This is a genomic window from Chryseomicrobium aureum, from assembly GCF_016909155.1.
GTDB lineage: Bacteria > Bacillota > Bacilli > Bacillales_A > Planococcaceae > Chryseomicrobium > Chryseomicrobium aureum.
The window spans coordinates 1-57,356 of the sequence record NZ_JAFBFG010000013.1; the positions used below are offsets into that span (position 1 = coordinate 1).

Here is a 57,356-nt window from a genome sequence, read left to right on the forward strand (position 1 = left end):
CCGCATATTTGAAATTACCCATAAAAAATGGTCATCACTCAATCGCGATGACCATTTTTTATATTATCGGCCGAGTTTTGTCCCAGCCTCTTTTTGCTGTGCTATATCGCACGCTTTTGTAGACTATTCTTTCGTAATCCCTAACTTACTTTCACGGAACTGACTATTATGAAGCGTCGCAAATACGCCACCTTGGGCGACTAACTCATCATACGTGCCTTGCTCCTCGATGCCATTCTCAGTTACGACGACAACGCGATCAGCGTCACGAATTGTTGCGAGACGGTGTGCAATAATGAGCGTCGTCCGGTTTTCTGCAAGCTCTGTTAAAGCAGCTTGGATAATCTGCTCTGTGGCTGTATCAAGTGCAGAAGTCGCTTCATCCAAGATCAAAATTGGTGGGTTTTTCAAGAACATCCGCGCAATCGCAAGACGTTGTTTTTGTCCACCTGATAACTTCAATCCTCGCTCACCAATCTGTGTTTCATAACCATCTGGTAAACCTGCAACAAACTCTTCCAAATGGGCTTTTTTCGCCGCTTCCATAACCTCTTCATCACTTGCAGCTAAATTTCCATAGGCAATGTTTTCACGGATTGTTCCAGTAAACAAGAATACATCTTGTTGCACAATGCCAATCTGATGGCGAAGCGATTCGGTCGTCATATCTTGAATTGGAATTCCGTCAATTGAGATTTCTCCTTCATTCACATCATAAAAACGTGGAATCAGGGAACAAATCGTCGTTTTTCCAGCTCCTGATGGGCCTACAAAAGCAACGGTTTGTCCAGCAGGAATCGATAAGTTGATGGACTCTAAAACTTTTTTATGAGAATCATAGCCGAACGATACATCGTTGAACTGGATATCCCCTTTTAACAGAGGAGCGGGTTTTGCGTGCGGCAGGTTTTGAACTTCTGGATCTTGATCAATCAATTCAGTGAAACGTTTAAATCCAGCCATCCCTTTTGGATACAGTTCAAGAAGCGCTGTGATTTTATCTACAGGCTTAATTAAAACGTTGACAAACAATACAAAACTGACGAATTCCCCGTACGTTATCTGGTCCGATAGCGTGAACCAAGCACCTACAACTAATACAACCAAAGTAACCAAGCGTGTCATCATGAAGATACTTGAGTGCGTTTGGGCCATAACTTTGTAAGCACGAAGTTTTGCTAGTCGGAACTGGTTGTTGTCTTGCTGAAAACGGTCCATCTCGAATTGTTCATTTGTAAACGATTGGACAACACGAACACCAGAGACGCTGTCTTCAACGCGCGCATTCACGTCTGCGATTTTTCCGTACATGCGCTTCCATGCTTTGTTCATCTGAATATTTCCGTATGTAGCAACAATCGATAAGAAGGGAACCATGACGATTGCAATGACAGCAAGTTCTGGATTGATATTGAACATCAAGAAGAACGCTCCTATCAATGTCATGACTGCAATAAAAATGTCTTCTGGGCCGTGGTGAGCAAGCTCCCCGATATCAAACAGGTCATTTGTGATGCGACTCATGATATGGCCCGTCTTTGTGTTATCAAAGAAACGAAACGATTGTTTTTGCACATGATTGAACAACTCACGGCGCATATCAGTTTCGATGTTGATCCCTAATTTATGGCCTAAATAGTTTACGATATATTGCAAAAATGTACTCAGCATATAGACGAGTAGTAACAGAATTCCAGTCTGGACAATTACGTCCCAATTGCCACTTGGAAGCAGGTCATCGATAAAATACTGCACCGCTACAGGAAAAGCGAGTTCAAGGATTGCCACGATAATTGCACTGGAAAAATCGATGATAAATAGACGGCGATGGGGCCGGTAATAACTGAAAAATTTACGTAGCATGGGAGTCTCCTTTCAAGGTCTACTATTTAGTATAGCGAAACAACTTGAAATGTCGATAAAAAATTAAATGAGAATGATTTTCATTTTTATCTTGACTTCTTGATTTACTTTAATGCTATACTAGTGACGTATCATTGATAATGATTATCAAAAGGTGCAAATGAGAATGAAGATGGAGAAGTCGCATGTTGAAATTACGTTACATGGTACTCCTGACCTTTGGATTAGCGATTCTTTCGCTGTTCATTGGCGTGAGTAGAATCACCCCAGTCGATTTACTGGATATTCAATCCGAAGAGACACAAATCTTCTTGATCAGTCGAGTTCCGCGACTCGTTGCCATCTTACTAGCAGGTGCTGGGATGAGTATTGCGGGATTGATTATGCAGCAGTTGAGTCGCAATAAATTTGTATCACCCACCACAGCAGGGACGCTCGATGCTACGCGCCTAGGAATTCTTGTATCGATGCTGTTGTTTGCGAACGCTTCAATGGTTGAGAAAATGCTGGTCGCATTTCTATTTGCGCTAGCAGGTACATTTTTATTTATGCAAATCCTCGACCGAATCAAGTTCAAAGACGCGATTTTCATTCCACTCATCGGGATGATGTTCGGCAATATCCTATCGTCTGTCACGACTTTTTTTGCCTATCGGGCAGATGTCATTCAAAATATGTCGGCATGGCTTCAGGGAGATTTCTCTCTCATGATGAAAGGGAGATATGAACTTTTATACATAAGCATTCCTGTCCTCATCCTCGCGTATTTGTATGCCAATAAGTTCACGGTTGCCGGGATGGGGGAGGACTTCTCCAAAAACTTAGGCTTGTCTTATAAACGAGTAGTGAACCTAGGACTTGTCCTTGTTGCACTGATTACAGCAACTGTGGTTTTAACGGTCGGGATGATTCCGTTCTTAGGACTTATTATTCCGAATATCGTCTCCCTGTTTAACGGAGATCATTTGCGGAAGACTTTACCTCTTACAGCTTTACTAGGTGCGAGTTTTCTGTTGTTCGCAGATATTTTAGGACGCGTCATCATTTATCCCTATGAGATTTCGATCAGTTTAATGGTCGGTGTACTAGGAAGCGGTATCTTCCTCTATCTGCTATGGAGGGGGAGAAAATATGCGTAATCAAACGAAACTACTGGTTATGGCTACTTTGAGTGTTCTGTTTATAGGACTCTATCTACTCTACGATTTAAACGGAAGCTTTGAGTATGCGCTTCCAAGGCGTGCAATCAAAGTGCTAGCAATGCTTATTACAGGTGCATCAATTGCTTACGCAACAGTCGTTTTCCAGACCATCACCCACAACAAGATTTTGACACCAAGCATTATGGGTTTGGACTCGCTTTATCAGTTGCTACAGACCGTATTAATTTTCATGCTTGGTAGCACCCATATTGCACTCGTCAACAAACAAGTAAACTTTTTCTTGTCGACAGCTGTAATGATTGTTTTCGCGTTACTGCTCTATCAAGTTTTATTCAAAAAAGGCAATCAACCGATTTACTTTTTACTTTTAGTCGGAATCGTGATCGGTACATTTTTCTCGAGCATTTCTACATTTATGCAAGTGCTCATCGACCCCAATGAATTTTTACGCATCCAAGACCGTATGTTTGCGAGTTTTAACAATGTGGGAACTGATCTCGTCTGGGTCGCACTGATTCTAACAGGCATTCTAATTCTTTGGAGTGCACGTTCCCACAATTACCTCGATGTCGTGAGTTTAGGGCGAGATACGGCAGTCAACCTTGGTGTACCGTACGATAAAATCGTTCGCAAGATGTTAATCGTGTCCGCCGTGTTGATCGCTATTTCAACAGCCCTTGTTGGTCCAATCACATTTTTTGGCCTGATTGTAGCAAATCTCTCGTATCAGTTTATGAAGTCGTATAAACATAACGTAATCATAACGTCTGCTATTTTGATGAGTTTTGTCGCACTTATAGGCGGTCAGTTTATAGTGGAAAGGGTATTTGGCTTCTCTACAACGCTAAGTGTCATCATCAACTTTCTTGGTGGTATTTACTTTATTTATTTACTTCTAAAGGAGAGTCGATCGAAATGATCCAAGTAAAAGGCCTGACGAAATTTTACGGCAAAAAACATGTGGTCAAAGAAGTATCGACCACCATTCAAAAAGGAAAAATCACGTCCTTCATTGGGCCAAATGGGGCGGGAAAATCCACTCTACTTTCGATGGTGAGTAAATTGATTGATGCCGATTCTGGGGAAGTGGTTGTTGATGCAACGTCAGCGCGAAAAATGAAATCCAATGATTTTGCGAAGAAAGTTTCAATCTTGAAGCAATCCAATTATATGAATGTGAGATTGACGGTCCGTGAACTAGTTGGATTCGGCCGATTTCCTTACTCGAAAGGTCGATTGACGCAAGAGGATGAACAATTTGTTGATCAGGCAATTTCCTACATGGGATTAGAAGACTTGCAGCAAGACTATTTAGACGAACTTTCAGGTGGGCAACGGCAACGTGCATTCATCGCCATGGTCATCGCACAAGATACAGAATATGTCTTACTTGATGAGCCATTGAACAACTTAGATATGAAACATTCGGTTCAAATAATGAAAATACTACGTCAATTGGTAGATGATTTAGGCAAGACGGTCGTAATCGTATTGCATGATATTAACTTCGCCTCTGTCTACTCAGATTACATCGTTGCAATGAAAGAAGGAGCAGTGGTTCGAGAAGGCAAAACCGAGGACATTATCGAATCTGCCGCGTTAAAAGAGATTTATGATATGGACATTCCGATTCAGCAAATGAACAACTGCCGGATCTGTGTGTATTTCAATTCAAACTAAAGGAGAGAACAATCATGAAAAAATGGATACTAGCATTACTTGCAGTACTTTTACTTAGTGTTTTAGCAGCTTGTGGAGAAACGGAAGATGGAGCAAACGAAGCAGAGGCAACAGAAACGTCTGCCACAACTGAAGAAACAGGAAACTTCCCCATGACAATTACACATGAATTAGGTGAAACGATTTTAGAGAAACAACCTGAGAATGTTGTTGTATTTGACTTTGGTGTTTTAGATGCACTAGATACACTTGGAGTGAAAGTTGCAGGAGTTCCGCAAGCAGGCATTCCTCCTTATTTAGAACAGTACGCTGGCGATGAGTATACGAATGTGGGGTCATTAAAAGAGCCAGACTTTGAAACGATTCATGCTATGCAACCGGATCTAATCATTATTTCAGGGCGTCAAGCAGAGTTGTATCCGGAATTCACGGAAATTGCTCCAACTGTATATATGGGATTAGATACGACGGAATACATGACTTCATTTGAAACGAACATGACTCTATTAGGTGAGATGTTCGGAAAAGAGCAAGAGATGGCAGCAGAACTAGAAGCGGTAAAAGCGGAAATTGATACAATTGTGTCTGAAGTAGAAGCGGTGGAAGGAAAAGCTTTGTTTGTCTTAATTAATGAAGGAAAAGTGAGCGCATATGGACCTGGGTCGCGTTTTGGAATCGTCCATGACGTCTTTGGGTACGAGGCGGCAGATGAAAATTTAGAAGTTTCCACACATGGCCAAGGGGTGTCGTATGAGTATATCGCAGAAACAAACCCAGACATCTTATTTGTTTTAGATCGTAGCCAAGCAATCGCTTCAGGAGATGCAGGCAATGCTGACTTTGAAAATGAGCTTGTACAGAAAACGAATGCGTATCAAAATGGCAACATCATCTATGTAGACCCATCGGCTTGGTATTTGGCAGGCGGCGGCTTAGAGTCTATGCGTACGATGATTGCTGACATGAAGAAGGGGATGTAAAAATGTTCTATCAAGTGCGTCAATTGACTGTTAAAGAAGGCACAAGTTCAGAAGTAGTTGAGCGTTTCACGAAACGTGGGAAAATTGAGGACATGCCAGGTTTTCTAGCTAAAGATGTATTAGTCAAAAAGGTTCGGCGTGGCGATGAAGAAGTCATGATTTTAATCAAATGGGAAAGTGAAGAGGCTTGGAAAAATTGGGAGAAGAGCCCTGAACATATTGCTGGCCATAAAGCCAAACTAAAAGAAGGGAATCCGAAACCAGACTATTTACTTGAAAGTCAACACGGACTCTATTATAAACAAAACTAATCAAGTCCCCTATGCTCAGCCTGAGCATAGGGGCTTTTGCGTTTAATGAGACTACATGAGAGGGTATGATAATAGAAAAGAATAAGGGGGATTTACAATGAAGCAATGGAAATACATACTCGCTCTACCTGCCTTGATTCTATTCTTTGTTTTGCTTTACTTTTATATAGAAAAAGACCAATTATGGACAGATCAATTCTTTCAGACGAACTTTGAAGGAAATAGGCTTATCGGAATCTTTAGTGTCGTTGCAGACCCACCCGTCGTATTGATCGTTTCAATTGTACTGGTGGTCTATTTATGGTTTTTCAAGCAAAATTTTCGAGGCATGATGTTTGTCCTTCTAGCTGTTGGTGGTGGAAGCGTGATGAATCGACTGCTCAAAACCTTGATAGAGCGAGAACGACCGGAGCTTGAAGGGCAACTTTTGTCTTTTAGTTTTCCATCCGGTCATTCAATGATTGGGTTGATTTATTTATTTACGATTGCGTACTTCCTGACTGAATATATGTATGACCGCAAAAAACAAACAATCATTTGGTCAGCAGCTACCCTTCTTACGATTCTTATAGGTTTATCTCGTGTAGCGAACATCCATCATTTTGGATCAGATGTTGTTGCGGGGTGGGCATTCGGTTATTTTTGGTTTGCAGTTGTCATGTGGTGGTACGAACGGAGAGAACGTCAATTCAAAAAACGGAGGCACTAAGATGCATTTTCAAATTCCAGAGTCATTAGTGGAACTCGCGAAGAAGCGTATAGAAGGTTTCCCTGTAGAAGGATTTGTTAGAGGGGGTGGACCCGAATCGCCAACACTTCTCTTAATAGGAGAAGCTCCTGGTGAATACGAAGCAATCGAAGGGAAACCGTTTGTGGGACGTGCGGGGAAAGAGCTTGATAAGTCTCTTGAACAAATTGGATTGTCTAGAGAAGATGTCTATATGACGAGCCCCGTAAGGAGCCGACCTTATAAATGGAGAGAAAAGAAACTGCCGACTGGTGAACATATTCAAAAAAAGTACAATCGTCCTCCTACTAAGCTTGAGATTCTCGCACATGCCCCTGTTCTAGATTATGAAATCCTACAGCTGGACCCTCGTCTTATCGTTACACTAGGCAATGTAGGTTTACAACGATTACTCGGACCTTCCTATAAAGTGAATGACTGGAAAGGGCAACTGATTCATCATCCAGTGCGGCGTTTACACTCATTAGAATCAAATGAGTTTGAATGGACACAAGAGAGTTACACAATCATGCCGACCTACCATCCTGCCGCTGTTTTCTACAACCCAAAAATTCGTCCGGAATTGGAACGTGTATGGAATCATATTGATCAGTATTTGAGAAATAGTGGCGATTAAATTTCGTGCGTTAAAAAAAGTTGCACAAAGGAAACATTTCGCATATACTAGAAAAAACTAGATAGAGTAGGATGATTTTTATGGATGGGAATGTTCTCTTTGCACTTGGTTTAACAGTTTTGGCCGGTCTAGCAACCGGGATAGGAAGTTTAATCGCATTATTTACTTCACGAACGAACAAAAAGTTTTTATCAATGGCATTAGGATTTTCAGCAGGCGTTATGATTTTTGTAGCACTTGTCGAAATTTTCTTCAAAGCAAAAGACGCGCTAGTGGCGGAGCTTGGGGCTACAAATGGTTACTGGATGACACTTGTCGGATTTTTCGGTGGGATGCTATTTATCGGGTTGATTGACCGTTTGCTACCTTCATTAGGAAACCCGCACGAAGTAAAATCTGTTGAGGCGATGGATAATGGGCCAACTGCAGCAGAACATGCGCGCCTTATGAAAATGGGGATGTTCACTGCACTGGCTATTGGGATTCACAATTTCCCAGAGGGTATTGCTACATTTATGTCGGCACTTGCTGACCCGAATCTCGGAATTGCAATTGCGATTGCGGTCGCGATTCACAATATACCGGAAGGGATTGCTGTAGCTGTCCCGATTTATTATGCAACAGGGAGTCGCCGACGTGCGTTCAAGCTGTCATTTTTATCAGGTCTTGCCGAGCCAGTGGGTGCGGTCGTCGCATTCTTGATTTTAATGCCATTTTTATCGGACTTAATGTTCGGAATTGTCTTCGCTGGGGTGGCGGGAATCATGGTATTTATTTCACTTGATCAGCTATTACCTGCTGCGAAAGAGTTTGATGAGACACATTCGTCGATTTACGGAGTTGTTGCGGGGATGATGGTTATGGCGGCTAGTTTGGTGTTGTTTTCTGTGTAGGTTTTAGATGTGAAGCCGACTGGTCAGAAATTGTGCGAGAAGACAGCGTGGAGCTTGAAGCGCTTTTTGCTTCATGGGCCGCGATGGCTTTTTGCGGGATTTCTAGGAGGCGTAACTCGATTCAATTCGAAGTCGAAACCTTATAAAGACGTTGAGTTCCACTGCAAGGGCTGATTGCGATCAGCCCTTTTTCTAATGGGTTTGTTTGTACCCTGAAACTGCTTTTAAGTGCCCTGACTATGCCTTTTTGTGACTCGAGCGAGTGTTTCTGTGCCCTCGAAACTCATTTATGTGCCCTGAGTCATGTTATGGAAACTAAACACCCGGCACCTACAGACAAAACAATAGCACAAAATAAAAACCAGCATGTTCTCAAGAGCTACTCAGGAGAACATGCTGATTTTTTGTGTCACAAGCTCTGCACCACGCAAAGCAGTGGATACCTTATGAAGTGTGAAATGCGGAAACTTCTTCTGAATAGACGTGACATCGAACGATGGAGGAATCACTGAAATCAAAGTCGGACCTGCTCCACTAATCGCGGTTCCATAAGCGCCTAAGCCATTCACAATGGATTTATACTCCTGAGAAGAAGGAATCAGCGACATACGGTAGGGTTCATGGAACTGATCGCTCCCCATCATTTTTCCAACCAATTCCGCATTACCTGTTGCAAGTCCAGCGACTAACATATTGGCAGCCGCACTGCTAGCGACGGCTTGTTCACGCGTGTAGCTTGTTGGTAACACTTGTCGCGCTTTCTCTGTTTTTAGTTCTGTAGGCGGAATCGCTACTAGCCACTGGAAAGAAGGTAGTTCAAAACGTGAATATAGTACTTGGTCAGAAGATTGATAACTCACGATACACCCTCCGTAAAGAGCTGCGGCGACATTATCTGGATGTCCTTCGCACGAAGAAGCAAACTCCAAAAGCGCGTCCTTTTCCAATGCCAATTCGGCAAAGTGATTGGCTAGTAAGCAAGCAGCTACTATAGCGGCTGCACTACTTCCAAGCCCTCGTGCAAGAGGGATTTCACTAGTGACATACAGGCGAAGTGGTCGGAGTACTTTTCCGTGAAGTCGCGCAAGTTCTTTTGCTGTCTGCATAATTAGATGAGTCTGCACATCCTCGACCGCTGGAAGGTGAGGACCTTCATGATGGATTTCCCAAGATTCATGAAGAGATGCTTCAACAGTTAAATAGAAAGGTAAAGCAACTCCAACAGAATCAAAACCCGGTCCTACATTCGCCGTGCTTGCCGGGATTTTGAGCACTACTGTCATGGGGATAACACCTTCTCCAGATAGTGTTGAAGAGCTGGTGCTGTCGAATCGAGTTGACGGGGACGAATCACTTTGCAGTCCATCGCTGTTTGTGGATCTTTTAAACCGTTCCCAGTCAACACAGCGACGACTGTAGTCCCTGGGGCAATTTGTCCTTGTTGAACTGCTCGAATCACACCAGCAACAGAAGCGCTCGAAGCGGGTTCACCAAAAACGCCTTCTCTAGATGCAAGGAGCTGATAGGCAGCGAGTAGTTCATCATCAGTTACTGATTCGATGGCTCCGCCAGATTGGTCGCGTGCATCGACAGCGGTTTGCCACGAAGCCGGATTTCCAATGCGAATGGCCGTAGCCACTGTTTCTGGAAATTCGATTGGATACCCTTTGACAATGGCAGCGGCGCCTTCTGCTTCAAATCCAAAGATTTTGGGAAGACCTGAGTTATGGCGCTCGTTATATTCCAAGAATCCTTTCCAGTACGCTGTGATATTCCCGGCATTACCGACTGGAATGGCAAGGACGTCTGGTGCTTTACCTAGAGCATCGACAATTTCAAAGCTCGCTGTTTTTTGTCCTTCGATGCGATAAGGGTTTACCGAGTTCACGAGCGTTACAGGAGATGTCTCACTGATGGCACGTACCATCTCAAGTGCACGGTCAAAATTTCCTTCAATTTGAATGACTTCCGCACCGTACATGTACGCCTGTGCAAGCTTTCCAGCAGCCACTTTACCTTCAGGGATGACGATGATTGCTTTCATACCAGCGCGTGCTGCATAAGCTGCAGCTGCAGCAGATGTATTACCCGTAGATGCACAGATGACGGCTGTACTTCCTTGTTCTTTGGCTTTTGCGACAGCCATAACCATGCCACGGTCTTTGAATGAGCCGGTCGGGTTTGCTCCTTCAAGCTTCAAATGAAGATCAATACCAAGCTCTTTTGATAAGTTCTCTGCATGTAGTAAAGGTGTGTTTCCTTCAAGTAGCGTGAGAAGTGGAGTGTCCTCTGTAATAGGTAAATACTCTTTATACTGTTGCAATAATCCGGACCAAGCCATTTCTCATTCCGCCTTTCTGTTCTTTTGATAAAAACAAATGTCTTTTCATAAAGGACATTTTACAGCACAATCACTTGAAATTCAACCTGATTTTTTTCGTTGTATTTCCCGCAATTTAGGCGTATACTCAAATGCGACATGTGTAAAGACAGGAGTTAGGAAAATGAAATCAACAACAAAAAAGCCTCTTTCTCGAAATAAATTGCTCGCTATCGCTGGATTAGGGTGGATGTTTGATGCGATGGACGTCGGAATTTTGTCCTTTATCATTGCGGCTCTTGCTATCGAATGGAGTTTGTCTCCAGAACAGATGGGGTGGATCGGCAGTGTCAACTCGATTGGAATGGCGGTTGGAGCAGTATTCTTTGGTTTGATTGCGGATAAGATCGGTCGCAAAAATGTATTCATGATTACGCTTCTCATGTTCAGTCTTGCGTCTGGAGCTTCCGCTTTAGCTGGAGGGCTTGCGATATTTATGATTTTACGATTCTTTGTAGGAATGGGGTTAGGTGGAGAGCTACCTGTAGCTTCGACTTTAGTATCTGAATCTGTCCCTGCTGAAGAACGCGGAAAAGTAGTCGTGCTTCTTGAGAGCTTCTGGGCAGTAGGCTGGATTCTTGCCGCATTGATTGCGTACTTCGTGATTCCAGACTACGGATGGCGCTGGGCACTCGCACTCACTGCATTACCGGCATTTTACGCCATTTACTTGCGCTTAAAACTACCAGACTCACCACGCTACGAGAAAGTAGAAAATGTGAAACGGACAGTCGTTCAGAATATCAAAGAATTATGGACACCGACTTATAGAAGACGGACCCTCATGTTATGGATTTTATGGTTCACAGTTGTCTTTTCCTATTACGGCATGTTCTTATGGTTGCCATCAGTTATGGTCATCAAAGGATTTAGCTTGATTAAGACATTTGAATATGTACTCATCATGACGCTCGCTCAGTTACCTGGTTACTTCTCGGCAGCTTGGTTGATTGAACGTGTGGGACGTAAATTTGTATTGATCACGTATTTACTCGGGGCTGCAGCAAGTGCAGCAGTATTTGGATCTGCAGAGACACTTACGATGCTCATGATTTCAGGAATGCTTCTGTCATTCTTTAACCTAGGGGCTTGGGGAGCATTGTACGCTTATTCTCCGGAACAATACCCAACTGTCATTCGGGCAACAGGTGCTGGTATGGCCGCTGGAGTTGGCCGGATCGGCGGAATTCTTGGTCCGCTCCTAGTCGGAACGATGGTAGCAGCAAGTTACAGCATCGGCATTATCTTTGGGATTTTCTGTGCAGCCATCGTCGTCGGTGTTCTTGCCGTCGCTTTCCTTGGGACAGAAACGAAACAACAAGAGCTTCAAGATACACTCTAGCCATCGCACTCGCGGTGGCTTCTTTTTTTTCACTCCCATTTCGTTTACACTGAATCTATACACTTACACTGAAGGACGTGGATTTATGACGAAAGAATTGACAGCAGAACAAGTAATTGGACTGATTCCTGCTCAAGCCGATATCGTGTTCCCACTTACAAATGGAGAACCAAATAAACTACTAGATTACCTGGAGGCGCATCAAGACCGTCTGTCAGAAGTTCGGATCCATCAATTGCTACCGCTTCGGAACCGTTCGTATATGGCAAATGAGAGTGCAGACCACTTGAAGCATATCAGCTACTTTTTAAGTGGAGCGAATCGCAAAGAGTTCCACCAAGGGACTGCTGATTTGATGCCGAACAACTTCCACGAAGTGACGAAAATCCTTCGTAAGGTCAGCCGCACTATGATGGTCATGGCCGTGGTATCGCCAATGGACGAGTACGGCTACTTCTCGCTTGGGACGCAAGCCGATATCGTCAGTGAGTTCATTGGAAAAGTGCCATTTATTGTGGAAGTAAATGAGCATATGCCACGAACGTTTGGACAGAACCAAATTCATATCAGCCAAATAGAAGGGTACGTCGTCAATCATCAACCGTTAGTTGCGGACGAACCTGCGCCAGTGTCTGACATGGACATGAAGATTGCATCATACGTAGCAGAGCGTATTCAAGATGGCGATACGTTGCAAATTGGGATAGGCGGAATACCGAACGCGGTCGTCAGTCAGTTGAAGACACATCGTCACTTAGGGATTCACACAGAAATGTTCGTAGACGGCATCATCGATCTAGTTGAGGCTGGTGCAGTGGATGGAACGCGGAAGTTCACGAACCAAGGAAAGATGATAGCGACATTTGCACACGGGTCTCAACGCTTGTATGATTTCCTGAACGGCAACCCAGCGTTACAGTTCTTACCAGTCAGTACGGTAAATGATCCGCGTGAAATCGGAAAAGAAGAGAATATGATTTCCATCAATGCGACGACAGAAGTCGATTTATTTGGCCAGTGCGCAAGTGAAACGGTAGCAGGGCGTTACTATTCCTCTACAGGGGGTCAAGCAGATTTTGCGCGAGGCGTACGTTTTTCGAAGAACGGTAAAGGATTTATCACTATGTCCTCAACAATCAAGAACGGAGAAATGTCGCGTATTAAAGTAGCACTCTCTCCGGGATCTGTCGTGACAACGAATAAAAACGATGTGGACCACATTGTGACAGAGTATGGTGTTGCCGAGATGTTTGGACGTCCATTATCAGAGCGTGCTGAACAACTGATTGCGATTGCGCATCCGGACTTCCGTGAAGAATTACGGTTCGAAGCGAAAAAGCTTGGGTTGATTTTGTAAATGCGCATTGTTCCGAAAGAGTTTTACGAACTACCGACACTAGAGCTCGCTAAGGCACTGATTGGAAAGCTTCTTGTACATGATACACCGGAAGGAAGACTTTCTGGTTACATCGTCGAGACAGAGGCCTACATGGGACCGCTCGATCAAGCTGCTCATAGTTTTGGGGGCAGGAAGACAAAGCGCACAGAAGTCATGTTCCGTGAGCCCGGACACATCTACACATATCAGATGCATACGCATACTCTGATCAATGTGGTGGCAGAAGACGTCGATGAGCCGCATGCAATTTTGATTCGCGCTGTTGAACCAGTAGAAGGACAAACGGTAATGCAGGCGAACCGAAATCAACTTCCTAAAAAGCAGTGGACGAATGGGCCTGGGAAGTTGACGAAAGCACTCGGTATTACGATGGCGCATTACGGAGAGCTCTGGTATGAACCTCCTCTCTATATTGCGGAAGGAAAAGAAGTAAGTGGAATTTCTACCGGTCCCCGTATCGGAATCGACAATAGCGGGGAAGCTGTTCACTATCCGTACCGCTTTTGGGAGACCGATAATCCATTTGTCTCGAAATACAGAGCACCAAAAACGCCAAAATATGATTGGGTTTGAATCAATGATGTAACAGACATGATGAGTGGGTAGGGGTGACTCCAGCGGGATTAAAAGCGGAAGCTGAGACCTTGGCTCAGCCCGCGCCCGCGGAACGCTTCCCCTACACACCTAGCGAAAATAAAAAAAGGGGGTCTCTCATTTATACGAGAAACTCCCTTGTCTTTGTTAAAGACGTATGATTTTTGCGTGTCAATCAATCATTTTCCCCATGTAAAACTCATCTACATAATGCCCGTGAATGCGTAGTGCATTTTTACGTGTTCCTTCAAGTTCAAACCCGAGTTTGTTGTAAAGTTTTTGTGCAATGACATTTTCTTTGATCACTGTCAGCTCGAGCTTTTCGATCCCGACGCCTTTTGCCCAGTTCTCTCCGTGGTACATCAAGGTAGAGGCAATGCCTTTATTAGAGAATTGCTGTTTTACCCCAATCACAATAGAAGCGCGATGGGACGCGCGAGGAGAAGGGCCTCCGATTACAACAAGGTAACCGGCATATTCCCCGTTCATAATGGCAAGAAATAGATTGGAGTTGCGGGATTCTTTCCACTCCTCTAGGCGTTTGCGTATTCCCTGGACCGATTGTTTCTGCTCCGACTTCCCGTATAGCATGAAGTCTGTCTCGGAGTAAATAGTTTCCTGCAATTGAATAAACGCGCGCGCATCTTCCGTCTCTGCTTCACGAACAATTAAGATGTCCTGCTTTTCACGTTCTTTTGAAGTATCATGTTCATGTATAGAATTTTGGAATACAACATATTGATTCAACTCAATTTCACTGACCCCATAGCCATTCCCTGTCCAGGCAAGAAAATGTTGCGCTGGCGGCTTCGTTTTCTTCCACCAACTCCTGCTCAAGTAGGCAGCATTGGGGAGGGGTTGACCGAGAATTGCTTCCATTTGATCGAATGTCAATTTCACAGTCTTTTGGTCAGTCTTTTTAAAAAAGTCATGCAGTGGTAGGTACTTTGCTTCAGTTGTCCGTGCCATGGTATCCCCCTTGATTTCACACTTCAAAATAAGTAACAGTATACCATGAAATTTCAAAGGAAACGCTGCATATCCCACATGTCGATTTGGGAAAAAATATGCTAAACTGAAGAAGCACAAAATTTGAAGGAGGCATTTTTCATGTCGAACACATTTGTATTTGGTCATAAAAATCCCGATACTGATACAATCACGTCAGCTATCGTCTACGCATACTTGAAAAATCAAATCGGTCACAGTGCTGAAGCAGTCCGTTTAGGAGACGTTGCAGGGGAGACTGCATACGCTTTAGGTTTCTTTGGAGTAGAAGCACCACGCCTTGTAACATCCGTTGAAAAAGGTCAACCAGTTATCTTAGTTGACCACAACGAATTCCAGCAGAGCGCAGATGGAATCGAAGAGGCACACATTTTAGAAGTAATCGACCACCACCGCATCGCAAATTTTGAAACAGCAGATCCGGTTTACTATCGTGCAGAGCCAGTAGGATGTACAGCGACGATTCTGTTGAAGCTTTTCAAAGAGCATGGAGTGGAAGTGCCGAAGGAAATCGCAGGTCTTATGCTTTCTGCTATCATCTCGGATTCTTTACTATTCAAATCTCCAACATGCACAGAGCAAGATGTAAAAGCAGCGCGTGAGCTCGAGCAGTTGGCGGGTGTGAGTGCGGAAGAGTACGGATTAGATATGTTGAAGGCTGGAGCAGATGTATCATCGAAAACAATCGAGGATTTGTTGACGCTAGATGCGAAAGAGTTCGGCATGGGCGATTACAAAGTTGAAATCGCGCAAGTCAATGTTGTGGATCCACAAGACGTATTGGGTCGTCAATCAGAGATTGAAGCAGCGATTCATGAACGCATCTCTGAAAAGGAATTGGATCTTTATTTCTTCGTTGTAACTGATATCTTGAACAACGATTCAGTGGCACTAGCTCTAGGCAAAATGGCAAACAAAGCAGAAGACGCATTCAATGTTGTATTTACAAACCATACAGCAGTTTTAAAAGGCGTCGTTTCACGTAAAAAACAAGTGGTTCCTGCTTTGACAGAAGCACTTTCAAACTAAGCTCAATTCGTTGATTTTTTCATGAGGACAAACTATGCTGACAGAGAGGTGATTGTATGGAAATCGCAATCTGGTCAGACTACGTTTGTCCTTTTTGTTATATTGGAAAACGACGTATGGAACGCGCATTACAAGAAACAGGATTTGCACAGCAAGCAACGATTCAACTGAAAAGTTATCAGTTGGATGCGAGTACGCCGGAAGTGGTGACAGAATCCGTCTATGAATCACTTGCCCGCAAATATGGGACATCCATTGAGCAGGCAAAAGCGATGTCTGCAAATGTTGTTGAGCAAGCGAAGACTGAAAATCTGCATTACAACATGGAAGATGCAAAGCCTGCCAACACAGCACGTGCGCATCGTCTCGTAAAATGGGCAGATACGCAAGGCAAAGGAAATGAACTGGGTGAAGAATTGCTGAACGCCTATTTCATTGAAGCAAAAAACATCAATGATGTAGACGTTCTGGCAGACTTAGCAGTAGCCACTGGACTTGACCGTGAAGGCGCTTTAGAAGTTTTAGAGAGCAACAAGTTCTTCCCGGAAGTTCAAATTGATCAAACGGAAGCATCTCAAATTGGAGTCCGTGGAGTACCCTTTTTTGTTCTCAACAATAAATACGCAATCTCTGGTGCACAACCTATCGAAGTTTTCAAAGAGGCGCTACAAAAAGTCGCTGAAGAAGAAGGGATAAAACCCACTCTTCAAACCATTGGTGGACAAGGTGCTACATGTGATGGAGACGTATGTGACGTATAAGCCAAAAACCTGTGATTTCACAGGTTTTTTTGTTTGCCATCTGAGACTTTCGGGGTATATAGATAAGGAAATTTAGATATGTGAGGAGGGAAGCTTATGGAATGGTTAAATTCTTTTGTGGACTGGGCAAATAATTATTTATGGACGTACATATTAATTGCCCTTTTGATTGGTGCCGGTCTTTATTTTTCTATCCGTACTAAATTTGTTCAGTTCCACATGTTCGGCGAAATGTTCCGTGTCATCACGGAAAAGAAAGAAACAGATACAGGTGTGTCAGCATTCCAAGCTTTTACAATCAGTACCGCATCACGCGTGGGGACAGGGAACATTACCGGGGTTGCCCTCGCAATCGGTATCGGTGGCCCTGGTGCAGTATTTTGGATGTGGCTCATCGCAATTATCGGGATGGCCACTGCATTCGTGGAAAGTACACTTGCGCAAGTATACAAAGTGCGTGACGGGGATGAGTTTCGTGGCGGCCCAGCGTACTACATGGAAAAAGCGTTAGGACAGCGAAAGCTTGCAGTAATCTTTAGTGTTCTATTGACTCTGAGCTTTGGTTTTATTTTTAACTCGGTGCAGTCCAACACAATCGCAGTGTCTGTAAGTGATGTGTTTAACGTACCAACATGGGCGATTGGCTTAACATTAGTGGTTTTAACAGCCATAATTATTTTCGGTGGAGTTCATCGCATCGTCAAAGTTACACAAGTCATCGTTCCAGTGATGGCCCTGTTGTATATTGCAATTGCACTATTTGTGGTAGTCACGAATCTATCTGAAATTCCTGCATTTTTCGCACTCATCTTTAGTCATGCATTTGGTCTACAAGAAGCGGTAGGAGGCGGTGTTGGTGCAGCCATCATGCAGGGTGTTCGACGAGGCTTGTTCTCGAATGAGGCAGGTATGGGGTCTGTTCCAAATGCAGCAGCAACAGCGAACGTATCTCACCCAGCGAAGCAAGGACTCGTGCAAAGCTTAGGGGTATTCTTTGATACCATCATCATCTGTACAGCTACAGCCTTTATCATTTTATTATCAGACTTCTATAAAACAGCTACAGACGACGGAATCATTTTGACGCAAAATTCATTGGCAGATCACGTGGGGAGTTGGGCTCCGTATTTCGTTGCGATTGCGATTATCTTCTTCGCCTTCAGTTCAATCATGGGGAACTATTACTACGGGGAAACAAACATTGAATTAATCAATGCTCATCGCGGATGGCTGCAAGGGTATCGTGTACTAGTACTAGCTATGGTCATGTTCGGTGCTCTTGCAAAAGTCCAGCTCGTCTGGAATATGGCAGATCTATTTATGGGGATGATGGCAGTTATTAATATCGTGGTCATTATCTTATTAGGAAAATTAGCAGGGCAAGTACTTGAAGATTACATCGGGCAACGAAAGCGTGGAGTGGATCCACAATTCTATGCGAAAAATATCGGTGGTTTAACCAATACAGAGTGTTGGGAAGAGGATGCACCGGAAACAAAATAACTAGTTCTTACCCTTCCGTTTTATCCTACAAACGGAGGGGTATACTTTTTTTAGTAAGATAATTAATTTTAGGAGGTGATTCGGATGAGTGAAGTCTCCCATCCGATTGTAAAAGAAACATTAAAAGCACTACTTGAGCGTAAGGAATTCCTTCCTGTGTGCCAAGGCGAAAGTCGTGATAAAGCCTTCAAATCTATGGAAGCCATTCTTTCGACACCGAATCAGATCCATAAAGCGTATATTCGTATGCCGCTAGCAAACGGAGAAATCGTGCGAATTCCAGCATTTCGTATTCAACACAACAATGCATTAGGGCCGTATAAAGGTGGAATTCGTTTTCATGAATCGGTAAACGAACACGAAGTAGAAAACCTTTCATTTTTAATGACGCTAAAGAACGCCCTACATAACGTTCCCTACGGTGGGGGAAAAGGTGGAATCATAATCGATCCACGGTCACTTTCTGAAAAGGAACTCCATACATTGTGCGTCAAATATGTTCGGAACTTTAACGACATTATCGGTCCGGACAAAGATATTCCGGCCCCGGACGTAGGTTCTGGAGAGCGTGAAATGGACTGGATGATGGCAGAGTATAAGAAAATCAATCATGGACAGCCTTATTTGGGCAGTTTTACTGGAAAGAGTGTCATTAACGGAGGTTCCCTAGGCCGAAGAGAAGCGACAGGCAAAGGGGTCTATTTCACGATGCGCTACCTTCTTCATGATTATGTGGAGAAGAACCGTACGAATTTAGAGAAGTCTGAAAATCGCTTTGCTAAAACAACGCTTGATCATTTTGGACGCCCGTTAAGTGTTGCAGTTCAAGGATTTGGAAATGTGGGTTCTGTGACCGCATTAGAAGCCTATCGTGATCAAAAACTTCAGAACAAAGTCATTGCGGTTTCCGACCGAAACGTCACACTCGTGAATCGCGATGGTTTAAACATTCCAGCGCTTGTTGAATTCACGATGAAGAATAAAGGAGACTTACCGGTTTCTGAGGACCAATTAAAAGAGATTAATGTAGAAGCAACGATTGAATCGCGTGAAGCCATTTTAACTATGGAAATGGACGTATTGATTTTAGCAGCGCTTGAAGACCAGATTCATCAAGACAACTGGAGCGACATCAAAGCTAAAATTATTGTAGAAGGTGCGAATGCTCCAGTGACACAAGAAGCAGATGAGCAGCTTGCCAAAAATGGTGTTATCATTATCCCAGATATTCTAGCTAACGCTGGAGGAGTTATTGTCTCATACTTAGAGTGGCTTCAAGGCCGTGAAACACAATTTTACACGGAGGAAGAAGTATTCAAAAGATTGTATGAAAAAATGGGCGAGACGATGGAAACAATACTTCCTCAATATTACGCGGACCCATATGCGCTGCGTCAGAATGCATTCATTCATGCAGTCGGAAGGTTATCTGAAGTCCTGTATAAGCAAGGGAAATTATATTAAAAAAAGGAGAGGGCCTAAGCCTTCTCCTTTTCTAGTTCTTTCAGAATTGGGTCTTTTGTATAGGTCAGAGCTTCTCGCTTATGTTCAAGCTCAAGACGCAGTTTTTCTGTTTCTAAAATAAAGTTTTCATTGCGTAACTTCTCAAGTTCCAATTCTTCTTTCAAATGCCCGAGTTTCAACTCTTCTAATTTTCGTTTGTTTTTCATCCAACTGTCAATTAAGCCAGCCCCAACACCAATCGCCACAATCGCTACAATCCACCACATTTAACATACCACCTTTGTCCGTTTCTTTTCTTTTACGTCTTGGTGGCAGGAAAGTTTCATTTGATTGATGCGAATTAGTTTCCATAATATCAGCAATTGCCAAAAGTGAGAAAAGAAGTGGTGAAACTCTCGTCACAATTAGCGAATCTCTTACAATAGACATCGAATCGCCCGACACAATTGCCAAACGCTCATATAAAAACGCCACCCTAGGAAAGTATCTTCCCTAGAATGGCGTTCTCCACATCTAAAACGAAATCGAGTTGCGCCTCCTAGAAATCCCGCAAGATGCCATCGCGGCCCATGAAGCAAAAAGCGCTTCACGGTCCACGCTGTCATCTCACACAATTTCTGAACAGTCGGCTCCACATCTAAAACTTAAGCCGGGTTTAACTCTAATTCGATGTCAATCTTGATATCTTCGCCTACAAGAACTCCACCAGTTTCAAGAGTTTGGTTCCAAGTTAAGCCGAAGTCTTTACGGTTGATTTTTGAGCTTGCTGAGAACGCAACCACTTCTTGACCCCATGGGTTCGTTCCTTTTCCTTCGTACTCCACATCAAACGTAACTGGTTTCGTTACATCTTTAATCGTAAGATCGCCTGTCACTTTGTACTCATCATCGCCTTTAGACTGAATGTCTGTCGCTTTGAACGTAATAGATGGGTAGTTTTCAACATCGAAGAAATCAGCTGAACGTAAGTGATTGTCACGATCTGTGTTATTTGTATTAATAGAGGCTACATCGATTGTAAAGTCGATTGTTGCACCAGTAAGATCTTGTTCATTTCCCTCTAGATTTGCAGAGAATTCATTGAAGTTCCCGCGTACTTTTGAAACCATCATGTGTTTCACTGAGAATCCAATGCTAGAGTGAGCTGTGTCGAGGTTAAAGTTTGTCATGAAAAAATCTCTCCTTTGTTTTTCGAATTATCTAAAAGTATACGGATAATTTATTTCGAAATCAAGATATATGATTAAAAAAATAAATTACTGGTTACTTTATGTAACTTACTATAAAATAATACTAAGTAGACGTCAAGAGATATCATCGTGATTTTTTGAGTTTTTTAGATTTTTTTACTATACTAAATAAATTAGGAGTGAAAAATATGAAAAAATCGGCGCTTTGTCCACGCCTTTCTAGCGCAATGGATCTGTTAGGAAAACGATGGACTGCATTAATTATTTATCAGTTATTAGAAGGATGTAAACGATTCAATGAAATCGAGTCCTCTATGCCGATCAGCGGAAGACTTTTGTCTGAGCGATTAAAAGAATTAGAATATGAAGGTCTAGTTACACGTAAAATTTACTCAGAAGTTCCAGTACGAGTGGAATATTCCTTGACGGAAAAAGGACAAGCATTGCGTCCGGTAATCGAAGGAATAGAGCAATGGTCACAACAATGGACGTAACGAATGGTTCTTGTGTAAAAGAGGATTCCCTCGCATACTAAGAAGACAAACGTTTAAGAAAGAAAGGATTTGGCTTTTTTGTCTAAACAGAAATGGTTTGAAGAGCTTTCGGCAGTTTTGCCTGCACATACAGTTAAATTAGATGAACCTCTCTCACTGCACACGATAACGCGCATGGGAGGACCAGCAGATGTATTCGTTTCGCCTGAGTCTCAAGCGCAAGCAATTGTCGTCATCAATTACGCGGCTCAGTATAAAATTCCTTTATTGCTTTTAGGAAACGGTTCGAACATGGTCGTGCGTGATGGCGGAGTTCGAGGAATCGTCTTACAGTTGACGAAACTTCAAGAAATCACAATTACGAATACACACGTCTATGCTGAAAGTGGAGCACCTATTATTCATGTCTCTAAACAAGCTGCAGCTGAGGGTCTGACAGGTTTGGAGTTCGCATGTGGGATTCCAGGAACTGTAGGCGGCGCTATGGTAATGAATGCAGGGGCTTATGGTGGTGAGATTCAAGATATCATCAAGCAGTGTACTGTTGTTACGCCAGAAGGGGAACTGTTGATTTTAAAGAAAGAAGATTTAGATCTTGGCTACCGCACGAGCGTCATATCGAAAAAAGGCTATTTCGTATTGTCAGCTGAATTTGAACTGACGCATGGTGAGCAAAAAGAGATTGACAGCAAGATTGAAGACCTGACTTTCCAGCGTACATCCAAGCAACCACTTGAATATCCTTCTGCAGGAAGTGTGTTCAAACGTCCTCCAGGATATTTCGCTGGGAAACTGATCCAAGATAGCGATTTGCAAGGAAAAGGGTACGGGGGAGCGGAAGTTTCTACAAAACATGCCGGATTCATCGTCAATAAAAATAATGCAACAGCAACTGACTATATCCAAACTATTCAGCTTGTACAAAAGACTGTCAAAGAAAAGTTTGGCGTGGATCTTGAGTTGGAAGTGAAGATAGTCGGTGAAGAATAAAATTAGAATGAATTAGTGGGCACTTTCTCTTTTTAGAGAAAGTGTTTTTTTATACCCACACAATGCCCAAACTTTTTTGGGTTATGAAGGATTTTATCAAAGTTTGCCGAATTAGTAGCAATACGAGGGGGAAGGGACATGAAAAAAGGACTAAAAATCACACTGACGATTGCTGGAATTCTTCTGGCTATTGTAGTTATAGCTTTACTTGGCCTCAATTGGTTTATCGCGGACTCTAAGCCGCAAATCGAGGGACAGATGGGCTTAAGTAGTATTGAACAAGAAGTTATCGTGATCCGAGATGAACAAGGCGTGCCTCATATTGAAGCTGAAAGTGATGCGGACTTGTATCGTGCACAAGGGTTTGTGCAGGCTCAAGATCGTCTGTTCCAAATGGATTTAGCGCGTCGCCAAGCGAGCGGCCAATTATCAGAAGTAGTGGGGAGTGCTGCTTTATCCACCGATCAATTCTTTTTGACATTTAGTCTTCGGGACGCAGCAGAAAAATCGTATGAAGGCTACAGTGATGAAGCAAAGCAAGTGCTCGCGTGGTATGCAGAAGGTGTGAATGACTTTATTGCACACGCGAAAGAAGAAGGCAAACTGAGTTATGAGTTTTCACTTCTCGGCTATGAGCCAAAAGAATGGACTCCTGTAGATTCCCTGACGATTGGAAAATACATGGCGTATGATCTTGGTGGCAACTGGTCGACACTGGCTATTCGCCACTGGGCACTACAAAACTTAGAAGAGGATAAAGCGCGGGAGCTCTTCATTACGTATCCTGAAGGTGACCCAGCAATATTAGAAGCAAATAAAGAGACGTCTGTCCAAGTAGGGGCGAACTTTCCGCTTGAAGTGATGCCTCACCCATTTAACGGGAGTAACAACTGGGTCGTTTCTGGAGACAAGACAGTAACGGGTGAACCACTTTTAGCCGATGACCCACATCTCGGCTTGAGTACACCGTCTATCTGGTATCAGATGCACCTCCAGTCGCCTGAACAAAATGTCAGTGGCGTCATCTTTGCAGGGATTCCAGGAATCATTCTAGGACATAACGAAGACGTCGCTTGGGGAGTAACGAATGTAGGTCCAGACGTTCAAGACTTGTATATCGAGATTCCGAACCCAGAGAACCCGTATCAATTCTCGTACGACGGCGAGTGGGAAGATGCGGAAGTTCGGTCGTATGAAATCGCAGTGAAGGATGAAGAGTCCGTGCCTTATGAAGTCGTAGTGACCCGGCATGGGCCTGTGATTTCTGACATCTTGTATGACGAAACGAATCCAGAAGCTGTGTTTTCCATGCAGTGGACCGCACTTGAACCCACGCAGGAGCTACAAGCCATCTTGGAAATGAACAAATCTTCTAACTGGGAACAATTCGAATCGGCGCTTGAACAATTCCATGCGCCAGCACAGAACTTTGTTTTCGCTGCAAAAGACGGAACCATCGCCTATAAAGCAAATGGACGACTACCTCTTCGCAAACAAGGGGACGGGCAACTTCCGGTTCCAGGAGACTCTTCTGATTACGGGTGGGATGGGTATGTTCCATATGACGAACTACCGACTTCAGTGAACCCTGACGAGGGCTTTATCGCAACAGCCAACAATCAAGTGGTAGACGATAGCTATCCCTATCACATCACGGACTTCTGGGCGCAATCCTACCGTTACGAGCGGATCGCAGAGGTGTTGGAGGCAAGTGATGAGTTGACTGTTCAGGATATGATGGACCTGCAGATGGATCAAGAGAACTTGCAAGCGCGTAGATTTTTAGAGCAACTGTTGACTGGACTTTCTACAACAGAAGCAGGTAGCACATATACAGAGCTTTTAAGTAAGATGGAAAGTTGGAACCTTGTCGATGACAAAGAATCTCCATTTCCACTCGTCTTTAATAAATGGATGAAAAAACTTCCCAACGTGTTATTTGAAGAACAAGTTCCAGAAGATATTTACGATATGATGCCAGGAAAAGCGAATATCACCGATCAACTGCTAAAGCTTTATGCGGATGGAGAGACAAGTGTATGGGTCGAGGAATTTGGCGGTTTTGAAGCATGGGTAGAGGCGAGTTTCGTAGAAATGATGGCGGAGATGGAAGAAAAGCATGGGGAGGACTGGTCTGAGTGGCAGTGGGGAGAAGAACATTTGCTGACTTTTGATCATCCTCTTGCAGGCGCATCGCCACTACTTGCACGCTTCTTGAACCCGACACCTGTTCCGATTGGTGGATCTGGAATTACAGTACAAGCAGCAGCATTCAATGAACAAGGTGAAGTCACACATGGGGCGTCATGGCGATTTGTAGCAGACCTCAGTGACTTATCGAGTGCCTATCATATAGTGGGCCCTGGACAGAGTGGGCACGTGAAATCAAAGTGGTTCCACAATCAAGTGGATGATTGGGCAAATGGTACTTTCCATGAAACCCGGCTAGATGGGGAATATGGAGAGTCGTATGAACTGCGTTTAGTACCTGAAAAGATTGCAAATTAGACCGAGAAAGTATATCTTTGCTTTAGACAAGAAACGGTATACGGGAGGTCTTTATGAGACTAACAGAATGGACAATGGAAGAACAAGAGCAGCTCATACACTTTTTAACAACGAATTCATGGCCATTTCACGGAAATGCAACGCCTGAACGCGAACTGATAGAGAAGACGATCGGGGAAGGCGGCTACGAATCGGATGACGTCAAGACCTTCTGGGTAGAGAATGAAGACGCCGAAAAAGTAGGGATTGTAAAGATCCATGACTTGCAAGATGAGATCCCGCTATTTGACTTGCGAATTGCAGAAACAGCTCGTGGAAAAGGGTACGGGTCAAAGGCACTAAAGCTTGTGACGGAGTATGTATTTTCGCTTCCAGAGAAAAAGATTCGCCTTGAAGGGCATACACGTCTAGACAATGTAGCGATGCGTAAAACATTTGAACGGGCTGGATTTGTGAAGGAAGCACAACTTCGACAAGCTTGGTTTTCTCCAAAAGAAGAGCGGTACTATGATGCCGTCACCTATGGTATGACGCGTGAGGACTTCTTAAAAGGAACGTCAACACCCGTTGCATGGGATGAAATGATGACCGGTGCTACTCAAACGGAGCGACCTCTTGTACCGGATCAATTGGAAACAGAACGTCTACTCGTACGTGCGCCACAGCTATCAGACGGTCCTCTTGTGTGGGAAGCCATTTCAGAAAGTATGGCTACTTTGAAGCCATGGATGATTTGGGCACAACAAACACCAAAGATGGAAGAGACGGAGGCCAGTTTACGTAAGGCGATCGCAGCTTACGTGACACAAGAAGATTTCCGGATGCATTTGTTTGAGAAAGAAACAGGGAATTTTATTGGGTCCACAGGTTTTCACCGAATTGACTGGTCACTAGGACGTTTTGAAATCGGCTATTGGTTGCGTTCAAGCTATGAAGGAAAAGGCTACATCACGGAGGCCGTCCAGATGTTGACGGACTTTGCATTCCGAGAAATGAAAGCTGTGCGCGTAGAAATTCGATGTGATGAAGATAATCAAGGGAGTCGCCGTGTTGCTGAGCGATGTGGGTATAAACTTGAGGGGATTTTACGCAAAAGTGCGCGAAAAGCAGATTCAAAAGAGTTTACAAACACGTGTATATACGCAAAAATTCAATAAGAAAAGCCGCAGCGCGATGCTGCGGCTTTTTCTATACGGCTCGTTTACCTGTGATTAACTGGATAACGAAAATGATACCCGCGATAATCAGAAGAGTGTGGATCAATCCACCACCGATTTCGAATAAGAATCCTAATAACCAAAGAACAATAAGTACGACAACTACTAACCATAAAATGCGGCCCATGTATGCCACCCCCCTTTCTAACAATAAGTAAATTGCTTGACTACTAGAAGAATACCCTAGCTACATTTTACTTAAACATGCGACATGAAAATAAATTAGCGGTTTGTCCGCACTCGTGGAGTGTAGTAAACTTAAACCACTGAGTAGGAAAGGAAGAACGCAAGTGCCAACACCAAGTATGGAAGACCACATTGAACAAATCTATCAATTGATCGAACAAAAAGGGTACGCACGAGTATCTGATATAGCCGAGGCTTTGGAAGTCCTTCCTTCATCCGTTACGAAAATGGTGCAAAAGCTCGATAAGGATGGCTATTTACACTATGAGAAATATCGTGGTTTAACTTTGACGCCAAAAGGAAATAAACTTGGAAAAAAACTCGTGAAACGACATGACCTTCTTGAGAATTTCTTACGATTGGCTGGTGTTTCAGAAGAGTTGATTTATCAAGATGTAGAAGGAATCGAACACCACTTGAGCTGGGAGTCGATTGACCGCATTGCGGAGCTAGTATTGTTTTTCGAAGAACATCCCGAGCTCCAAGACAAGTTAGAACAGTTTCGCTCAGATACAAAAGTAGAGGAATAAAGGAGGGCTCGTATGGCTGAACTAGAAATTGCTGCAGTCGTGAAAGTGAAGTTGCTTGAAAAAGAAGGGTCAAAATGGATTGCTGTAACACAAGATAAGGACATTGTAGTCATTAATGAATCAGAAGCTATTGAAGCATGGGAAGAAGGCCAAGAGGTATCTGTTTTTACCTATGCTGATCGCAAAGGGAACATTTTAGGGAGTGGACATATCCCGACAATTCGAAAAGGTACGTACGGGTGGGCGAAAGTCATGAAAGTGACAGATCGCGACGGAGCAACTGTTGATATTGGCGGCACGCAGGCGGCCATTGTCAAAGGAGAAGATCTTCCAAAACTACGTGAGCTATGGCCACAACCGGGTGATTGCATTTTCATGACACTTCGAACAGATCGCGATGGAAATCTACTTGGCCGATTAGCAACAGAAGAAAAAATTGAAGAGTTGTATGTCGAAGCGCCTTCTACTGTATATAACAGTGATATCCAAGCGCGTGCTTATCGACTTTTACCAATAGGAACTTTCCTATTGTCTGCAAAAGGCATGTATCGAATTTTTGTCCATCAATCGGAGCGTCAAGCTGAGCCTCGCCTAGGTGAAGAAGTAAAAGTTCGTATTATCGAAGTCAAAGAAGATGGTACGCTGAACGGATCACTTCTTCCTAGAAAACAAGAACGACTTTCTGATGATGCAGAGACTGTATGGCGCTATCTACAATCCGTTGGTGGAAAGATGCCGTTTGGTGATAAATCAACACCGGATGAGATCCAAGAAATGTTTTCAATGAGTAAGGCATCATTTAAGCGTGCATTAGGTAAACTAATGAAGGATGGGAAAATTGAGCAGCAAGATGGTTGGACACTTTCGAAATTGTAAGGCAACCTTTTGACTGCCAGAACGTTTCAATTAGCAGAAAGGGGTCAAACAATGAAAAAAATACTTCTATCTTTACTCGCACTTCTACTTTTATTCCCTGCAATTACTCTGGCAGACGGAGAGAATCAAGAAGTTATAGATGAAAAATTGGGTGTGCCCATTGTTGTATACGGAGCCAACCTGACTGCTGAACAAAAAGCTAGTGTACAAAAAGCATTAAATGTATCGGAATCCTCTACTGTAGAGGAAATTACAGTAACTGGTGAAGATTTAGCCACATATATCAAAGACGGAAACTCGTCTGCGCGGATGTTCTCTTCTGCGAAAATCACACGTACAGATGCGGGCAAAGGCTTAGTTATTTCAATTGTCACACCAGACAATATCACACAAGTAACCAATGAAATGTATGCCAATGCCATGCTCACAGCTGGAATTGAAAATGCTACGGTTGAAGTCGCTGCGCCAAGTCCAGTAACGGGTCATTCTGCTCTTGTAGGGATTTATAAAGCTTACGAAGCAACAGGGGAACAACTGGATTCAGAACGAACAGATGTTGCAAATGAGGAGTTGTCTGTCGCTACAATCCTTTCTGAAGAATCTGGGATCGATCAAGACAAAGTGAGTGAGCTTTTAACTGAAATCAAGCAACAGATTGCAGAGCAAAATCCTGCATCACGTGAAGAAGTCGAACAAATTGTTACAGAACAATTGTCAACCCTTCAAATTGAGTTATCAGAACAAGACCGCCAACTTTTGATTGATCTAATGGACCGGATTCGCCAATTGGATATTGATTTTAGTCAGTGGTCAACGCAATTAGAAGATTTAAGCCAATCGATTCAAGATCAAATCGGCTCGATTGTAGAAAACGAAGGATTTTGGAACGGCGTAAAGAAATTCTTTAACGACTTAGTTTCTTCAATCCGATCTATATTTAATTAAAACTATGATCAAGACAGAGTTGATTTTTTCATAATTATTGGTAAAGTCTCAAATTTGAAAAGTGAGTAGGGGTGACTCCAGCGGGATTAAAAGCGGAAGCTGAGACCTTGCTTTAGATGTGGAGACCGCCGCTCAAGAAATTCCGGAGTGTATTTCTGGCGTTCGCAACTCGATTTTGGCTCAGCCCGCGCCCGCGGAACGCTTCCCCTACGCACCCAATACTGTACAAAAGGAGTCTCTTAAAATAATGAGAACTCCTTTTCTTTTTTTGAAAAAAAGAGTATACTAAAAATATCTCGAATTCAAGATAAGGGGGTGGGAGACATGCAAGTAGGTGGCATTCATCACGTTTCAGCATTAACAAAAGACGCCGTGAAAAATCATTACTTCTTCACGCATATATTAGGTATGCGCTTAGTTAAAAAAAGTGTCAATCAAGACTCTCCAAGTTCCTATCATCTGTTTTATGCAGATGCGAAGGGTACACCAGGAACAGATATGACGTATTTTGATATACCTATGGCGGGCAAGACATATCCTGGAGTATCAAGTATTTCTAATACGGGATTCCGGATAAAATCCGTGGAGGCACTAGATTTTTGGGAACACCGTCTGCAAAGCTTTGCTATTCCAAAACTAGAACGAACAACTGCTTTTGATCGTGAGGTCCTTTATTTTGAAGACTTTGAAGGATCTAGATTGCATCTAGTAGTTGATGATGGGAAGGGAATTCCTTACGGAGAAGCGTGGGAGAAAGAGGATATACCAATCGAATATGCGATAGTCGGTCTCGGGCCATCTTACTTAACAGTTAGACATGCAGAAAGAACAGTAGAAACGCTGACTAACATTTTAGGTTTCACTATCATTGGGAGTTACCCATCACGAGTAGAAGGACAACCTGATACAGTAGTCGCTTCAGTGGCTGAAGGGGGACCTGCTGGAGAGGTACATGTTCAAACTCGTACAGATCTTCCTGTAGAACGTCCAGGCCGTGGTAGTGTTCACCATGTTGCGTTTCGAATTCCGTCCATGGAGGAGTATCCAAAATGGCAAGAACGTCTAACCCAAGCAGGGTATCAAACTTCAGGCTTAGTAGATCGGTATTATTTCAAATCCATCTATTTTAGAGAACCTTCAGGAATTCTGTATGAACTGGCAACCGACGAACCTGGCTTTGATTCAGATGAAAGTCTGGAGACACTTGGTGAGAAGTTAGCACTTCCTCCTTTTTTAGAACCTCGAAGAAATGAAATTGAATCAAAGTTGCGCCCTCTTTCGTTTGATATGATAGACTGATAAAAAGGAGTGATTGTTCATGGATTTTCAATTTACGGAGCTAGGAAATGATGTGTTTGCGTATCAAGTTCGTGAAGGCAATGAGAAGGTCGGAGAGATTACGTGGACATTACTTGGAGATATAATGGTGATGGATCATACATTTGTATCCCCTAAATTGCGTGGTGGCGGGGTAGCTAAGCAATTACTAGACCAAGCAGCTGACTATGCTAGAAAAAACGACTACAAAATGGATGCAGTTTGCTCGTATGTTGTAACAGCATTCGACCGTTATAAAGAATATGATGATGTGAAGGCATAATAAAAGGCAATCCCTGTTCAATGAACGGTGGATTGCCTTTTATATGTAAGTAGAGTTCATTCCAATCATACGAAGAACACCACAAGAGCAGTTAATGCAGAAGCACCTGCTAACGTGTATAAAAAATCACCTTGTGAGAATACTAATTTCTTTTCCATAGTCTGTCATCCTCTCTAATTGTTTGTTAGTATATATATACCCGAGGTTTTTATACTAAATCTAGTTTTTTTGAACTATTTTTAGGGGATACACCAAGTAAGCGAAACATTTGTGATTGTGATTCGTATCACTAATGAATACAAATTAAAGGAGGACGTCAGAATGAAGTTTTCAAGGACAGGCGAGATTGTATTAGGAGTAATTAGTGCTGTCTTCACCGCATTATCCATTATTTTAATGACCTTATTTGTTTCAGGTGGAAGTGCAGCGTTAAACGATCCTGCATTTCTAGAAGAGTTTGAAACAGGAATGCAACAAGGGATCGAAGAAGATCCAACATTGCAGCAACAAGATGTGGATGCAATCATGGATATTGTACAAGGTAGCATGGGCGTTTTTGAAGTGTTTGGTTGGGGATTAGTTATTTCCCTCGTTATTAGCTTAGTTTTCAATATCTTAGCGATCTTAAACATCCGTAATAACAAAAATCCAAAGCTTGCAGGTATCTTCTTTATTGTAGCTGGAGTATTTGCTTATTTACTCTCTTTAACATCTATACTTCTGTATATTGCAGCAATTATGTCGTTTGTGCGCAAAGCACCATATGTTTCAGAAACTGAGAGCGACTTAGATTACTACGAGCCGAATCGCCCTCTATAACCAAAGAAAACTCCCACTCTCAATTAAATGAGGGTGGGAGTTTTTAATGGTAGGACGTATTGTGCGGTAGTTGTTGGATAACCTTCAAAATACTCATCAAATTCTTCTAATAAATGAAAGCCTAGCTTTTCATAAAATGAACGTGCTGTAAGATTTACACTTTCTACATAGACGTAAAGATTGTGACCTTTTGTTTGAAGAGTCTCAACACCTTTTTCAACTAAAGACGTACCTAATCCTTGCTTAGTATGCTTCGGTGAAATGTATAAAGCAGTCAACTCACTGTCTCCGTCCTCATCTACTTGTGTAAAACTAGCAAAACCAACGATTTGCTCATTTTGCTCGACTACGAACATGTTTGTTTTTTCGATTTGTTTACAGAGCATAGCAGATGAATAGTTTCTTTCAAACCAATCTACTAATACTTCGTCAGGAAAAAGAGAACTGTAGGTTTCTCCCCAACTGGCCAGGGCGATTTGCCGTACAGAACGAATATCCTTTTCAGTCATCACACGGATCATGGCCATCACCTCTAAACTATTTCAACTAGCATACCAAAATTCTAGTTGCCTGGCTACTGCGTATGTCATAATTAAACAAAAAGGAGGAGGTCTAACTTATGTGGACATGTAAAAAGTTTCACGAGTTAACTCTTGATGAACTATATCAGTCGTTAAAATTACGGTCGGATGTTTTTGTTGTGGAACAGAATTGCGTTTATCCAGACATTGATAATTTTGATCAGGAGTCCCTACATATCTTCTATAGAGAGAACGAGGAAATTCTTGCATACTGTCGAGTTGTCCCAAGTGGGAAATATGAGGAGTTATCAATTGGACGTGTTATCGTTCGAATGGACAAGCGAGGCACGGGACTCGCGCAACAATTGATGACCAAAGCGCTTGAATCAGTAGATAACGAATTTGGTAATCAGCCGATTCGTCTTTGTGCACAAGCACATTTGCAAAACTATTACGGGGCATTTGGTTTTAAAACTATCTCCGAAGAGTTTTTAGAAGATGGCATTCCACATGTGTACATGATTAAAAAATAATCTTGAAAATTGGTTAATTTTTCTCGTCAGCGGGTATTACTAGATAATAGGAACTAAAATTCATATTAACTGGAGGTTTTACGAATGGGGAAAAAATCAAACGGTTCATCATTAGTAGTAGCAGGGATTGCAGCAGCAGCATACGCATATTTTAAAAAACCGGAGAATCGGGACAAAGCAATGGTCCAATTCAATAACTTAAAAACTAAATTCAATGCTTATATGGATCAAAACTCTACAAGTAAATCAACTTACGGCACAGCAGGTCACCCTGACCCACAAGACGTAGACGATAACAAAATGGTTGATGAAGGCGCGATGACGAGTGTGCAGTACTACAACGAGGAAGTACAAGACAAGTCATCTAAAAAAGAGAAGACAGACGTATCGAATAAAGAAGTAGACTATCAGTAAGATAAAAGAGCTCTCGTAGCTCTTTTTTTATAGACAAATTTAAAAAATAGGGAGAGTATCTACATGAAACAAGCTGTACTAATCTATAATCCTTCATCCGGTAAAGAGCTTGCTAGTGACTATAAAGACCGAGTTGTAGAAGTTGTATCGTCCATGGGTTATGAAGTTCAAGTGAATGAGACGACAGGGCCAAAAGATGCGACTCGCTTTGCTGAACAAGCATGTAAAGACACTATAGATTTTGTCATTGGAATGGGTGGAGACGGGACAATTAATGAAATTGTGAATGGTCTTGCTGAACAGAATCATCGCCCTCTTTTTTCGTTTGTTCCACTTGGAACTGTAAATGATTTTGCACGTGCGCTAGGAATCCCGCTAAATGCTGAAGAGGCAATTGAGGCATTAAAAGTAGGGAAAGAACAGCATGCAGACATTGGAAAAATAGGGGATTCTTATTTCATGAATATCGTCGCAATAGGAGAAATTGCTTCGAAAGTAGCGGATACATCTGTAGAATCAAAAACACGTCTTGGCCCATTAGCGTATTTACTAGAAGGAACTAAGGCGATTCTTCAAGATAATGAAGTGCAGATGAAGATTACCCATGACGAGGGCGAGTGGAGTGGCGGCTTAACACTAGTATTAACTGCGCTGACGAATTCAGTCGGCGGGTTTGAAAAACTTGCACCTGATGCAGAAGTCGATGATGGGTTTCTCCACTTATTTATCGTGCATGAGTCTGGAATTCCAGGGTTTTTACGTGTTGGATCCAAACTGTTACAAGGGAGAATAGCAGAGGATGATGGTGTAGAGTATATTAAGACCAAAAAAGTGCACATTGAAACCTCCGAAGAGCTATTTTGCAATGTGGATGGGGATGAAGGAACATGTACACCTGTTGAAATTCAAGTACTTCCAAAGCACCTTCGTGTCCTAGTACCGGAAAAATTGGAAAATAATTAGTAAGAAGTATTGGTAATGTGAGCATTATGGTTTAAAATAAGTAGATACTATGTGGTTAAGAAAAAGAGGTTAAATCATATGCTCACTAAAATTCATAAAAATCCGCTTTCTTCAGACAAATTATTTTTAGAAGCTTTTTCAAATGCTTTTGTAGAAAACAGTGTGGATTCAAGTCATGATGCTCTAGCCGAACGATACTTTTTATTAGAAAAAGAGATGTTTCACGACATGCAAACTCTGGATTTGGATCAAGCTCGTGAGCGCCTCCGTTTAATCATCGACGCGCTAAGTCAGCTCACAGGAAAAGACATGATTCGTGCTGCCCGTCTATTTTATATTCACCTTGCAGCAACAATGGCGCGCAAATTGATTGATAGTCAAGTGCCCCCAGTAAAGGCATTTGCATTTAGTCGTTCATGCATGGATGTGATTGATAGCCGAATGAGCGATGTATTATTTTTACAATGTGGAGAAGAATTGATTGAATTTTATGTTCATGTTTTATCTGAACGAACGAAACCGCAATTTAATCACCAGACCGTGAATAAAGTAATTCTGTACATAAATGATGAAATCGAAAGCGATTTATCGGTAGAAGCCATTGCTCAAAAATTCTCCATTAGTACGAGTCACTTGTCTCGGATCTTTAGAGAACATACAAGCATTACTTTAGTAGAGTATTTAAACATTCGAAAAGTAGAAGAATCTCAATACTTTTTACGTCATACGTCTAAATCGATATCAGATATCTCGGACCAATTCCATTTCTGCAATCAATCGTATTTCACTCGAATCTTTAAAAAGTATACGACAGTAACGCCAAAACAATTTAGAGACCAACCTGCTACATCCTTCTTCCAATTCACATTTAAAGAAAGTGTCAACTGAGTGAACTTCCCTATTAGCGTTTGATTAATAGGGAAGTTTTAGTATATAGTAGGGATAGTTTGAAAAATGAAGGTGACCAATGTGAAGAAAAAATGGAGCTTGGCTGCACTACTTGTAGCCACTGTAGTATTCCTCGGCGGATGTTCTGGCGTGGAAAATAAAGAAGGTACGTTTTACAGTATTTTTGTGCGACCGTTTGATTGGGCACTTGATTACTTTGGGACGCTATTTAATGGGAGTTACGGCTTAGCTATTATCGCTATTACCATTATCATTCGTTTGGTATTAATGCCTTTAATGCTTCGTAACTACAAAGCGCAACAAGGTATGAAAGTGAAAATGGATAAGTTAAAACCTGAAATGGACGATATTCAAAAGCGTCTAAAAGAAACAAAATCAAAAGAAGATCAAATGGCACTTCAGCAAGAAATGATGGGACTCTATCGCAAGCATAACGTGAACCCTTTAAACATGGGGTGTCTCCCAATTTTGCTTCAAATGCCGATTATCATGGGTCTTTACTTTGCTATTCTGTACTCGGAAGAAGTCAAAACACATGAGTTCATCTGGTTCAGCCTCGGTACACCAGATATTGCAATGACATTGATTGCAGGAGTTGTTTACTTCCTACAAGCAAAAGTCTCTCTGTGGACAGTTCCAGAGCAACAGAAACAACAGATGAAAATTATGATTTGGATTTCTCCAATCATGATTATGTTGATCTCGTTTACGTCTATGGCTGCGCTTCCGCTTTATTGGGCAGTTGGAGGAGTATTATTGATCATCCAGACGTATATCGGACGTAAGTTTTATTCAGAACACCCTGAGAAAGCAGCTGATGCAGCATGAGTGAAAAAATGCCGTCACGAACTCGCAATCTAGCATTTGGAATTCCAGTTGTTTTATCCAGTGCACTTGCTATTTATTTTGTCATTCAAAATTCTTTAAATCTAGCAGTACTCTTTATGACATTGGTATTTGTATTTACCAATACGTATCGAGCCATTACATTTAAAGAGCGTGGAATGGAAAAAGAAGCAAAGTGGATGAGAGGTATGGCCGTCTTTTTTGCAGTGGCATTTGTAGTTGTGCTAGTTATTACTCTAACGTAATTAAAAAAGTACCTTCCTTGATTAGATTCAAGAGAAGGTACTTTTTTTATGTGGTCAATTTTTTGCGTTGTAAAATAAGCATTACAATCGCTGGGAATGAGAATGCCGCCATACCAAGGAATGCATAGCCCGCTTGAATATCATATAAATATCCACCTAAGAATGTAAGAAGTGCAGTGCTTAAACTCATCGCAAATGCAGCGTATAACCCTTGAGCGGTTGGGATAGATGACTTCGTCAACGAGCGCGCAATGAACTGAATAAATGCATAATGTGCGAGACCAAAGGAAATGGCATGCAAGACTTGAGTTAGAACAAATACTCCAGCTGTCGGCACCAACCAAATTAAAATCCATCGGACGGTTGCACCTACTGCGGCAATCATAAATAGTGTATAGACTTTTGATTTGCCAAACACTTTATCAGCCACCATAAATAAGACGATTTCAGCAAGTACGGCTACGTTGATTATTACACCGATCCATGAGTTGCTCACGCCTATATCCTGCAAATAAATAAAACTATAGGAATTGTACGAAGCGTGAGAGCCTTGAATCAACACAACAATGACTAGTGCCGCTAAGAATTCCTTTTGCTTGAGTAACACTTTTGCAAGTTGCCATGTACTTTGTTGTCCTTCTCGAACAGGGACATCCGTTAATGCGGCAGGTGCTCTCCAAGAAGTAGCAATCACCACAAATGCCAACGCTCCAATCATTACCCACAAGATTGCTTGCTCACCAAATTGCGCAGTCGTGAAACCTATAACAAGTACTGCTGCCATAAAGCCGGCAGAGCCGTATGATCTGCTTCGTCCATAATGGATGCGGTCGCGTTGCATCAATAGAGAAGCACAACTCTCCATTGCGGGTAATAAATTTGGATAAACCAAACTAAAAAGAACTGTAATCAGTAGCAACATGGTGAAGGATGACAGCGGAATATAGAGAACGAATGTTACAAGCGATCCGAGCGCCAATATCCGAAGGAAAACATGAATACTATAGCGTTTAGTTAACTCAGGGAAAAGTACAAGAGTGGAAAAGGCACGTGCTATCATACCTGCTCCCATGATTAAACTTGCTGAGTATACGCTCATGTCTTTCACATTTGTTAGGTATCCTGTCCAGTACGGAAGGAAAACACCCCAAGTGAAGAAGAAAATAAAAAACTGTACAGACATCCATTTTTGAGACTTCATGCAAACGACTCCTAAACTATCGATTCAATTCTTTCATTATACGCCACTCTGTTGAGAAAGGAAGAATTATTCCAGGGAACATGATACACTTAAGATACTTTGTAGACAGGAAAGAAGGCTTCAGATGAATACGCGCTCTTATTTATATCAAACGAAAAAAAAGAAAAAGTGGCCTTGGATTATAGGCTTGCTTTTCATTTTACTAGCGGGGGGTGGTGCATTTTTTGCGCACCAACAAGGCTATCTCGCCCTCAATGAACTCTTTGATGAAGTTCCTCAAGAAGAGCCAGAGCCAATTGTGGAACAACAACCTGAAGAAGTTGAACCGGAGCCAATTCCAGAGCCTGAACCAGAGCCTGAACCAGAACCAGAAGTGGACCGGTCGGGAGCAAAAGGGTATGAAGGAAATGAGGTATTACCGCAAGAACCCACGTATATGAGTGGTATTTTAATGGCCAGTAAGCAGTACCCATTGCCTCAAGATTTTGTTCCAACCGACGAGATGCTTCAAGAAGTCCAACAAGCTTTTGCAGAACTTGCTGCTGCGGCTAGCCTAGATGGATATGAACTCGTTGCATTTAGTGGGTATCGTTCATTTGAACGTCAGCAAGAACTTTATGAGCGCTATGTGGCTAACGACGGTCAAGAAGAAGCAGACAGATACAGTGCACGACCTGGATACTCTGAACATCAGACAGGCCTTGCACTTGATATTGGAGAAAAAAACTTTGAGCAGCACTTTGCACGGGTGAGTTTTGGAGACACAGAGGCAGGGAAATGGCTTGCTGAAAACGCTCACCTTTACGGATTTATTTTAAGGTATCCAGAGGGGAAAGAGAAAATCACGGGGTATATGTACGAGCCGTGGCATTTCCGTTATCTAGGTAAAGAGCTCGCATTGGAGATAGTTAATTCTGGATTGACTGTAGAAGAATATATCGAACAATAAAAAAAGGAGTTTCTCAAATTACGAGAAACTCCTTTTTCACCAATTATCACTTCAAACCGGTAAATGACGACCTGGCTTCCGGGATTTCTTGCCACTGAACAATCATCTATTGTAAATCATTTAAATACTTAGTAAGTGTGCACTTGCTCGCTGTCCTCTATTTTGATTTTAGGGAATTGAATCAGGCCTTGCGTTAGCACAGCCTGGAACTAAATGTGTTACTTGCAAAACGATAGTTAGTTGAGAATAAATGATAGAGGCGGAGCCGAATCTGAAACGATGTAAGGAACGACTTCCTGGAAAGAAGCATTTGAACTAGCCAGATTCAGCTGGAGATGATTGCGCAAGAGCAAACTAAGAAGACTCGCGCTGGGGCCGCTCGATTCGAGCGGCCCCAGTCCTTTTCGTTCTGAATTTGATCTTAAAAGCAAACATCGTAAGATGAATCTGGATTTCTAAAGTATGCAGTGCCTTACAGGCAGTCGGCTCCACATCTTAACGAAATCGAGTGGCGTTCTCCACATCTTAAAGGATTGGAGACAGCAACCTTGCGATTGATTCTTTTGCTTTGATCAGACGTGTACGATTCAAATAAATTTCTCTCGTTAATTCTGTAGAGAATGTCATATCCTCTTCAAATAACAGCGCAAGTCGATGGGAAGTTTCGCGATCATAAATAAATGCGTTTACTTCAAAATTTAATTTAAAACTTCGCACATCGATATTTGCTGTCCCGACAGAAGATGCTTCATCATCGATAACAATCATTTTTGTATGCAAGAAGCCATTTTGATAAATGTAGATTTTCGCGCCAGCCTTCAGCAACTCTCCAACGTGTGAATACGTAGCCCAATAAACAAAGATATGATCTGGCTTATTTGGAATCATGATGCGCACATCAATCCCACAAAGTGCAGCTACACGCAGAGCATCCATGAAGCTCGCATCCGGAATAAAATAGGGCGTTTGAATATAAATATACTTTTTGGCGGACGAAATCAATTTTAAATAGCCATTCTTGATTTGTTCCCATTCTTCATCCGGTCCACTTGATACGATCTGTAATCCAACGGAACCTTTCATCGGAATGGTAGGGAAATAGCGTTCGTCATACTCGATATCATGATCAGCTGAAGCCTGATTCCAATCTAATATAAAGCGAGTTTGAAGGGGATGCACAGAACTGCCTTCGACACGTAAATGTGTATCACGCCAGTAACCAAATTTTTTGTTGAGACCTAAGTATTCATCACCTACATTAAATCCACCTATATAGCCAATATGTCCGTCGATGACGACAATTTTTCTGTGATTGCGATAATTGAGGCGCATATTGATCATTGGAAAAATTGCGGGGAAGAAGGCTTCCACCCGACCGCCTAAATCTGTAAGCTCTTTAAAATGTTTTTTGCGTAATGTTCGAGAACCCATTTCATCATAGAGGATGCGAACTTTTACGCCTTGACGTGCTTTGTCTAGTAAGACCTGATAGATTTCATTACCTAAGTTATCGAGTCGTAAAATATAGTACTGCATATGAATATGATCTTTTGCTTTTCGCATATCCTCTAGTAACGAATCGAATTTCGCTCGACCATCATTAAAAATCTGTACAGCGTTATCTTGCGTGAGGACTGCCTGATTGTTATTTAAATGCATCACAATTAAGTCTTTATAATTATGTGCATCGTCCAAACGAAATTCAAACCGGTCTTCTTCGATTGCGCTCTTCTGGTAACTGATGAGTTGTTGGATTCCAACTTTCTTTCGACCTTCCCACCTAAAAAGAGTTTTCTTTCGGATTTGACGACCGAAGAATAGGTAAATAATAAATCCTAATACGGGCACAAAGAAGAGAACAAGAATCCAAGCCCATGTGGAGCTTGCGTCTCGTCGCTCAAGGAAGATAAGTGCTACGGCTAAGAATATATTTAAAATAATGACGATGGATGCCGCCACACTAAAAATAGTATATGTCATGACAGCTCCTCCTTTCTATGGAATTTCTACCTTAAGTATACCGAATGCAAACCAATTTACATAGTTTCTCAGTAATTCATACTTTACAGGTTGGAATTAGAAGCATATAATACGATACATCGTTTGAAAAAAAGGAGGAAATTAACATGTTTGTAGTAATCAACAGTCTCGCTCTCTTAGTCCTCATTGGAGTATTAGTATGGATGAAGCGTAAAAATAAATCATTCTCAACTCGTGTCTTTACAGCACTAGGACTCGGAATACTTTTAGGACTTATTTTAAATCTAGCATATGGTGCGGATTCGGAAATCTTAACAGATACGTCCGCTTGGTATAATGTCATTGGGGTCGGCTATGTACGACTGCTTCAAATGATTGTTATGCCACTCGTGTTCATTTCAATTATTGGTGCTTTTGCAAAGTTGAAGCTGGGCAATCAATTAGGGAAAATTGCAGGAATCATATTAGCTATTTTAATTGGAACAACAGCTGTGGCAGCTGCTGTAGGTATTTCATCTGCTGCGTTGTTTGATTTAAATGCTGAGCAGATTTTTAGCGGAGAAGCAGAAGAGTCACGAGGCGTATATATCGAAGAGACATCTGCAGAAGTAGCGGATCAGACATTCCCAGAGCAATTGATCAGTCTATTACCTGCTAACCCATTCCTTGATCTTACTGGGGCTCGTCCAACTTCTACAATCGCTGTCGTAATCTTTGCAGCATTCATCGGTTTTGCCTATCTGTCCGTTGTTCGCCGCTCACCTGAGACGGCCGCAACACTTAAAAAAGGCATTGATGCCATTTATGAACTAGTAATGGGTATTGTTCGAATTGTTCTCCGTTTAACGCCTTACGGAATATTAGCTATCATGGCGCGCACAGTAGCAACATCAAACTTTGAAGCCATCTATACACTAGGCAAGTTCGTATTGGCATCGTATGTAGCACTCGGCGTGATGTTCTTGATTCACTTATTGATCTTACTTGTTTCTGGTGTAAACCCAATTACGTATGTAAAGAAAGCTTCAGAGGCTTTATTATTTGCGTTTACATCTCGTTCAAGTGCAGGTACTTTACCACTAAATATTCATACGCAAACACATAAACTAGGAGTTCCTGAAGGAATTGCAAACTTCTCAGGCTCGTTCGGATTGTCTATCGGTCAAAATGGATGTGCGGGAATTTACCCAGCGATGCTTGCATTCATGATTGCACCGACTGTAGGAATTAATCCACTCGATATTTGGTTCATCTTAACGGTCATAGGGGTCGTGGCCATTAGTTCTTTTGGTGTCGCAGGAGTAGGGGGAGGCGCAACGTTCGCTGCTATCCTTGTCTTATCTGCGTTAGATTTACCGGTTGCTTTAGCGGGTCTGTTAGTATCGGTAGAACCCTTGATTGATATGGGCCGTACAGCAGTAAATGTCAGTGGAGCAATGACAGCGGGCGTAACAACTGCGAAGGTGACAGGCGAACTGGACGAATCTGTCTACAATACGCCTCAGTCTGAGCAAGCTTTAGATGTGTAGAACGCCACTCTAGAAACTCCGAGGAAATCAGACGTGCCCGTGAAGGCGCTCTTCAGTCTTTGCGGGTGCGGCTGATTCCGGAGCGTGTTTCTGGCGTTCGCAACTCGATTCCGATTTAGATGTGTAGAACGCCACTTTAGACGTTGAGTTCCACTGCGCGGCTGCTTTCCGCGGGCGCTGCCAGTTTAGTTTGTAGAATTCAGTTCTGCAATCAAATCACGCATGCGCGTCTTATAAGGAGTCTCAAGAAACGTATCAAGTTGCTCCCAAGCTTCTTCTGCAATTGCCAACGCCTTGTCTGATTCACCTTGCTGCTGATAAATCTTAGCCAGATAATACTCCCGTTCAGAATACATACTCAAGTCAATCGGGTGAGTGACAAAGTAGGGTGGAGGCGGAGTGTTTTCTAAAACTTCTTGCGCTTTATCGATTTGCTCTTTGTAATATAAAATCTTCGCATATTCCACACGCTCAGAATCCAACTCTTCAAGCGGCTTTGATGTTTTCAATATTTTCTGCATCAGCTTATCGGCTTCGTCTATTTGTTTTGTGTAGCTCGTATAATAATGAACCCAAATCAGTTGGATGAATTCTGTCACTTCCGCATCATCAGTAAATAGACCATACGCCTCTAAGCGAGAAATGTACATTTTTGCTTCTTTCTCATTTCCGGCCATGATAGCATGAATGATTGCTAAGCGGTAGAGGTGATCGAGGCGATAAAATACTTTTTGTTGTTTTGAGAATTCAATTGCAGCATGCATCGTATCAAGCGCTTTGTCTTGCTGACCGACCGCATAGTAAAACACAGCTTCCGAATAATCATAGTCAAGTCGAGATAACGGATCCGTCCATACAGATTGTTGTTCTAATGACTGTCGCTCTTCAAGTAATTGCCGAAGAGCTTCTTCATACTGTTTTTCACGGAACTTTACAGAAATTCGGAACAGACGAAGAGATGCTGCGCGGCGTGCTACTTGAATTTCCTCATAGAGAGTAATGGCACGGGAACAATAACTTTTCCAATCTGGATTTCCACTTTCATACGCAATTCGTGTGTACAGGTCGAGCAGTCGAGCATCTAGATACCCTCTTCCTTTTGCAGGCAGATGAGGTGCAATTAAATTCAAAATTTCACTAAATATCTTGGTGTCTGGATAACTAAGTTTTTTGTATAGTTCTTCAGCCTGACGAACAATTTCTTTTTTTTCAGCGGAAGACGAGTCTTCTAATAAATCACTCACAGAAACTTCCAAAGTCGATGCGATATGTTGAAGGCTTTCCATCGAAGGTTTTGCCTTGTTGTTTTCAATAAGACTCAACATGCCCTTTGTAATAGCATCGCCAGCAAGTTGCTGTAATGTCATTTTCTTTTCTTTACGTAGTTCACGGATACGTTCCCCTAAAGACATACGGATTCCCTCATTTCGTGTTAGTTTAATTATATTAAACTTTAGTGTTGACTTCAAGAAAATGGTATGATATATTTTTGTTTAATAAAATTAAACATTAAGGAGGCTTTATGATGGATGACGCAGTGAAGTTGAAAAAAGCAACTCAACATCTCTGGACATTTACGATTAGTAAGTTGATTAGTACGTTTGGTGCCTCGGTGTATACATTTGCCATTAGTTTTTACATTTTGCAAATGACCGGATCTGCATCTAGCTTTGCGATGAATCTGATTTTTAGTATCCTCCCAAGAGCTGTACTCGGTCCATTTGCAGGCTATGTTGTAGATAAGTATAACCGAAAAGTGATTGTCATTTCAGCGCAAATTATCACGGTGCTTACTATTCTCTCGTTAATCGGTTACATGATGGCATTTGGACTCTCGTTACCCGCAATTTATACGGTCACAGCAATTCTTGCGATGACATCGACTTTTTCAGGTGTCGCATTTAGTTCATCCATCTCAAGCCTCATTGACGAAACGCGTATTCAAAAAGCGATGTCTCTTAATCAAATGTCCATCTCATTTGCTGCGATTGCAAGTCCAGCGGTAGGGGGGATTTTGTACGGGACAGTTTCACTGGAAGTCTTTCTCGTATTGTTTGCAGTAGCTTCTGCAGTGGCTGTAATTTTAGAGTCGACCATGAACTTTACACTCTACTCACGTCGCACAGAGGAGAGTGAGCGAAAACAAGAAGAGATGCTTGAGAATATGAAAGCAGGTCTGGCATACGTCAAACTACAGCCGATACTTCTTTCTATCATGATTATTGCATTGTCCGTCAACTTTATGTTCGGAGCGTTTCAAGTTGGCTATTCTTTCGTATTGATTGATCAGTTGAAAATGTCTGCCCAGCACTTTGGATTTACAGAAGCAGCATTTGCCATCGGAATGCTTCTTACTTCGATTTACATGTCGTCACGGAAAGAATTTAAGTATCCGTTACTAATTTCGAAACGTGGAATACTAGTGCTTGGGATAATGCTTGCAGCAATTACTGTACCACTTTTACTTCCTATCTCCTATATGCAAATGTTGATCTTCTACATTGCGCTGATGTTCATACAAGGAGTCATGATTATTTTCATCAATACTCCGATGCAAGTGTATTTTCAAAAGACAATTGATGATGATTACAAAGGACGAGTATTCTCGCTGCTTGAGACATTTGCAATTGCGCTCATGCCGATTGGAATGGTGCTGTTTGGGGTATTATTTGATGTCTTCCCACCGGAACCGATCTTCCTCATCTCAGCAGTTATCCTCATTGCGACGGTACTGTATTTGACGAGAACATCGGTGTTAGTAAAAGCACATCCAGAACTTGCAAAGAAAAGCGTTGAATCATTGAATAAAGAGGTCCAGCCACTATAAAACAGCTAGTCCCATTACGGGGCTAGCTGTTTTTTTGTTTCGCGTAAAGAATTTGAATTGGCACGGAATAGAATGATTAGAACAATGCTTGCTAAAGACAAAACTGCGGAAACGACATAAAGCGTGTTTGGAAGTTGCGTAAAGATGAACGCGAATGTTAAGGGTCCGATGATACGACCTAGGTTGTCCATCGAATAACTGACTCCGGCAGCTGTACCATAGTTGCCGCCTGATTCTTTTGTTGTAAGAGCAACAAGTGTTGTTCTTGCTAAGGCATTTCCAACAGTAAAGATACAAAGTGTAATCCCCGCCATTACAAGACTAGTTGTAAAGAAAGTGAGGCCCAATCCAATTGCAGCAATCACTTGGGACCAAATGATCCAAGTTGTTTCGGTTCCATTTTTAATACGTCGCACGATTCCACCTTGAACGATGGCATCAACGAGTCCACTAAAGAGGAATAGATACCCGAGCTGAAGCGGTGTGATTTGAATCCGTTCGATATGGAACAACTGGAAGGTTGCTTCAAGTCCTGCTAGTAAGAATGTGACCATAAATGAGAAAATAAATAAGTAACGAATACGGTACATCCACAACGTTCGTGCTCCTTTCGGTAGCAACTGACGTTTATTTGCTTCGCCTGTTCGTTCAGGTTCTTTTAAAATGATTTGTGCGTAAACCAGAAGTACAAGAGTCAACACCGCAGACGCAATGAATGGGAGTTGTAAACTAATATCCCCGAGAATACCTCCAATGGCTGGTCCGAATATAAAGCCTAAGCCGATAGACATGCCGAGCAGTCCTAAATATTTATTGCGTGTTTCTTCAGTAGAAATGTCTGAAGCATACCCCGTCACAGCACTGTAAAGCGCTCCTGAGAAGAGTCCGCCAATAATCCGTGAAAGATAGAGAAGAATCAACGAGTCGAATGAAAAAGCAAATACCCAAAAGCTTAAACTGAAGCCCAATAGACCGACTAGTATTAATTTTTTGCGCCCTGTACGATCCGAGTATTTTCCCCATAAAGGAGCTACAAAAAAGGATGCGAGAGCATACACAGATAATAATCCACCAACGTGGATCTCTGAATAGTTTTGTTGAAGGATCACTTCAGGTAATACGGGAATAATGATGCCGAATCCTAAATAGACGAAAAACTGGACGGACATCAAAAGAGCAATGGATTGTTTCATGGTTTGACCTGCTTTCTTCGTTCTGCTCTTTATTCTACACCCTTTTTAACAAGAAAAAAACCACCTCACGAGGAGATGGTTTTTGGTTTGACGCGTTGCAAGCGCAGGGCATTTAATACGACCGATACAGAACTGAAAGCCATTGCTGCACCTGCAAGCCAAGGAGCCAAGAAACCAGCTGCGGCAATTGGAATACCTAAGCTGTTATAGGCAAAAGCCCAAAATAAGTTTTGCTTGATATTACGAACGGTCAGGCGGCTCATTTCAAGTGTTGCAGGGAGTGTCAGTAAGTCACCTTGCATCAGTGTGACATCTGCCGTCTCCATCGCTACAGAAGAACCTGTACCCATCGCCATTCCAATATCTGCTTGAGCAAGGGCCGGTGCATCATTAATTCCGTCCCCAACCATGGCTACCTTATGACCTTTGTTTTGCCACTCACGAACGACGTCAGCTTTTTGTGTAGGTAACACACCTGCAACGACTTCCGTAATCCCAACTTGTCTTGCAATAGCTTTTGCCGTCTCCGGTTGATCACCGGTCAACATGACAACTTGCATGCCGAGTGCGTGCAACTTTTCAATAGCTGCTTTTGACGAATCTTTTACGGTATCTGCCACTGCAAAAGTTGCCGCGTACGTTCCGTCGACTGCCATGTACAAAACACTCTTTCCTTCAGATTCCCACACATCGACGTGTGGAGAAGGGGAGCCGTCGCAGTTGTTTTCAGCAAGTAGCGCACGTGTACCAATCACGATAGATTTTCCGTTCACTTCAGCTTTAATACCTTTACCTGGGATAGCTTTGAAACCTTCGGCTGTAAATAGTTCTCCTAAATAACTAGACGTAATTGCGCGAGCAATGGGGTGTTCGCTGCCTTGCTCAGCAGATGCTGCAAGTTGTTGTATACCGTCTTTATCGAATCCATCCGCAACTTCAATGTGTACAAGTTCAGGTAGACCTTTCGTAATGGTTCCGGTTTTATCTAAAATGACCGTATCAATATGTTTGGTCTGCTCCATTGCTTCAGCGGTTTTGAACAAAATCCCCAGCTCAGCAGCCCGACCTGAACCCGCCATAATCGATGTCGGTGTAGCTAGTCCAAGTGCACATGGACAAGCAATAACCAACACGGCAATCGTGCTCATAAGGCTCGTTTCCAAATTACCGTTTGTTAAGAAGAAGTACCACACAATAAACGTTACAATTGCAATTCCAACGACTATCGGGACAAAAATTCCAGAAATTTTATCTGCAAGTCTCTGGATTGGCGCCTTTGAACCTTGTGCTTGTTCTACGACGCGAATGATTGACGACAACATCGTCTGCTTGCCAATCCCTGTTGCTTCCATGCGTAATGAGCCATGATCATTAATTGTGGCCGCATAGACGATGGCGCCTTCAGTTTTCTCTACAGGTAAACTTTCACCTGTCAGCATCGACTCATTCACGGTAGATGTTCCTGAAATGACTTTTCCATCGACCGGAATTTGATCACCCGGACGAATGATAATCACATCACCTTGTACAACATCGTGAATCGAGATTTCTTGTGATTGACCATCTCGTTCAACCGTTGCAGTTGTAGGTTGAAGCTGCATCAATTTCTTGATTGCTTCGGATGACTGACCTTTTGCACGCGCTTCAAATACTTTTCCGAGAATGATCAATGTAATAAGGACCGCGCTTGTTTCAAAATAGAGTCCTTGGTGATGCCCAGCTCCAGTCAACGTTAAGTAGACACTGTAGAAGTACGCTGCTGATGTACCAAGTGCTACGAGTACATCCATATTCGCGCTACCGTTACGAAGAGCGTTGTATGCACCTTTATAGAACATCGCTCCAACGTAGAACTGAACAGGTGTAGCGAGTGCCCACTGGACGTATGGATTCATCAAGATATCCGGTAAGTACATCCACTCTGTAAAGGAGAAGTGGGCCACCATTGTCCACAGAAGCGGTAAAGATAAAATCGCTGAGAGATAGAATAAGCGTTTCTTATGTCTATAAGCTTCTGCCCGGTGATCAACAGGTTCTTCTTCATTTGGTATAGATGCTCCATAACCGAGAGATTCTACTTTCTTGACGAGTTCCGCTGCAGAAATCTGTGACGGATTGTAGTGGATCTTTGCCGTCTCCAATGCAAGATTGACTGTTGCCTCAGATACACCATCCACTTTACCTAATCCTCGTTCGATACGGGCAGAACAAGCAGCACATGTCATTCCTTGAATATCTAAGTTTGCAGTTTCGTAGGCTACACCATAGCCAAGTTTTTCAATAGTAGCATTTAAATCAGCAGGCTTTATTTTGGAATCGTCAAACTCAACGTGTGCTTTTTCATTCGCAAAGTTGACAGAAGCTTTTGAGACACCTTCAAGCTTGGATAGGCCACGCTCTACTCGATTCGAGCAGGCGCTACACGTCATACCAGTAATCGGAATTTCAGTAGTCTTCATAGAAATCACCTTCCTTTATACTATATAGGGGTATATATTCGTCGAAAAAATAACTGCATAGAAGCAGCTATTTTCACCGTATTAAAAAGTTTTCACTTTATAACCTTCGTCTTCGATTGCTGCGATGATATCGCGGATTTCGATTGCTTCTGGATCAAACTCGATATCGACTTCACCAGTTTCTAAATGTACATCAACTTCATCAACTGCATCAATTGCTTTCACGCGGTCGTGGACTGCTTTCACACAATGCCCACAAGTCATACCTTCAACATGTAATTTAAGTGGTTGGATCATGAATAATCCTCCTTATTTTTTCGTCAGTTTCTGTACAGTTACGAGTAGTTCATCAAGAATTTCTTCGTCCCCAGCGAGCATCTTGTTGCGAACGCAACTTTTCAAATGCCCTTCTAACAAAATATTAGCTACAGAATTAAGTGCGGCTTGTGTAGCAGAAATTTGGGTGATGACATCATCACAATACGCATCGCGTTCAATCATTCCCTTAATACCCCGAATCTGACCTTCGATTCGATTTAAACGAACTGTTAAGTTGCGTTTCGTATCTTCTGAATGATGAGATGTACGTGCAACTGGGACCGCTTGAAGATTTTCCATAGAATCACCTCGAATCTGGATTACTGTAAGTATAGTATACCCACAGAGGGTAAGTAAAGTGAAAGGTTTTAATACGGAGTACGAAGCTTTTACAGACTTTCTACAATTGTAACAAAATTGAAAGATTTAAAAGTGAAGAAAAGTGGTACACTAATAGAGAATTCAAGTTACGAACGGTTTTTATTTTATGGAAAGGGTGAGGTATCGTTGGCTACAGAAATGGATGTTAAAAACTTGGTGAGCAATCTTGCAAAGTTAGGCGTCAAAGTAACCAAAACAAAGTCCCGCCTAGAAATGCTGAAAGCTCTAGCACCACCTGCTGCTCCAAAACCGCAGCACGGTTAAGGCTCCTCGTTTGAGGGGCTTTTTTTATTTGCCTTGCTATCCCTTACTTTTTAGTAGTATGCGCAATTTGAGTTCCATTTTGGGGTTGATTTCCTAGAATTAGTTTCCATAATATGACTTCGGTAGAATAAATGTGGATTTGGGTAGAATAAATGTGGATTTGGGTAGAATAAATCTCAGTTTCGGTAGAAGAAAGTATGATTTCGGTAGAAGAACGACCGCTCAGTTCGCAAACAAAAAACCGGCATACACAAAATCGGTGTATGCCGGCGTTCTCCACATCTAAAACTAAAGTTGAGTGGAAGGGAGGGGTTGACTCCAGTGGGATTCCAGTCTGCCGTGAGATCCCGCAGGAGCCTGCGACGAGGAAGCTCACGCAGCGCCAACGGAAAGCAGCCCCGCAGTGGAACTCAACGTCTTACTTTGCACAATTTCTGAACAGTCGGTTTCACATCTAACTGGAATCGAGTTCCGAACGCCAGAAACACGCTCCGGAATCAGCCGCACCCACAAAGGCTGAAGTACGCCTTCATGGGCACACCTGATTTCCTCGGAGTTTCTAGAGTGGCGTTCTTCACATCTAATCGTCATCCTGGTTCCCAAACATATACGTCTTATGATGAAACTTCATACTGAAAATCAAACCGAGCGCGAGCATATTCCCCATTAGCGAACTTCCTCCGTAACTAATAAACGGAAGAGGAATCCCTGTGATCGGCAATAACTGAATCGTCATCCCGATATTCTCAAATACGTGGAACGTAATCATCGCGATGATTCCAGCAGCCACATATGTGCTGAATGGATCTTTAAGTTGCAACGTGATTTTTGTTAAATGATAAATTAACACAAAGTAAAGAACGATGACTAAACTTGCACCGATAAATCCATACTCTTCTCCAATTACTGCAAAAATAAAGTCTGTATGATTCTCTGGTACATACACTTCACGCCCGCCATATCCTTTTCCGAAAATTTCACCTGATCCAATTGCGTTTAGCGAACTGATCAAATGCATACCTTCATTGGAAGCGTAAGAATAAGGGTCTAGCCAGGAATAAATACGCGCGAGTTGATACGGACTAAAGCCGAGCGTATTGACGATGAAGTCTTGCATATTTAAAGCCATCCAAATTAACGCTCCACCGATCCCAATTCCAGCTCCAAGTATCGGAAGAATAATCTTCCAAGTGATACCCGCTACAACAATCAAAGCTACTGTGATAGCAATGAAGACGAGCCCAGTGCCAAGGTCAGGCTGTAACATGATAAATGCAAATGGAATGATGAACAAACCACCGATTTTTAGTAAGAGCAAAAAGTCACTTTTTGACGTCTTGAAAGGATAGTTCTCATGATGCTTCACAATTAGCTTGGCAGCACCTAAAATATAAAAGGTTTTCATAAACTCGGCAGGCTGAATACTACCAATACCCGGTAAGTGGAACCAACTTTGTGCACCGTTTCGTGCTTCTACGAAACCGAGCGTTTCCGGTAGGATAAATAATATAATCAGTGGTACTAAACCAATACCATAAATGAACCATGCCATTTTTTTATAAGTCTCGGGTTCAATTAACATGACTACACCGATTATACCTGCTCCAACTATGTACCAAAACAGTTGCCTTGGAAGGAAGTTAATCCCGTACTGACCCGTTGTCTGAGCAGACGAGATCGCCATTAAACTGACGATTAAAAAAAGCAATAACAGGAAACCTAAGACCCAGTCAAAACGGTCTGTAAATTGTTTGTTTGAATTCATTTTGTCACCCACATCTAAATTTCATCCCTTTATTATAACGCACAACCACTTTTTATGCCTGCTTCATTAGACGCAGATAGATGGAAGATGTTGCAGCGGATAAAAGGTGTTAAACTAGAGGGGAGGAGGGACGTCTTATGAAAAAAGTAAAATTACCATCAGTAGATGAATATGTGCACCACTTATTTGTACATGGAAATGAAGGACAAAATTTTGCGCTCTTTAGCGGTTTGACGTTCCCTACAGTGCTTCATTACTTTGCAGATACAAACGTAATTGTGTTACTTGAACATGGCTACGAGGACGCTTCATTTGATATGCATACGCAGTTCGAATACATCGTGCAAGAAGAATTTAAAGATTTTGTGACATCCTTAAAAGATCAAAAATCGCGTCTTTGTTTATTGGATGTAGCCGATGAAAAACGATTGATTCAACTCTCTCCGCAGGAACAAGCGGAACTGCTATATGTCGCACACAAAAAAGAGACATTCCGGAGTCCGTTTTATCATACGTTGAAAAATCGCTTTGTCTATCTTGGTGATGAAAGTGATAGGATTTCAAAAGTGTATTTCCGGGAATACGATGAGATGATGCGTCTCGTCGTTCATTTGTTCAATCAACTTGCAGCACAAAAGACTCGATCAAACATGTTCTTCAGAAGACGTGTTCAGCAAGTAGTACCTGAATTGATCCATGAACAATTTATACTCTTTGAAGATTTACTTGAAGATGGGGCCTTGCTGTCACTTGCAAGGTTAGATGATGGGAGCTTTCGACTTGAACTTCGAGAAATAGCAGACCCTTCGTTTCCAGATGAAATCATGCAAGATGTCGATACGTATTTAACACAACCAACCCTGGGCTTACTCCCATTTGTAGCCCGTTCGAAAATGGAGGACTAATTATGAAGAAAATTGGAATTGTGTATGGTGGAAAGTCCGCCGAACACGAAGTATCGTTGATGACCGCTAAAGCAGTAATCGCTGCACTAGATTTTTCAACGTATCAAGTTACACCGATTTACATCACACTAGATGGAGAATGGGTGTGCGGAGAAAAATTAACAGCACCTGTTGAGGAGGCAGAAGCGCTTCGTTTCACAGGCACTGACCAGCCAAATTCAATCGCTCAGTTTGTAGAGCTTGCGTCAAATCCAGAGACACGTTTTGATCTGGTGTTCCCTGTTCTTCATGGACCTAATGGGGAAGATGGTACGATTCAAGGCTTGTTTGAGATGATGAACTTGCCATACGTAGGAAATGGCGTCCTTGCTTCGTCAGCAGGAATGGACAAAGTCGTGATGAAACAATTGTTCACACAAGCAGGTTTGAAACAAGTACCTTATGAATACTGCTTACATAGTTACTACAACGCCCACAAAGAAGAATTCTTAGATGCCTGCGAACAGAACCTCACATACCCACTGTTTGTAAAGCCTGCCAACTTAGGTTCAAGTGTCGGAATTTCCAAAGCGAAAACACGTGAAGAACTAGAAGCTGCGATTCAGTTTGCGTTTGAATACGATCGTAAAATCGTCGTCGAACAGGGAATCACGGCGCGTGAAGTCGAGCTTTCGGTTCTAGGAAATGACGAGCCTAAAGTATCCATTGCTGGAGAAGTATTGCCGACAAAAGACTTTTATGATTATTCGGCAAAATACGTAGATGGTACGACAAACTATGCAATTCCTGCTGAAATCACAGAGCAAGAACTAAGTGACCTGCAACAAGCGTCAATTGACGCATTTAAAATTCTGGATTGCTCTGGTCTAGTTCGTGCAGATTTCTTCTTAACGACAGATGGCGACGTGTACATTAATGAAGTCAACACATTACCAGGATTCACTCCAATCAGCATGTATCCAAAACTATGGATTGCATCTGGAAAAACGTATGCGGAACTAGTTGAAGAATTAATTCAACTTGGACTTGAGCGTTTTGAGGAAAAGAAACATCGTGCCTACACGCGAGACGAGGATGGTTCAAAATGAAAAAGACATTACGTGAACTAGCAACATGGTTAGGAGCTGACGCAAAAGAATTTGGAGACGTCATCGTGACGGGTGCTTCATTAAATACGCGTACACTACAGCCGGGAGAATTATTTATTCCCTTCCGCGGTGAACAGGTCAATGGCCATAAATTTGTTGAGCAAGCATTCGAGCAAGGCGCGAGTGCAGCACTTTGGTTAAAAGATGAGCCGAACCCACCTACAGATCGCCCGCTTCTCTTTGTAGAAGATCCCGCGAAAGCTCTTCAAACGCTAGCAGCTGCCTATCGTCAAGAATTGAAGGCGACGTTTGTTGGTGTGACCGGATCAAACGGGAAAACATCGACGAAAGATTTGCTTGCTGGACTTTGTGAACCGTATTTCAAAACAATCAAAACACAAGGGAATTTCAACAATGAACTCGGGTTACCATTGACACTTCTTGCAATTGATGAAGATACGGAAGTTGCAGTTCTTGAGATGGGCATGAGTTCATTTGGAGAGATTGAATTTTTATCAAACCTTGCCAAGCCTGCATTTACAGTGATTACGAACATTGGAGAAGCGCATTTACAAGATCTTGGCTCTCGTGAGGGCATTACAAAAGCAAAAATGGAAATCATCTCAGGAATGTCACCTGAAGGGAAATTGTTCTTTGATGGAGATGAGCCACTTCTGCTCCAAGCCGTTGCTGAAAAAGCTGATTTGCACGCCATCCCGTATGGCAAGGGAGAAAACTGCACACTGCGTCTCACATCAACTGCATTTTCGACAGAAGGAACACAGTTTACAACAGAAGGTGAAGTAGAGGGCGATTTCGTACTTCGCGTACTTGGTGAACATCAAGCGAAAAATGCACTTGCTGCGATTTTGATCGGTCGCGAATTAGGATTGACGGTAGACCAGATCAAACAGGGTTTGAAAGACGTTATTTTAACGGATATGCGCATGCAAGTGATGGAGACGGATGGACCTACATTTATCAACGATGCATACAATGCAGCACCTACTTCCATGCAAGCCGCAATTCATTTCCTCCGTGACGCCGATTTTGGGAAGAAAAAATGGCTCGTACTTGGAGATATGTTAGAACTAGGAGAGGCCGAACTTGCTTACCATGCACAACTTGCCGCTTCCATTAATAAGCAAGATTTCACTGGAGTCGCATTAATCGGACCACGTATGAAGGCTCTCTATGCAGAACTGCAAGGATCATTTGGGGAAGCCGTGTACTGGACAGATGAGATGGAAAGTTTACAACAACATTTGACAAAAAAATTAACATCGGACGATTTGGTTTTACTCAAAGGCTCAAGAGGTATGAAAGTAGAAAGAGCCATGGAGACATGGAACCGAAAGTGAGTGAAGTCTGATGAAGACCGGTGTGTTATTTATCCATGGCTATACAGGTGCACCTTATGAAGTTGAGCCGTTTGTGGAGTATGTTGCGAAACATACAGACTGGACATTGTCTGTCGTCACGCTTCCAGGACACGGGGAAGAACTCGAATTGACTGAAATGCTAGCAGAAGATTGGACGATGGAAGCTGAAATCGCCATTCGAAAGTTGTTGCCACAAGTAGACAGACTGTATGTCGTCGGATTTTCGATGGGCGGGCTGATTGCGATGTATCTGTCTCTTCGTTATCCTGTCGAACGCCTCGTACTATTGAGTGCAGCAGCCAAATATATAGCACCTGGACAGATGCTTCAAGATATTCGTGAAGTAGCTGTTGATTTGTTGAAAAAACAAGCGGATCAAAATCCTGTCTACATGCGCTACCGTCAAAAAGCAGGAAAGACCCCGATTCGATCTGCTTATCAGTTTACGCGTGTACTAAAACTTGTTGAACCGTACTATAGTAAGATTACGATTCCGGTATGTATCGTCCAAGGGAAGAAAGACGGGATTGTGCCTTTTCAAGCAGCAGAGTATCTCTATGATCAGCTAGGGTCTGAAGAAAAGGAACTTATTTTCTCAGACTGTGGAAAACATCATATTTGTTACAGTGATGATTGTGATGACTGGTTTGAAAAAGCTCTTTCTTTTTTGAACAAGCCGATTCCTATCCCTCAAGACATGCAAACGCATACAACTTGAACAATTTGTGAATAGAATTAGAAGTAGTTGGAACACTAAGTGCACATGCGTTGCTTTTTAAGGTGACGCATGATACACTGTTTTGAGCAATGGATACATTTTGTGTAAAGACTCTTCTGTTAGTTTGCGAAGAGCGCTTTTTTTTTGAACTTAACGGCTGTGCTAGACGTACTTAAACGCTCACCAGCCGCTCGGCAATCACCGGGCTTTCCTATTATTAATTACCTCTCGTGAAACCCACAGAGATTTTCGTAACGGAGACGTTCCTCTTTATTTGGCTCGAAATTTGCCGCCAGTCATCTGAAAATGTAACCATTTGTCAAAACAGAAACAAAGGAGATTAGTATTTTGACAAATTTTTCAGAATTAAACATCAGTGCTTCAACATTAAAATCTATTAAACGTATGGGTTTTGAAGAAGCAACCCCAATCCAAGAAGGTACAATCACACATGCAATGGAAGGGCGCGACGTATTAGGTCAAGCTCAAACAGGTACTGGTAAAACAGCTGCTTTCGGTATTCCATTAATTGAAAAGATTGACCCAAAAAACCCGAACATCCAAGGATTGATCATTGCACCAACGCGTGAGCTTGCAATCCAAGTATCAGAAGAACTTTACAAGCTTGGTTATGACAAGCGTGTAAAACTTTTATCTGTATACGGTGGACAAGATATCTCTCGTCAGATTCGTGCGCTTAAAAACAATCCACAAATCATCGTTGGTACTCCAGGACGTATCTTGGATCACATCAACCGTCGTACATTGAAACTTGAAAACGTCAATACATTAGTTCTTGACGAAGCAGATGAAATGTTAAACATGGGCTTCATCGAAGATATCAACACGATTCTTTCGAATGTTCCAGACACGCGTCAAACACTTTTATTCTCAGCTACTATGCCTGGACCGATCCGCAAAATTGCGAACACGTTCATGAAAGAGCCTGTAGAAGTGAAGATCAAATCAAAAGAAATGACAGTGGAAAACATTGAGCAATTCTTCGTGAAAGCAGCAGAACGCGAGAAGTTCGATGTGTTATCACGTATCATCAATGTTCACCAACCGGAACTTGCGATCATCTTCGGTCGTACAAAGCGCCGGGTTGACGAACTATCTCACGCTCTTAGCATCCGTGGGTATATGGCAGAAGGAATCCATGGTGACCTTAGCCAAGCAAAACGTATGTCAGTATTGAAGCAATTTAAAGAAAATAAAATTGACATCCTAGTAGCGACTGACGTTGCTGCACGTGGATTAGATATCTCAGGCGTTACACACGTTTACAACTTTGATATTCCACAAGATCCTGAAAGCTATGTTCACCGTATCGGTCGTACAGGCCGTGCAGGTAAGAGTGGAATGGCGATTACATTTGTAACACCACGTGAAATGGGTTACCTTCGTATTGTTGAAGAAACAACGAAGAAGCGTATGACACCATTACGTCCACCAAGTGAGGACGAAGCATTACTAGGTCAACAACGCGTGGCAATGGAAACATTGACAGAGCTAGTTGAAAAGAATGACTTAGGTGATTACCGCGCTCTAGCAACTGAGCTTCTTGAAAACTTAGATGCAGTTGATTTGGTAGCAGCAGCTATTAAATCAATGACAAAAGAACCAAGTGATCAGCCTGTGACAATCTCTGAAGAGCGTCCACTTCCAATGCGTGGAGAACGTTCTGGTGGAGGTCGCGGAGGATACCGTGGTGGAAACCGTTCAGGCGGAGGCCGTGGTGGTCGCTCAGGCGGTTCAGGTGGTCGGAGTGGAGACCGTGGCGGCGCTCGTCGTTCATCGGGTCCACGTGATGGTTCGACTCGTCGTTCTGCACGTCCAGCATCATCTGCACGTCCAGCACGTCGTAACGACTAATTCAATTTCAAGCTTCTCTTCCTTTTGGAAGGGGAGCTTTTTTTGAAACTTCATAGCATATAATACGTATAGGAGAGTAAGGAGGGATTATCATGCAAACGGGAAATCATTTATCACGCAAAGGGCTCACGGTCTGGCGCATTTATGGTCTTATTCAATCATTAATTCTTGTGCTGATTGCAGGTGGAATCAGTGCGTTTGATTTTTTCTTTTTTGGGCTCGGTTGGCTCTACATAGTGACCATCAGTTTATTAGTGATTTTAATCGTACTGATTATTGGGGTACTGCCAAGTTTACGATGGAAGCGCTGGCGTTATGAGGTACGAGAACATGAAATCGAATTGCAACATGGGCTTTTTATAGTGAAACGAACATTAATTCCGATGGTTCGCGTACAACATGTCGATACTGAACAAGGCCCGATTTTGCGCAGTTACAATTTAGCCTCTATACATATTTCGACGGCTGCCACTTCGCATACGATTCCATTTTTAGACGAAATAGAAGCCGAATCGATGCGCAGAAGAATTTCGGAGCTTGCAAGGGTGGCGGAAGATGATGTCTGAGACACGTTATAAACTACATCCGGTGGCTGCAGTCATCACATTTGTAAAAGGGTTGAAAGATCTTATTTTTCCACTAGTGATTTTTTTGATTTTAGGCAATACAGGGGGAGAAGATGGTGGCCTTTTTCGGTTCATACCCTATGTTCTAGGTGGACTTGCCTTACTTCTCTACCTTATATCGGGAATCATCAAATGGTGGAAGTATGAGTATTGGTTTGAAGATGGTGAACTCCGCATCGAATACGGCTTGATTGTCAAAAAGAAACGGTATATTCCGTTTGAAAGAATCCAAAGCCTGGATTACACAGAATCCATTTTTCACCGACCGTTCAAGCTTGTGAAAGTGAAAGTAGAGACAGCTGGTGGGGGTGTAAGTGGAGAAGCGGAAGCCGAGTTAACAGCGATAACACTCGCTGCAGCCGATCAAATCAAACAA

Annotated in this window: 58 protein-coding genes (1 of these 58 running past the window's edge); 42 read left to right on the plus strand and 16 right to left on the minus strand. The window is 42.5% G+C overall.

Annotated features, from left to right (window positions below; all coding sequences use genetic code 11):
• Window positions 1–123: 123 nt before the first annotated feature.
• Window positions 124–1,863, minus strand: coding sequence for an ABC transporter ATP-binding protein (locus JOD03_RS09430; RefSeq protein WP_204590590.1), 1,740 nt, complete (start codon window positions 1,861–1,863; stop codon window positions 124–126).
• A gap of 185 nt (window positions 1,864–2,048) precedes the next feature.
• Between JOD03_RS09430 and JOD03_RS09435 the strand changes: the two genes are divergently transcribed.
• From JOD03_RS09435 to zupT, 8 genes are all read left to right on the plus strand, one after another.
• Window positions 2,049–3,002, plus strand: a complete 954-nt coding sequence (locus tag JOD03_RS09435) for an ABC transporter permease (RefSeq protein WP_420837249.1) — start codon at window positions 2,049–2,051, stop codon at window positions 3,000–3,002.
• Entirely contained in the window at window positions 2,995–3,945 is a 951-nt protein-coding gene (locus tag JOD03_RS09440) for an iron chelate uptake ABC transporter family permease subunit (RefSeq protein ID WP_204590591.1), read from the plus strand. The genes JOD03_RS09435 and JOD03_RS09440 overlap by 8 nt, the downstream gene beginning before the upstream one ends.
• Window positions 3,942–4,706 (plus strand): iron ABC transporter ATP-binding protein, encoded by a 765-nt coding sequence (locus JOD03_RS09445; RefSeq protein WP_204590592.1) that lies wholly within the window; start codon window positions 3,942–3,944, stop codon window positions 4,704–4,706. Before JOD03_RS09440 ends, JOD03_RS09445 begins: the two co-directional genes overlap by 4 nt.
• Window positions 4,707–4,720: 14 nt before the next feature.
• Window positions 4,721–5,686, plus strand: a complete 966-nt coding sequence (locus JOD03_RS09450; RefSeq protein WP_204590593.1) for a siderophore ABC transporter substrate-binding protein — start codon at window positions 4,721–4,723, stop codon at window positions 5,684–5,686.
• A 2-nt stretch (window positions 5,687–5,688) separates the two neighbouring features.
• Entirely contained in the window at window positions 5,689–5,997 is a 309-nt protein-coding gene (locus tag JOD03_RS09455) for an antibiotic biosynthesis monooxygenase family protein (protein ID WP_204590594.1), read from the plus strand.
• 97 nt (window positions 5,998–6,094) lie between these two features.
• Window positions 6,095–6,706 carry a phosphatase PAP2 family protein gene (locus JOD03_RS09460; RefSeq protein ID WP_204590595.1) on the plus strand — a complete coding sequence of 204 codons (612 nt, stop codon included), beginning with the start codon at window positions 6,095–6,097 and terminating at the stop codon, window positions 6,704–6,706.
• Window position 6,707: 1 nt separating this feature from the next.
• Window positions 6,708–7,361 (plus strand): uracil-DNA glycosylase, encoded by a 654-nt coding sequence (locus JOD03_RS09465; protein ID WP_204590596.1) that lies wholly within the window; start codon window positions 6,708–6,710, stop codon window positions 7,359–7,361.
• A gap of 80 nt (window positions 7,362–7,441) precedes the next feature.
• On the plus strand, window positions 7,442–8,254 hold the full coding sequence (zupT, locus tag JOD03_RS09470) for a zinc transporter ZupT (protein ID WP_204590597.1): 813 nt from the start codon (window positions 7,442–7,444) through the stop codon (window positions 8,252–8,254).
• A gap of 383 nt (window positions 8,255–8,637) precedes the next feature.
• Here zupT and thrB read toward each other — a convergent pair whose 3' ends face one another.
• Together thrB and thrC are read right to left on the minus strand one after the other, a co-directional pair.
• A complete protein-coding gene (gene thrB / locus JOD03_RS09475; protein WP_204590598.1) occupies window positions 8,638–9,537 on the minus strand; it encodes a homoserine kinase in 900 nt (299 codons plus the stop codon).
• Complete coding sequence (thrC, locus tag JOD03_RS09480) at window positions 9,534–10,595, minus strand: threonine synthase (protein ID WP_204590599.1); 1,062 nt, start codon at window positions 10,593–10,595, stop codon at window positions 9,534–9,536. The genes thrB and thrC overlap by 4 nt, the downstream gene beginning before the upstream one ends.
• A 163-nt stretch (window positions 10,596–10,758) precedes the next feature.
• On the opposite strand from thrC, the gene JOD03_RS09485 reads away from it, so the two are divergent.
• The 3 genes from JOD03_RS09485 to JOD03_RS09495 all read left to right on the plus strand — a co-directional run bounded on the left by JOD03_RS09485 (window position 10,759) and on the right by JOD03_RS09495 (window position 13,948).
• A complete protein-coding gene (locus JOD03_RS09485) occupies window positions 10,759–11,976 on the plus strand; it encodes an MFS transporter (RefSeq protein ID WP_204590600.1) in 1,218 nt (405 codons plus the stop codon).
• Between the two features lie 85 nt (window positions 11,977–12,061).
• Window positions 12,062–13,333 (plus strand): acetyl-CoA hydrolase/transferase family protein, encoded by a 1,272-nt coding sequence (locus JOD03_RS09490; protein ID WP_204590601.1) that lies wholly within the window; start codon window positions 12,062–12,064, stop codon window positions 13,331–13,333.
• Window positions 13,334–13,948, plus strand: coding sequence for a DNA-3-methyladenine glycosylase (locus JOD03_RS09495; protein WP_204590602.1), 615 nt, complete (start codon window positions 13,334–13,336; stop codon window positions 13,946–13,948).
• A 192-nt stretch (window positions 13,949–14,140) separates the two neighbouring features.
• On the opposite strand, the gene JOD03_RS09500 is transcribed toward JOD03_RS09495, so the two are convergent.
• Complete coding sequence (locus tag JOD03_RS09500) at window positions 14,141–14,938, minus strand: GNAT family N-acetyltransferase (RefSeq protein ID WP_204590603.1); 798 nt, start codon at window positions 14,936–14,938, stop codon at window positions 14,141–14,143.
• A gap of 141 nt (window positions 14,939–15,079) precedes the next feature.
• Between JOD03_RS09500 and JOD03_RS09505 the strand changes: the two genes are divergently transcribed.
• From JOD03_RS09505 to JOD03_RS09520, 4 genes are all read left to right on the plus strand, one after another.
• The gene (locus tag JOD03_RS09505; RefSeq protein WP_204590604.1) at window positions 15,080–16,006 is read left to right on the plus strand and encodes a manganese-dependent inorganic pyrophosphatase; all 927 of its coding nucleotides are present in this window, start codon (window positions 15,080–15,082) and stop codon (window positions 16,004–16,006) included.
• A gap of 56 nt (window positions 16,007–16,062) precedes the next feature.
• Window positions 16,063–16,767, plus strand: coding sequence for a DsbA family oxidoreductase (locus JOD03_RS09510; RefSeq protein WP_204590605.1), 705 nt, complete (start codon window positions 16,063–16,065; stop codon window positions 16,765–16,767).
• Window positions 16,768–16,863: 96 nt separating this feature from the next.
• Window positions 16,864–18,270, plus strand: coding sequence for an alanine/glycine:cation symporter family protein (locus tag JOD03_RS09515; RefSeq protein WP_204590606.1), 1,407 nt, complete (start codon window positions 16,864–16,866; stop codon window positions 18,268–18,270).
• Between the two features lie 84 nt (window positions 18,271–18,354).
• Entirely contained in the window at window positions 18,355–19,734 is a 1,380-nt protein-coding gene (locus JOD03_RS09520) for a Glu/Leu/Phe/Val family dehydrogenase (RefSeq protein ID WP_204590607.1), read from the plus strand.
• Window positions 19,735–19,748: 14 nt separating this feature from the next.
• Here the strand turns inward: JOD03_RS09520 and JOD03_RS09525 are convergent, their stop codons facing one another.
• Window positions 19,749–20,000: a hypothetical protein gene (locus tag JOD03_RS09525; RefSeq protein WP_204590608.1), complete on the minus strand. Its 252-nt coding sequence runs from the start codon at window positions 19,998–20,000 to the stop codon at window positions 19,749–19,751.
• Between the two features lie 378 nt (window positions 20,001–20,378).
• Complete coding sequence (locus JOD03_RS09530; protein WP_204590609.1) at window positions 20,379–20,903, minus strand: YceI family protein; 525 nt, start codon at window positions 20,901–20,903, stop codon at window positions 20,379–20,381.
• 209 nt (window positions 20,904–21,112) lie between these two features.
• Between JOD03_RS09530 and JOD03_RS09535 the strand changes: the two genes are divergently transcribed.
• From JOD03_RS09535 to JOD03_RS09550, 4 genes are all read left to right on the plus strand, one after another.
• Complete coding sequence (locus JOD03_RS09535; protein ID WP_204590610.1) at window positions 21,113–21,418, plus strand: winged helix-turn-helix transcriptional regulator; 306 nt, start codon at window positions 21,113–21,115, stop codon at window positions 21,416–21,418.
• Window positions 21,419–21,496: 78 nt separating this feature from the next.
• Window positions 21,497–22,408, plus strand: coding sequence for a UDP-N-acetylmuramate dehydrogenase (gene murB, locus JOD03_RS09540; RefSeq protein ID WP_204590611.1), 912 nt, complete (start codon window positions 21,497–21,499; stop codon window positions 22,406–22,408).
• Between the two features lie 138 nt (window positions 22,409–22,546).
• The gene (locus tag JOD03_RS09545; protein ID WP_204590612.1) at window positions 22,547–24,916 is read left to right on the plus strand and encodes a penicillin acylase family protein; all 2,370 of its coding nucleotides are present in this window, start codon (window positions 22,547–22,549) and stop codon (window positions 24,914–24,916) included.
• Between the two features lie 53 nt (window positions 24,917–24,969).
• A complete protein-coding gene (locus JOD03_RS09550; RefSeq protein ID WP_204590613.1) occupies window positions 24,970–26,073 on the plus strand; it encodes a GNAT family N-acetyltransferase in 1,104 nt (367 codons plus the stop codon).
• 31 nt (window positions 26,074–26,104) lie between these two features.
• On the opposite strand, the gene JOD03_RS09555 is transcribed toward JOD03_RS09550, so the two are convergent.
• Window positions 26,105–26,260, minus strand: coding sequence for a lmo0937 family membrane protein (locus JOD03_RS09555; RefSeq protein WP_204590614.1), 156 nt, complete (start codon window positions 26,258–26,260; stop codon window positions 26,105–26,107).
• Window positions 26,261–26,423: 163 nt separating this feature from the next.
• Between JOD03_RS09555 and mntR the strand changes: the two genes are divergently transcribed.
• The 6 genes from mntR to JOD03_RS09585 all read left to right on the plus strand — a co-directional run bounded on the left by mntR (window position 26,424) and on the right by JOD03_RS09585 (window position 31,089).
• Entirely contained in the window at window positions 26,424–26,849 is a 426-nt protein-coding gene (gene mntR / locus JOD03_RS09560) for a transcriptional regulator MntR (RefSeq protein ID WP_204590615.1), read from the plus strand.
• A gap of 12 nt (window positions 26,850–26,861) precedes the next feature.
• Window positions 26,862–27,725 carry a CvfB family protein gene (locus tag JOD03_RS09565; RefSeq protein WP_204590616.1) on the plus strand — a complete coding sequence of 288 codons (864 nt, stop codon included), beginning with the start codon at window positions 26,862–26,864 and terminating at the stop codon, window positions 27,723–27,725.
• 51 nt (window positions 27,726–27,776) lie between these two features.
• Window positions 27,777–28,670, plus strand: a complete 894-nt coding sequence (locus JOD03_RS09570; RefSeq protein WP_204590617.1) for a DUF1002 domain-containing protein — start codon at window positions 27,777–27,779, stop codon at window positions 28,668–28,670.
• A 324-nt stretch (window positions 28,671–28,994) separates the two neighbouring features.
• Complete coding sequence (locus JOD03_RS09575) at window positions 28,995–29,969, plus strand: ring-cleaving dioxygenase (RefSeq protein WP_204590618.1); 975 nt, start codon at window positions 28,995–28,997, stop codon at window positions 29,967–29,969.
• Between the two features lie 19 nt (window positions 29,970–29,988).
• Window positions 29,989–30,270: a GNAT family N-acetyltransferase gene (locus JOD03_RS09580; RefSeq protein WP_204590619.1), complete on the plus strand. Its 282-nt coding sequence runs from the start codon at window positions 29,989–29,991 to the stop codon at window positions 30,268–30,270.
• A gap of 321 nt (window positions 30,271–30,591) precedes the next feature.
• Window positions 30,592–31,089 carry a DUF4064 domain-containing protein gene (locus JOD03_RS09585; protein ID WP_204590620.1) on the plus strand — a complete coding sequence of 166 codons (498 nt, stop codon included), beginning with the start codon at window positions 30,592–30,594 and terminating at the stop codon, window positions 31,087–31,089.
• A gap of 23 nt (window positions 31,090–31,112) precedes the next feature.
• Here the strand turns inward: JOD03_RS09585 and JOD03_RS09590 are convergent, their stop codons facing one another.
• A complete protein-coding gene (locus JOD03_RS09590) occupies window positions 31,113–31,610 on the minus strand; it encodes a GNAT family N-acetyltransferase (protein ID WP_204590621.1) in 498 nt (165 codons plus the stop codon).
• Window positions 31,611–31,708: 98 nt separating this feature from the next.
• Here JOD03_RS09590 and JOD03_RS09595 point away from each other — a divergent pair, with 98 nt between their 5' ends.
• From JOD03_RS09595 to JOD03_RS09620, 6 genes are all read left to right on the plus strand, one after another.
• Window positions 31,709–32,143 carry a GNAT family N-acetyltransferase gene (locus JOD03_RS09595; RefSeq protein WP_204590622.1) on the plus strand — a complete coding sequence of 145 codons (435 nt, stop codon included), beginning with the start codon at window positions 31,709–31,711 and terminating at the stop codon, window positions 32,141–32,143.
• Window positions 32,144–32,227: 84 nt separating this feature from the next.
• Window positions 32,228–32,557, plus strand: a complete 330-nt coding sequence (locus tag JOD03_RS09600) for a hypothetical protein (RefSeq protein ID WP_204590623.1) — start codon at window positions 32,228–32,230, stop codon at window positions 32,555–32,557.
• A gap of 63 nt (window positions 32,558–32,620) precedes the next feature.
• Window positions 32,621–33,520, plus strand: coding sequence for a diacylglycerol/lipid kinase family protein (locus JOD03_RS09605; protein ID WP_204590624.1), 900 nt, complete (start codon window positions 32,621–32,623; stop codon window positions 33,518–33,520).
• A 78-nt stretch (window positions 33,521–33,598) separates the two neighbouring features.
• Window positions 33,599–34,408 carry an AraC family transcriptional regulator gene (locus JOD03_RS09610; protein ID WP_204590625.1) on the plus strand — a complete coding sequence of 270 codons (810 nt, stop codon included), beginning with the start codon at window positions 33,599–33,601 and terminating at the stop codon, window positions 34,406–34,408.
• An 81-nt stretch (window positions 34,409–34,489) separates the two neighbouring features.
• Complete coding sequence (gene yidC / locus JOD03_RS09615) at window positions 34,490–35,257, plus strand: membrane protein insertase YidC (RefSeq protein ID WP_338032462.1); 768 nt, start codon at window positions 34,490–34,492, stop codon at window positions 35,255–35,257.
• Between the two features lie 8 nt (window positions 35,258–35,265).
• Complete coding sequence (locus tag JOD03_RS09620) at window positions 35,266–35,520, plus strand: hypothetical protein (protein ID WP_204590627.1); 255 nt, start codon at window positions 35,266–35,268, stop codon at window positions 35,518–35,520.
• Window positions 35,521–35,566: 46 nt separating this feature from the next.
• Here JOD03_RS09620 and JOD03_RS09625 read toward each other — a convergent pair whose 3' ends face one another.
• Entirely contained in the window at window positions 35,567–36,721 is a 1,155-nt protein-coding gene (locus tag JOD03_RS09625) for an MFS transporter (protein ID WP_204590628.1), read from the minus strand.
• Window positions 36,722–36,845: 124 nt separating this feature from the next.
• Between JOD03_RS09625 and JOD03_RS09630 the strand changes: the two genes are divergently transcribed.
• The gene (locus tag JOD03_RS09630) at window positions 36,846–37,670 is read left to right on the plus strand and encodes a M15 family metallopeptidase (RefSeq protein ID WP_204590629.1); all 825 of its coding nucleotides are present in this window, start codon (window positions 36,846–36,848) and stop codon (window positions 37,668–37,670) included.
• Between the two features lie 525 nt (window positions 37,671–38,195).
• Here JOD03_RS09630 and cls read toward each other — a convergent pair.
• Window positions 38,196–39,650, minus strand: coding sequence for a cardiolipin synthase (gene cls, locus JOD03_RS09635; RefSeq protein WP_204590630.1), 1,455 nt, complete (start codon window positions 39,648–39,650; stop codon window positions 38,196–38,198).
• A gap of 140 nt (window positions 39,651–39,790) precedes the next feature.
• Between cls and JOD03_RS09640 the strand changes: the two genes are divergently transcribed.
• Complete coding sequence (locus JOD03_RS09640; RefSeq protein ID WP_204590657.1) at window positions 39,791–41,179, plus strand: cation:dicarboxylate symporter family transporter; 1,389 nt, start codon at window positions 39,791–39,793, stop codon at window positions 41,177–41,179.
• A gap of 185 nt (window positions 41,180–41,364) precedes the next feature.
• On the opposite strand, the gene JOD03_RS09645 is transcribed toward JOD03_RS09640, so the two are convergent.
• Window positions 41,365–42,591 carry a helix-turn-helix domain-containing protein gene (locus JOD03_RS09645; RefSeq protein ID WP_204590631.1) on the minus strand — a complete coding sequence of 409 codons (1,227 nt, stop codon included), beginning with the start codon at window positions 42,589–42,591 and terminating at the stop codon, window positions 41,365–41,367.
• 113 nt (window positions 42,592–42,704) lie between these two features.
• Between JOD03_RS09645 and JOD03_RS09650 the strand changes: the two genes are divergently transcribed.
• A complete protein-coding gene (locus JOD03_RS09650; protein WP_204590632.1) occupies window positions 42,705–44,006 on the plus strand; it encodes an MFS transporter in 1,302 nt (433 codons plus the stop codon).
• A 14-nt stretch (window positions 44,007–44,020) separates the two neighbouring features.
• On the opposite strand, the gene JOD03_RS09655 is transcribed toward JOD03_RS09650, so the two are convergent.
• The 4 genes from JOD03_RS09655 to JOD03_RS09670 all read right to left on the minus strand — a co-directional run bounded on the left by JOD03_RS09655 (window position 44,021) and on the right by JOD03_RS09670 (window position 48,276).
• On the minus strand, window positions 44,021–45,199 hold the full coding sequence (locus JOD03_RS09655) for an MFS transporter (protein WP_204590633.1): 1,179 nt from the start codon (window positions 45,197–45,199) through the stop codon (window positions 44,021–44,023).
• Window positions 45,200–45,264: 65 nt separating this feature from the next.
• The gene (locus JOD03_RS09660; RefSeq protein ID WP_204590634.1) at window positions 45,265–47,658 is read right to left on the minus strand and encodes a heavy metal translocating P-type ATPase; all 2,394 of its coding nucleotides are present in this window, start codon (window positions 47,656–47,658) and stop codon (window positions 45,265–45,267) included.
• A gap of 81 nt (window positions 47,659–47,739) precedes the next feature.
• Complete coding sequence (locus tag JOD03_RS09665) at window positions 47,740–47,955, minus strand: copper ion binding protein (protein ID WP_239584928.1); 216 nt, start codon at window positions 47,953–47,955, stop codon at window positions 47,740–47,742.
• Between the two features lie 12 nt (window positions 47,956–47,967).
• The gene (locus tag JOD03_RS09670; protein WP_204590635.1) at window positions 47,968–48,276 is read right to left on the minus strand and encodes a metal-sensitive transcriptional regulator; all 309 of its coding nucleotides are present in this window, start codon (window positions 48,274–48,276) and stop codon (window positions 47,968–47,970) included.
• A gap of 117 nt (window positions 48,277–48,393) precedes the next feature.
• Here JOD03_RS09670 and JOD03_RS13920 point away from each other — a divergent pair, with 117 nt between their 5' ends.
• Complete coding sequence (locus JOD03_RS13920) at window positions 48,394–48,621, plus strand: Lmo0850 family protein (RefSeq protein ID WP_204590662.1); 228 nt, start codon at window positions 48,394–48,396, stop codon at window positions 48,619–48,621.
• 580 nt (window positions 48,622–49,201) lie between these two features.
• Here the strand turns inward: JOD03_RS13920 and JOD03_RS09680 are convergent.
• A complete protein-coding gene (locus tag JOD03_RS09680; RefSeq protein ID WP_204590636.1) occupies window positions 49,202–50,386 on the minus strand; it encodes an FtsW/RodA/SpoVE family cell cycle protein in 1,185 nt (394 codons plus the stop codon).
• A gap of 137 nt (window positions 50,387–50,523) precedes the next feature.
• Between JOD03_RS09680 and JOD03_RS09685 the strand changes: the two genes are divergently transcribed.
• The 7 genes from JOD03_RS09685 to JOD03_RS09715 form a co-directional block, all read left to right on the plus strand.
• Window positions 50,524–51,291, plus strand: a complete 768-nt coding sequence (locus tag JOD03_RS09685) for a hypothetical protein (RefSeq protein ID WP_204590637.1) — start codon at window positions 50,524–50,526, stop codon at window positions 51,289–51,291.
• Window positions 51,291–52,379 carry a D-alanine--D-alanine ligase gene (locus JOD03_RS09690; protein WP_204590659.1) on the plus strand — a complete coding sequence of 363 codons (1,089 nt, stop codon included), beginning with the start codon at window positions 51,291–51,293 and terminating at the stop codon, window positions 52,377–52,379. Before JOD03_RS09685 ends, JOD03_RS09690 begins: the two co-directional genes overlap by 1 nt.
• On the plus strand, window positions 52,376–53,740 hold the full coding sequence (locus tag JOD03_RS09695) for a UDP-N-acetylmuramoyl-tripeptide--D-alanyl-D-alanine ligase (protein WP_204590638.1): 1,365 nt from the start codon (window positions 52,376–52,378) through the stop codon (window positions 53,738–53,740). The genes JOD03_RS09690 and JOD03_RS09695 overlap by 4 nt, the downstream gene beginning before the upstream one ends.
• A 10-nt stretch (window positions 53,741–53,750) precedes the next feature.
• The gene (locus JOD03_RS09700) at window positions 53,751–54,479 is read left to right on the plus strand and encodes an alpha/beta hydrolase (protein WP_204590639.1); all 729 of its coding nucleotides are present in this window, start codon (window positions 53,751–53,753) and stop codon (window positions 54,477–54,479) included.
• A 348-nt stretch (window positions 54,480–54,827) separates the two neighbouring features.
• A complete protein-coding gene (cshA, locus tag JOD03_RS09705) occupies window positions 54,828–56,354 on the plus strand; it encodes a degradosome RNA helicase CshA (RefSeq protein ID WP_204590640.1) in 1,527 nt (508 codons plus the stop codon).
• A gap of 92 nt (window positions 56,355–56,446) precedes the next feature.
• Entirely contained in the window at window positions 56,447–56,920 is a 474-nt protein-coding gene (locus JOD03_RS09710) for a PH domain-containing protein (protein ID WP_204590641.1), read from the plus strand.
• A protein-coding gene (locus JOD03_RS09715; RefSeq protein WP_204590642.1) for a PH domain-containing protein crosses the window boundary here: on the plus strand, window positions 56,913–57,356 show its 5' end (the start). Its footprint extends 1,071 nt past the window's final position; 444 of the gene's 1,515 nt are visible here — the first part of the coding sequence; the start codon lies at window positions 56,913–56,915; its stop codon lies off the right edge, out of view. Before JOD03_RS09710 ends, JOD03_RS09715 begins: the two co-directional genes overlap by 8 nt.

Excerpts from the sequence above, each read along its gene's own strand:
- JOD03_RS09630 (WP_204590629.1), top strand. The coding sequence starts at position 36,846 with ATGAATACGCGCTCTTATTTATATCAAACGAAAAAAAAGAAAAAGTGG.
- JOD03_RS09575 (WP_204590618.1), top strand. The coding sequence starts at position 28,995 with ATGCAAGTAGGTGGCATTCATCACGTTTCAGCATTAACAAAAGACGCC.
- JOD03_RS09600 (WP_204590623.1), top strand. The coding sequence starts at position 32,228 with ATGGGGAAAAAATCAAACGGTTCATCATTAGTAGTAGCAGGGATTGCA.
- JOD03_RS09565 (WP_204590616.1), top strand. The coding sequence starts at position 26,862 with ATGGCTGAACTAGAAATTGCTGCAGTCGTGAAAGTGAAGTTGCTTGAA.
- JOD03_RS09595 (WP_204590622.1), top strand. The coding sequence starts at position 31,709 with ATGTGGACATGTAAAAAGTTTCACGAGTTAACTCTTGATGAACTATAT.
- JOD03_RS09450 (WP_204590593.1), top strand. The coding sequence starts at position 4,721 with ATGAAAAAATGGATACTAGCATTACTTGCAGTACTTTTACTTAGTGTT.
- JOD03_RS09445 (WP_204590592.1), top strand. The coding sequence starts at position 3,942 with ATGATCCAAGTAAAAGGCCTGACGAAATTTTACGGCAAAAAACATGTG.
- JOD03_RS09515 (WP_204590606.1), top strand. The coding sequence starts at position 16,864 with ATGGAATGGTTAAATTCTTTTGTGGACTGGGCAAATAATTATTTATGG.
- JOD03_RS09570 (WP_204590617.1), top strand. The coding sequence starts at position 27,777 with ATGAAAAAAATACTTCTATCTTTACTCGCACTTCTACTTTTATTCCCT.
- thrB (WP_204590598.1), bottom strand. The coding sequence starts at position 9,537 with ATGACAGTAGTGCTCAAAATCCCGGCAAGCACGGCGAATGTAGGACCG.
- JOD03_RS09440 (WP_204590591.1), top strand. The coding sequence starts at position 2,995 with ATGCGTAATCAAACGAAACTACTGGTTATGGCTACTTTGAGTGTTCTG.
- JOD03_RS09580 (WP_204590619.1), top strand. The coding sequence starts at position 29,989 with ATGGATTTTCAATTTACGGAGCTAGGAAATGATGTGTTTGCGTATCAA.
- JOD03_RS09485 (WP_204590600.1), top strand. The coding sequence starts at position 10,759 with ATGAAATCAACAACAAAAAAGCCTCTTTCTCGAAATAAATTGCTCGCT.
- JOD03_RS09500 (WP_204590603.1), bottom strand. The coding sequence starts at position 14,938 with ATGGCACGGACAACTGAAGCAAAGTACCTACCACTGCATGACTTTTTT.
- JOD03_RS09535 (WP_204590610.1), top strand. The coding sequence starts at position 21,113 with ATGAAAAAATCGGCGCTTTGTCCACGCCTTTCTAGCGCAATGGATCTG.
- JOD03_RS09455 (WP_204590594.1), top strand. The coding sequence starts at position 5,689 with ATGTTCTATCAAGTGCGTCAATTGACTGTTAAAGAAGGCACAAGTTCA.
- JOD03_RS09530 (WP_204590609.1), bottom strand. The coding sequence starts at position 20,903 with ATGACAAACTTTAACCTCGACACAGCTCACTCTAGCATTGGATTCTCA.
- JOD03_RS09655 (WP_204590633.1), bottom strand. The coding sequence starts at position 45,199 with ATGAAACAATCCATTGCTCTTTTGATGTCCGTCCAGTTTTTCGTCTAT.
- JOD03_RS09460 (WP_204590595.1), top strand. The coding sequence starts at position 6,095 with ATGAAGCAATGGAAATACATACTCGCTCTACCTGCCTTGATTCTATTC.
- zupT (WP_204590597.1), top strand. The coding sequence starts at position 7,442 with ATGGATGGGAATGTTCTCTTTGCACTTGGTTTAACAGTTTTGGCCGGT.
- JOD03_RS09660 (WP_204590634.1), bottom strand. The coding sequence starts at position 47,658 with ATGAAGACTACTGAAATTCCGATTACTGGTATGACGTGTAGCGCCTGC.
- JOD03_RS09670 (WP_204590635.1), bottom strand. The coding sequence starts at position 48,276 with ATGGAAAATCTTCAAGCGGTCCCAGTTGCACGTACATCTCATCATTCA.
- JOD03_RS09610 (WP_204590625.1), top strand. The coding sequence starts at position 33,599 with ATGCTCACTAAAATTCATAAAAATCCGCTTTCTTCAGACAAATTATTT.
- JOD03_RS09435 (WP_420837249.1), top strand. The coding sequence starts at position 2,049 with ATGTTGAAATTACGTTACATGGTACTCCTGACCTTTGGATTAGCGATT.
- JOD03_RS09645 (WP_204590631.1), bottom strand. The coding sequence starts at position 42,591 with ATGTCTTTAGGGGAACGTATCCGTGAACTACGTAAAGAAAAGAAAATG.
- JOD03_RS09620 (WP_204590627.1), top strand. The coding sequence starts at position 35,266 with ATGCCGTCACGAACTCGCAATCTAGCATTTGGAATTCCAGTTGTTTTA.
- JOD03_RS09495 (WP_204590602.1), top strand. The coding sequence starts at position 13,334 with ATGCGCATTGTTCCGAAAGAGTTTTACGAACTACCGACACTAGAGCTC.
- JOD03_RS09525 (WP_204590608.1), bottom strand. The coding sequence starts at position 20,000 with ATGTGGTGGATTGTAGCGATTGTGGCGATTGGTGTTGGGGCTGGCTTA.
- JOD03_RS09550 (WP_204590613.1), top strand. The coding sequence starts at position 24,970 with ATGAGACTAACAGAATGGACAATGGAAGAACAAGAGCAGCTCATACAC.
- JOD03_RS09505 (WP_204590604.1), top strand. The coding sequence starts at position 15,080 with ATGTCGAACACATTTGTATTTGGTCATAAAAATCCCGATACTGATACA.
- JOD03_RS09680 (WP_204590636.1), bottom strand. The coding sequence starts at position 50,386 with ATGAATTCAAACAAACAATTTACAGACCGTTTTGACTGGGTCTTAGGT.
- JOD03_RS09465 (WP_204590596.1), top strand. The coding sequence starts at position 6,708 with ATGCATTTTCAAATTCCAGAGTCATTAGTGGAACTCGCGAAGAAGCGT.
- JOD03_RS09605 (WP_204590624.1), top strand. The coding sequence starts at position 32,621 with ATGAAACAAGCTGTACTAATCTATAATCCTTCATCCGGTAAAGAGCTT.
- JOD03_RS09430 (WP_204590590.1), bottom strand. The coding sequence starts at position 1,863 with ATGCTACGTAAATTTTTCAGTTATTACCGGCCCCATCGCCGTCTATTT.
- thrC (WP_204590599.1), bottom strand. The coding sequence starts at position 10,595 with ATGGCTTGGTCCGGATTATTGCAACAGTATAAAGAGTATTTACCTATT.
- JOD03_RS09650 (WP_204590632.1), top strand. The coding sequence starts at position 42,705 with ATGGATGACGCAGTGAAGTTGAAAAAAGCAACTCAACATCTCTGGACA.
- JOD03_RS09545 (WP_204590612.1), top strand. The coding sequence starts at position 22,547 with ATGAAAAAAGGACTAAAAATCACACTGACGATTGCTGGAATTCTTCTG.
- JOD03_RS09555 (WP_204590614.1), bottom strand. The coding sequence starts at position 26,260 with ATGGGCCGCATTTTATGGTTAGTAGTTGTCGTACTTATTGTTCTTTGG.
- JOD03_RS09510 (WP_204590605.1), top strand. The coding sequence starts at position 16,063 with ATGGAAATCGCAATCTGGTCAGACTACGTTTGTCCTTTTTGTTATATT.
- JOD03_RS09590 (WP_204590621.1), bottom strand. The coding sequence starts at position 31,610 with ATGATCCGTGTGATGACTGAAAAGGATATTCGTTCTGTACGGCAAATC.
- JOD03_RS09700 (WP_204590639.1), top strand. The coding sequence starts at position 53,751 with ATGAAGACCGGTGTGTTATTTATCCATGGCTATACAGGTGCACCTTAT.
- JOD03_RS09710 (WP_204590641.1), top strand. The coding sequence starts at position 56,447 with ATGCAAACGGGAAATCATTTATCACGCAAAGGGCTCACGGTCTGGCGC.
- JOD03_RS09695 (WP_204590638.1), top strand. The coding sequence starts at position 52,376 with ATGAAAAAGACATTACGTGAACTAGCAACATGGTTAGGAGCTGACGCA.
- JOD03_RS09685 (WP_204590637.1), top strand. The coding sequence starts at position 50,524 with ATGAAAAAAGTAAAATTACCATCAGTAGATGAATATGTGCACCACTTA.
- JOD03_RS09585 (WP_204590620.1), top strand. The coding sequence starts at position 30,592 with ATGAAGTTTTCAAGGACAGGCGAGATTGTATTAGGAGTAATTAGTGCT.
- JOD03_RS09520 (WP_204590607.1), top strand. The coding sequence starts at position 18,355 with ATGAGTGAAGTCTCCCATCCGATTGTAAAAGAAACATTAAAAGCACTA.
- JOD03_RS09665 (WP_239584928.1), bottom strand. The coding sequence starts at position 47,955 with ATGATCCAACCACTTAAATTACATGTTGAAGGTATGACTTGTGGGCAT.
- JOD03_RS09625 (WP_204590628.1), bottom strand. The coding sequence starts at position 36,721 with ATGAAGTCTCAAAAATGGATGTCTGTACAGTTTTTTATTTTCTTCTTC.
- JOD03_RS09490 (WP_204590601.1), top strand. The coding sequence starts at position 12,062 with ATGACGAAAGAATTGACAGCAGAACAAGTAATTGGACTGATTCCTGCT.
- cls (WP_204590630.1), bottom strand. The coding sequence starts at position 39,650 with ATGACATATACTATTTTTAGTGTGGCGGCATCCATCGTCATTATTTTA.